Source organism: Serratia marcescens subsp. marcescens ATCC 13880 (assembly GCF_017299535.1).
Classification (GTDB): Bacteria; Pseudomonadota; Gammaproteobacteria; order Enterobacterales; family Enterobacteriaceae; genus Serratia; species Serratia marcescens.
Genome location: NZ_CP071238.1, coordinates 972,101 through 1,026,073 on the forward strand (window position 1 = coordinate 972,101; position 53,973 = coordinate 1,026,073).

Annotated in this window: 61 protein-coding genes and 1 pseudogene; 41 read left to right on the forward strand and 21 right to left on the reverse strand. The window is 59.4% G+C overall.

Annotated elements, in window-relative coordinates:
- Positions 1-551 precede the first annotated feature (551 nt).
- The 9 genes from J0F90_RS24790 (at position 552) to J0F90_RS04530 (ending at position 7,750) form a co-directional block, all read left to right on the forward strand.
- Positions 552-974 (forward strand): MipA/OmpV family protein, encoded by a 423-nt coding sequence (locus J0F90_RS24790; protein ID WP_261140115.1) that lies wholly within the window; start codon positions 552-554, stop codon positions 972-974.
- Between the two features lie 47 nt (positions 975-1,021).
- On the forward strand, positions 1,022-1,306 hold the full coding sequence (locus J0F90_RS24795; RefSeq protein WP_261140117.1) for a MipA/OmpV family protein: 285 nt from the start codon (positions 1,022-1,024) through the stop codon (positions 1,304-1,306).
- 161 nt (positions 1,307-1,467) lie between these two features.
- The gene (locus J0F90_RS04500; protein ID WP_033641205.1) at positions 1,468-1,989 is read left to right on the forward strand and encodes a DUF4136 domain-containing protein; all 522 of its coding nucleotides are present in this window, start codon (positions 1,468-1,470) and stop codon (positions 1,987-1,989) included.
- 284 nt (positions 1,990-2,273) lie between these two features.
- Positions 2,274-2,792 (forward strand): Dabb family protein, encoded by a 519-nt coding sequence (locus J0F90_RS04505; RefSeq protein WP_033641203.1) that lies wholly within the window; start codon positions 2,274-2,276, stop codon positions 2,790-2,792.
- Positions 2,793-2,830: 38 nt separating this feature from the next.
- Positions 2,831-5,128 (forward strand): type VI secretion system Vgr family protein, encoded by a 2,298-nt coding sequence (locus tag J0F90_RS04510; protein WP_033641202.1) that lies wholly within the window; start codon positions 2,831-2,833, stop codon positions 5,126-5,128.
- 11 nt (positions 5,129-5,139) lie between these two features.
- Positions 5,140-5,508, forward strand: a complete 369-nt coding sequence (locus J0F90_RS04515; protein WP_126186564.1) for a hypothetical protein — start codon at positions 5,140-5,142, stop codon at positions 5,506-5,508.
- A gap of 323 nt (positions 5,509-5,831) precedes the next feature.
- Complete coding sequence (locus J0F90_RS04520) at positions 5,832-6,452, forward strand: tyrosine-type DNA invertase (protein ID WP_080286895.1); 621 nt, start codon at positions 5,832-5,834, stop codon at positions 6,450-6,452.
- Between the two features lie 70 nt (positions 6,453-6,522).
- Positions 6,523-6,663: a hypothetical protein gene (locus tag J0F90_RS04525; protein WP_154232127.1), complete on the forward strand. Its 141-nt coding sequence runs from the start codon at positions 6,523-6,525 to the stop codon at positions 6,661-6,663.
- 868 nt (positions 6,664-7,531) lie between these two features.
- Positions 7,532-7,750 (forward strand): TM2 domain-containing protein, encoded by a 219-nt coding sequence (locus J0F90_RS04530; RefSeq protein WP_015376761.1) that lies wholly within the window; start codon positions 7,532-7,534, stop codon positions 7,748-7,750.
- Positions 7,751-7,800: 50 nt separating this feature from the next.
- Here J0F90_RS04530 and J0F90_RS04535 read toward each other — a convergent pair whose 3' ends face one another.
- On the reverse strand, positions 7,801-8,331 hold the full coding sequence (locus J0F90_RS04535; RefSeq protein ID WP_033641199.1) for a hypothetical protein: 531 nt from the start codon (positions 8,329-8,331) through the stop codon (positions 7,801-7,803).
- A 485-nt stretch (positions 8,332-8,816) separates the two neighbouring features.
- On the opposite strand from J0F90_RS04535, the gene J0F90_RS04540 reads away from it, so the two are divergent.
- Positions 8,817-9,932, forward strand: coding sequence for a hypothetical protein (locus J0F90_RS04540; RefSeq protein WP_227944630.1), 1,116 nt, complete (start codon positions 8,817-8,819; stop codon positions 9,930-9,932).
- 3 nt (positions 9,933-9,935) lie between these two features.
- Here the strand turns inward: J0F90_RS04540 and J0F90_RS04545 are convergent, their stop codons facing one another.
- The 5 genes from J0F90_RS04545 to J0F90_RS04565 form a co-directional block, all read right to left on the reverse strand.
- Positions 9,936-10,640 (reverse strand): hypothetical protein, encoded by a 705-nt coding sequence (locus J0F90_RS04545; protein WP_033641198.1) that lies wholly within the window; start codon positions 10,638-10,640, stop codon positions 9,936-9,938.
- 16 nt (positions 10,641-10,656) lie between these two features.
- Positions 10,657-11,832, reverse strand: coding sequence for a hypothetical protein (locus tag J0F90_RS04550; protein WP_016928945.1), 1,176 nt, complete (start codon positions 11,830-11,832; stop codon positions 10,657-10,659).
- Positions 11,829-13,115 (reverse strand): hypothetical protein, encoded by a 1,287-nt coding sequence (locus J0F90_RS04555; protein WP_033641197.1) that lies wholly within the window; start codon positions 13,113-13,115, stop codon positions 11,829-11,831. Before J0F90_RS04555 ends, J0F90_RS04550 begins: the two co-directional genes overlap by 4 nt.
- 53 nt (positions 13,116-13,168) lie before the next feature.
- A complete protein-coding gene (gene cybB / locus J0F90_RS04560) occupies positions 13,169-13,693 on the reverse strand; it encodes a cytochrome b561 (protein WP_080286933.1) in 525 nt (174 codons plus the stop codon).
- A 269-nt stretch (positions 13,694-13,962) separates the two neighbouring features.
- On the reverse strand, positions 13,963-15,564 hold the full coding sequence (locus J0F90_RS04565; RefSeq protein ID WP_016928942.1) for an ABC transporter substrate-binding protein: 1,602 nt from the start codon (positions 15,562-15,564) through the stop codon (positions 13,963-13,965).
- 174 nt (positions 15,565-15,738) lie between these two features.
- Between J0F90_RS04565 and J0F90_RS04570 the strand changes: the two genes are divergently transcribed.
- Positions 15,739-16,320, forward strand: a complete 582-nt coding sequence (locus J0F90_RS04570; RefSeq protein ID WP_033641194.1) for a flavin reductase family protein — start codon at positions 15,739-15,741, stop codon at positions 16,318-16,320.
- On the opposite strand, the gene J0F90_RS04575 is transcribed toward J0F90_RS04570, so the two are convergent.
- Complete coding sequence (locus J0F90_RS04575) at positions 16,317-16,697, reverse strand: winged helix-turn-helix transcriptional regulator (RefSeq protein WP_016928940.1); 381 nt, start codon at positions 16,695-16,697, stop codon at positions 16,317-16,319. The two genes, J0F90_RS04570 and J0F90_RS04575, sit on opposite strands and share 4 nt — an antisense overlap.
- 84 nt (positions 16,698-16,781) lie before the next feature.
- Here J0F90_RS04575 and J0F90_RS04580 point away from each other — a divergent pair, with 84 nt between their 5' ends.
- Positions 16,782-17,549, forward strand: a complete 768-nt coding sequence (locus tag J0F90_RS04580; RefSeq protein ID WP_033641193.1) for an NAD(P)H-dependent oxidoreductase — start codon at positions 16,782-16,784, stop codon at positions 17,547-17,549.
- On the opposite strand, the gene J0F90_RS04585 is transcribed toward J0F90_RS04580, so the two are convergent.
- Entirely contained in the window at positions 17,546-17,794 is a 249-nt protein-coding gene (locus J0F90_RS04585; RefSeq protein ID WP_016928938.1) for a hypothetical protein, read from the reverse strand. The genes J0F90_RS04580 and J0F90_RS04585 overlap by 4 nt on opposite strands.
- A gap of 192 nt (positions 17,795-17,986) precedes the next feature.
- Here J0F90_RS04585 and J0F90_RS04590 point away from each other — a divergent pair, with 192 nt between their 5' ends.
- The 3 genes from J0F90_RS04590 (at position 17,987) to feaR (ending at position 20,177) form a co-directional block, all read left to right on the forward strand.
- On the forward strand, positions 17,987-18,391 hold the full coding sequence (locus J0F90_RS04590; protein ID WP_016928937.1) for an Exc2 family lipoprotein: 405 nt from the start codon (positions 17,987-17,989) through the stop codon (positions 18,389-18,391).
- A gap of 107 nt (positions 18,392-18,498) precedes the next feature.
- Positions 18,499-19,140: a DsbA family protein gene (locus J0F90_RS04595; protein ID WP_033641192.1), complete on the forward strand. Its 642-nt coding sequence runs from the start codon at positions 18,499-18,501 to the stop codon at positions 19,138-19,140.
- 137 nt (positions 19,141-19,277) lie between these two features.
- The gene (gene feaR / locus J0F90_RS04600) at positions 19,278-20,177 is read left to right on the forward strand and encodes a transcriptional regulator FeaR (RefSeq protein WP_033641191.1); all 900 of its coding nucleotides are present in this window, start codon (positions 19,278-19,280) and stop codon (positions 20,175-20,177) included.
- A 33-nt stretch (positions 20,178-20,210) separates the two neighbouring features.
- On the opposite strand, the gene J0F90_RS04605 is transcribed toward feaR, so the two are convergent.
- Together J0F90_RS04605 and leuE are read right to left on the reverse strand one after the other, a co-directional pair.
- Positions 20,211-21,710: an aldehyde dehydrogenase family protein gene (locus tag J0F90_RS04605; RefSeq protein ID WP_033641190.1), complete on the reverse strand. Its 1,500-nt coding sequence runs from the start codon at positions 21,708-21,710 to the stop codon at positions 20,211-20,213.
- 159 nt (positions 21,711-21,869) lie between these two features.
- On the reverse strand, positions 21,870-22,508 hold the full coding sequence (leuE, locus tag J0F90_RS04610) for a leucine efflux protein LeuE (protein ID WP_016928933.1): 639 nt from the start codon (positions 22,506-22,508) through the stop codon (positions 21,870-21,872).
- A 237-nt stretch (positions 22,509-22,745) separates the two neighbouring features.
- On the opposite strand from leuE, the gene ada reads away from it, so the two are divergent.
- Positions 22,746-23,801 (forward strand): bifunctional DNA-binding transcriptional regulator/O6-methylguanine-DNA methyltransferase Ada, encoded by a 1,056-nt coding sequence (gene ada, locus J0F90_RS04615; protein WP_033641189.1) that lies wholly within the window; start codon positions 22,746-22,748, stop codon positions 23,799-23,801.
- A complete protein-coding gene (locus J0F90_RS04620) occupies positions 23,798-24,511 on the forward strand; it encodes a 2OG-Fe(II) oxygenase (protein ID WP_033641188.1) in 714 nt (237 codons plus the stop codon). Before ada ends, J0F90_RS04620 begins: the two co-directional genes overlap by 4 nt.
- On the opposite strand, the gene tehB is transcribed toward J0F90_RS04620, so the two are convergent.
- Positions 24,506-25,369 carry an SAM-dependent methyltransferase TehB gene (tehB, locus tag J0F90_RS04625; protein WP_016928930.1) on the reverse strand — a complete coding sequence of 288 codons (864 nt, stop codon included), beginning with the start codon at positions 25,367-25,369 and terminating at the stop codon, positions 24,506-24,508. The two genes, J0F90_RS04620 and tehB, sit on opposite strands and share 6 nt — an antisense overlap.
- Before the next feature lie 178 nt (positions 25,370-25,547).
- Between tehB and J0F90_RS04630 the strand changes: the two genes are divergently transcribed.
- Positions 25,548-26,651 (forward strand): DUF1615 domain-containing protein, encoded by a 1,104-nt coding sequence (locus tag J0F90_RS04630; RefSeq protein ID WP_042706515.1) that lies wholly within the window; start codon positions 25,548-25,550, stop codon positions 26,649-26,651.
- Between the two features lie 55 nt (positions 26,652-26,706).
- On the opposite strand, the gene J0F90_RS04635 is transcribed toward J0F90_RS04630, so the two are convergent.
- A complete protein-coding gene (locus tag J0F90_RS04635) occupies positions 26,707-28,386 on the reverse strand; it encodes an alpha-keto acid decarboxylase family protein (protein WP_033641186.1) in 1,680 nt (559 codons plus the stop codon).
- A 675-nt stretch (positions 28,387-29,061) separates the two neighbouring features.
- Here J0F90_RS04635 and J0F90_RS04640 point away from each other — a divergent pair.
- The 4 genes from J0F90_RS04640 to J0F90_RS04655 all read left to right on the forward strand — a co-directional run bounded on the left by J0F90_RS04640 (position 29,062) and on the right by J0F90_RS04655 (position 31,217).
- The gene (locus tag J0F90_RS04640; protein ID WP_016928927.1) at positions 29,062-29,541 is read left to right on the forward strand and encodes a universal stress protein; all 480 of its coding nucleotides are present in this window, start codon (positions 29,062-29,064) and stop codon (positions 29,539-29,541) included.
- A gap of 156 nt (positions 29,542-29,697) precedes the next feature.
- Positions 29,698-30,288 carry a lipid IV(A) palmitoyltransferase PagP gene (pagP, locus tag J0F90_RS04645; protein WP_028128205.1) on the forward strand — a complete coding sequence of 197 codons (591 nt, stop codon included), beginning with the start codon at positions 29,698-29,700 and terminating at the stop codon, positions 30,286-30,288.
- A 126-nt stretch (positions 30,289-30,414) separates the two neighbouring features.
- Positions 30,415-30,903 carry a YjjA family protein gene (locus J0F90_RS04650; protein WP_033641185.1) on the forward strand — a complete coding sequence of 163 codons (489 nt, stop codon included), beginning with the start codon at positions 30,415-30,417 and terminating at the stop codon, positions 30,901-30,903.
- A gap of 50 nt (positions 30,904-30,953) precedes the next feature.
- Complete coding sequence (locus J0F90_RS04655; protein ID WP_016928925.1) at positions 30,954-31,217, forward strand: putative hemolysin; 264 nt, start codon at positions 30,954-30,956, stop codon at positions 31,215-31,217.
- A 36-nt stretch (positions 31,218-31,253) separates the two neighbouring features.
- On the opposite strand, the gene J0F90_RS04660 is transcribed toward J0F90_RS04655, so the two are convergent.
- A complete protein-coding gene (locus J0F90_RS04660) occupies positions 31,254-31,871 on the reverse strand; it encodes a hypothetical protein (protein WP_033641184.1) in 618 nt (205 codons plus the stop codon).
- Positions 31,872-32,044: 173 nt separating this feature from the next.
- Here J0F90_RS04660 and J0F90_RS04665 point away from each other — a divergent pair, with 173 nt between their 5' ends.
- Positions 32,045-32,827 (forward strand): DeoR/GlpR family DNA-binding transcription regulator, encoded by a 783-nt coding sequence (locus tag J0F90_RS04665; RefSeq protein WP_016928923.1) that lies wholly within the window; start codon positions 32,045-32,047, stop codon positions 32,825-32,827.
- A gap of 2 nt (positions 32,828-32,829) precedes the next feature.
- Positions 32,830-33,213: a VOC family protein gene (locus J0F90_RS04670; protein WP_033641183.1), complete on the forward strand. Its 384-nt coding sequence runs from the start codon at positions 32,830-32,832 to the stop codon at positions 33,211-33,213.
- On the opposite strand, the gene J0F90_RS04675 is transcribed toward J0F90_RS04670, so the two are convergent.
- Positions 33,214-34,122 (reverse strand): LysR family transcriptional regulator, encoded by a 909-nt coding sequence (locus J0F90_RS04675; protein ID WP_033634044.1) that lies wholly within the window; start codon positions 34,120-34,122, stop codon positions 33,214-33,216.
- Positions 34,123-34,247: 125 nt separating this feature from the next.
- Here J0F90_RS04675 and J0F90_RS04680 point away from each other — a divergent pair, with 125 nt between their 5' ends.
- The 5 genes from J0F90_RS04680 (at position 34,248) to J0F90_RS04700 (ending at position 37,222) form a co-directional block, all read left to right on the forward strand.
- On the forward strand, positions 34,248-35,129 hold the full coding sequence (locus tag J0F90_RS04680) for a pirin family protein (RefSeq protein ID WP_016928920.1): 882 nt from the start codon (positions 34,248-34,250) through the stop codon (positions 35,127-35,129).
- Between the two features lie 116 nt (positions 35,130-35,245).
- Positions 35,246-35,872 carry an isochorismate family cysteine hydrolase YcaC gene (ycaC, locus tag J0F90_RS04685; RefSeq protein WP_033641182.1) on the forward strand — a complete coding sequence of 209 codons (627 nt, stop codon included), beginning with the start codon at positions 35,246-35,248 and terminating at the stop codon, positions 35,870-35,872.
- A 154-nt stretch (positions 35,873-36,026) separates the two neighbouring features.
- Positions 36,027-36,356 (forward strand): hypothetical protein, encoded by a 330-nt coding sequence (locus tag J0F90_RS04690; RefSeq protein WP_015376796.1) that lies wholly within the window; start codon positions 36,027-36,029, stop codon positions 36,354-36,356.
- A gap of 75 nt (positions 36,357-36,431) precedes the next feature.
- Positions 36,432-36,884, forward strand: a complete 453-nt coding sequence (locus J0F90_RS04695) for a thiol-disulfide oxidoreductase DCC family protein (RefSeq protein ID WP_033641181.1) — start codon at positions 36,432-36,434, stop codon at positions 36,882-36,884.
- Between the two features lie 86 nt (positions 36,885-36,970).
- The gene (locus J0F90_RS04700; protein WP_016928917.1) at positions 36,971-37,222 is read left to right on the forward strand and encodes a hypothetical protein; all 252 of its coding nucleotides are present in this window, start codon (positions 36,971-36,973) and stop codon (positions 37,220-37,222) included.
- Here J0F90_RS04700 and J0F90_RS04705 read toward each other — a convergent pair.
- The 3 genes and pseudogenes from J0F90_RS04705 to J0F90_RS04715 all read right to left on the reverse strand — a co-directional run bounded on the left by J0F90_RS04705 (position 37,213) and on the right by J0F90_RS04715 (position 39,511).
- On the reverse strand, positions 37,213-37,761 hold the full coding sequence (locus J0F90_RS04705; RefSeq protein ID WP_033641180.1) for a GNAT family N-acetyltransferase: 549 nt from the start codon (positions 37,759-37,761) through the stop codon (positions 37,213-37,215). The two genes, J0F90_RS04700 and J0F90_RS04705, sit on opposite strands and share 10 nt — an antisense overlap.
- A 98-nt stretch (positions 37,762-37,859) precedes the next feature.
- A pseudogene (locus tag J0F90_RS04710) lies at positions 37,860-38,600 on the reverse strand (DUF2076 domain-containing protein); the annotation flags it as partial.
- A 107-nt stretch (positions 38,601-38,707) separates the two neighbouring features.
- Positions 38,708-39,511, reverse strand: a complete 804-nt coding sequence (locus J0F90_RS04715; protein WP_033641179.1) for a helix-turn-helix transcriptional regulator — start codon at positions 39,509-39,511, stop codon at positions 38,708-38,710.
- Between the two features lie 117 nt (positions 39,512-39,628).
- Between J0F90_RS04715 and J0F90_RS04720 the strand changes: the two genes are divergently transcribed.
- Positions 39,629-40,399, forward strand: a complete 771-nt coding sequence (locus J0F90_RS04720) for a class I SAM-dependent methyltransferase (protein WP_033641178.1) — start codon at positions 39,629-39,631, stop codon at positions 40,397-40,399.
- Between the two features lie 57 nt (positions 40,400-40,456).
- On the opposite strand, the gene aqpZ is transcribed toward J0F90_RS04720, so the two are convergent.
- On the reverse strand, positions 40,457-41,152 hold the full coding sequence (gene aqpZ / locus J0F90_RS04725; RefSeq protein ID WP_004940529.1) for an aquaporin Z: 696 nt from the start codon (positions 41,150-41,152) through the stop codon (positions 40,457-40,459).
- Positions 41,153-41,577: 425 nt separating this feature from the next.
- Between aqpZ and J0F90_RS04730 the strand changes: the two genes are divergently transcribed.
- Entirely contained in the window at positions 41,578-42,939 is a 1,362-nt protein-coding gene (locus J0F90_RS04730) for an esterase-like activity of phytase family protein (protein WP_033641177.1), read from the forward strand.
- 31 nt (positions 42,940-42,970) lie between these two features.
- Here the strand turns inward: J0F90_RS04730 and J0F90_RS04735 are convergent, their stop codons facing one another.
- Complete coding sequence (locus tag J0F90_RS04735; RefSeq protein ID WP_033641176.1) at positions 42,971-44,146, reverse strand: low temperature requirement protein A; 1,176 nt, start codon at positions 44,144-44,146, stop codon at positions 42,971-42,973.
- A 309-nt stretch (positions 44,147-44,455) separates the two neighbouring features.
- Between J0F90_RS04735 and J0F90_RS04740 the strand changes: the two genes are divergently transcribed.
- The gene (locus tag J0F90_RS04740) at positions 44,456-44,740 is read left to right on the forward strand and encodes a YdgH/BhsA/McbA-like domain containing protein (RefSeq protein ID WP_004940519.1); all 285 of its coding nucleotides are present in this window, start codon (positions 44,456-44,458) and stop codon (positions 44,738-44,740) included.
- A gap of 241 nt (positions 44,741-44,981) precedes the next feature.
- Positions 44,982-45,539, forward strand: a complete 558-nt coding sequence (locus J0F90_RS04745) for a class I SAM-dependent methyltransferase (RefSeq protein ID WP_016928909.1) — start codon at positions 44,982-44,984, stop codon at positions 45,537-45,539.
- Here the strand turns inward: J0F90_RS04745 and J0F90_RS04750 are convergent, their stop codons facing one another.
- Positions 45,540-46,001, reverse strand: a complete 462-nt coding sequence (locus J0F90_RS04750) for a GNAT family N-acetyltransferase (protein ID WP_021504707.1) — start codon at positions 45,999-46,001, stop codon at positions 45,540-45,542.
- Positions 46,002-46,219: 218 nt separating this feature from the next.
- On the opposite strand from J0F90_RS04750, the gene J0F90_RS04755 reads away from it, so the two are divergent.
- From J0F90_RS04755 to aroL, 4 genes are all read left to right on the forward strand, one after another.
- Positions 46,220-47,335, forward strand: coding sequence for an ABC transporter substrate-binding protein (locus J0F90_RS04755; RefSeq protein WP_033641175.1), 1,116 nt, complete (start codon positions 46,220-46,222; stop codon positions 47,333-47,335).
- Positions 47,328-49,451 carry a TonB-dependent siderophore receptor gene (locus tag J0F90_RS04760; protein WP_033641174.1) on the forward strand — a complete coding sequence of 708 codons (2,124 nt, stop codon included), beginning with the start codon at positions 47,328-47,330 and terminating at the stop codon, positions 49,449-49,451. Before J0F90_RS04755 ends, J0F90_RS04760 begins: the two co-directional genes overlap by 8 nt.
- Positions 49,452-49,504: 53 nt before the next feature.
- Positions 49,505-50,023, forward strand: coding sequence for a GNAT family N-acetyltransferase (locus tag J0F90_RS04765; RefSeq protein ID WP_033641173.1), 519 nt, complete (start codon positions 49,505-49,507; stop codon positions 50,021-50,023).
- Positions 50,024-50,132: 109 nt separating this feature from the next.
- Positions 50,133-50,657 carry a shikimate kinase AroL gene (gene aroL / locus J0F90_RS04770; RefSeq protein WP_033641172.1) on the forward strand — a complete coding sequence of 175 codons (525 nt, stop codon included), beginning with the start codon at positions 50,133-50,135 and terminating at the stop codon, positions 50,655-50,657.
- 36 nt (positions 50,658-50,693) lie between these two features.
- On the opposite strand, the gene J0F90_RS04775 is transcribed toward aroL, so the two are convergent.
- Positions 50,694-51,437, reverse strand: a complete 744-nt coding sequence (locus J0F90_RS04775) for a helix-turn-helix domain-containing protein (protein ID WP_033641171.1) — start codon at positions 51,435-51,437, stop codon at positions 50,694-50,696.
- A gap of 96 nt (positions 51,438-51,533) precedes the next feature.
- Here J0F90_RS04775 and J0F90_RS04780 point away from each other — a divergent pair, with 96 nt between their 5' ends.
- The 4 genes from J0F90_RS04780 to J0F90_RS04795 all read left to right on the forward strand — a co-directional run bounded on the left by J0F90_RS04780 (position 51,534) and on the right by J0F90_RS04795 (position 53,861).
- On the forward strand, positions 51,534-51,938 hold the full coding sequence (locus tag J0F90_RS04780) for a nuclear transport factor 2 family protein (protein ID WP_033641170.1): 405 nt from the start codon (positions 51,534-51,536) through the stop codon (positions 51,936-51,938).
- A gap of 47 nt (positions 51,939-51,985) precedes the next feature.
- On the forward strand, positions 51,986-52,186 hold the full coding sequence (locus tag J0F90_RS04785; protein ID WP_015376810.1) for a YaiA family protein: 201 nt from the start codon (positions 51,986-51,988) through the stop codon (positions 52,184-52,186).
- A 144-nt stretch (positions 52,187-52,330) separates the two neighbouring features.
- Positions 52,331-52,831: an RNA polymerase sigma factor gene (locus tag J0F90_RS04790; RefSeq protein WP_025301723.1), complete on the forward strand. Its 501-nt coding sequence runs from the start codon at positions 52,331-52,333 to the stop codon at positions 52,829-52,831.
- 76 nt (positions 52,832-52,907) lie between these two features.
- Positions 52,908-53,861, forward strand: a complete 954-nt coding sequence (locus J0F90_RS04795; protein WP_033641169.1) for a FecR family protein — start codon at positions 52,908-52,910, stop codon at positions 53,859-53,861.
- Positions 53,862-53,973 lie beyond the last annotated feature (112 nt).

The following is a 53,973-nucleotide window of genomic DNA, read 5'->3' on the forward strand; positions in this document are numbered from 1 at the left end:
GAAAGATGCAAAGATGTCGGCAACGGCATGTCTATGTCCGAAGGTTGCGAATGATGGGGCGTCGTATGGTGTGGCTGGGTGTGGTGACGGTAATCATGGTGATATGGGGGCTGTTGCTGGGGCTTATCGTATGGCTGGAGTGGTGAGACGTGGTCCTTCCGGCAGTGACGCCAGTAGGCCAGCGCAATCAAAGTAATAAACAGCGCATTGAACGACAGCCAGATAAACACGATGACCATCACTGTTCCCATGAAATCATTTCCTCAACGTTAAACGGGGGAGTCCATCAGGTGCGAGGCGGGCTCGGTGTGATGGTGTTCATGGAGTGACATTATTATCGGGAGAATTGATAAGTAAAGTTTATGTTTTTGGTGTGTTGTGGATAGTGATAGAGCGCACGTTAATTGATGGAAAAATACAGGGTGGTGCTATTTTGGCGAGTTGGCGATTGAAAAGGCATCGCTAGAAAAGGTATTCAACGCGAGGTGGCAAAATGAAATCAGTAATATTGTTAAGTTTTTTTTGTTGTTTTTTCGGGGGCGGTCTCGCCCATGAGCTATGCACAAGATGAGGGTGCAGCGTTTCATGTGGCTGCGGGGGTGGCGACAGAACCGGCCTATGTCGGGTCATCGCATTATGTCGCGCAGCCGGTATATGACGCAGGCGGCAGTTATCGCAACGCCACATGGGGCACGTTTGAGCTCGGTGTTTTACAGGGAGCCCGCTGGCAATTGCCGTTGTCGTCGCCACTGGGTGTGGCGTTACTGATGGCTTACGATGCCGGTCGTGACGAGCGCATACGTACGCTTGGCGGCCACAATACGCAGTTGCGCGGTATGGGGGACTTAGGGGGAGCATTGGAGGCCGGTGCCGAGTTGAGTTATCAGTTTGCGCCGGCACGGGTTTATGTCAAGGGGATGCAGGCACTGCGTTCGCGCGACTACGGCGATGAGGCGCTTGGGCATACGGCCTAGTAGACCTGGGGGGCGACGGTGAACATGACCTTGACGCGCAATGGACGCTGAGCAGCAAGTTTTACGCGACCTGGGCCAATGGCGGTTATCAGCGCGGGTATTTTGGCGTGACGCCGGCGCAAGCGGCACGAACGGACTTTGCGGCTTATCATCCTAAATCCGGCATCAGGCAGGTGACGGCAGAAGCGGCATTGAACTACCAGTGGACATCCAGCGTGGCATTACAAGGGGGCGTGGAAGTGTATCGGCTGACCGGTGATGCGGCGGACAGCCCATTGGTGGAGAAGAGCCTGGCCGGTATGGCGTTTCTGAGTGCCAGTTATCAATTTTAAGCGAGAAGCCACATGTCCCGTGCTTCGATAACGGTCGATGCCACGGGTAACGTAATAAGGTATGGCGTTGCAACTGACGTCAACGCCAAATCCCGGTGGCCATTTCCAATAGGAGGCGTAAATGTCGGTGTGATGGCCAAAGACTGCTTGCGAGGTGTGTTATGCGTATATTTTGGGGTTTTATGATGGCGGGCTCAATCCTGCTTTTGTCGGCTTGTGCTGAGAAACCGCAGGTGACCGCCGATTACGATCATGGCGTCAATTTCAGTCAGTATCACACCTACGGTTTTGCTGCCAAAGAAGAAAAGTACCAAACGCTGACGGATGAGTACATTCGTCTGTCTGTTGCTCAGGAAATGCAGCGACGAGGTTATACATTCAGCGCCCGTCCCGACCTCTTGATTTATTGGCATGCTTCTACACAGAACAAAGTGCAGATGGATGATGAGCCCTCTCTAATTGGCCGTGTCGGGTACGCTGGCTGGGCAGGGTATAATCAAAGCCTATGGACGTATACCGAGGGCATGTTGACAGTGGATCTGGTTGACAGGAATAAGCGCCAACTGGTGTGGCGCGCGACAGCCAGCCATGTCCTGGATGCGGATAAGGCGGTGAGTCAGGAAGATATCGGGCAAACGGTTACGGCTTTATTTTCGGCCTATCCAGTTCCGGGGGCTGAGTAAACGCCGTTATAGCGAGGGCTAAATGCTGCGAATAAGGTTTATTGATGTGATGGGCATTATTGTTTGTGGCGAATGTTTTCCGAAAGACAGGGGTATCATTAAAAATATTTGACTTTGCACGCCTCCCGTGAGGAGGATTAATGCATCCCTTGGGGATGATGTGAAATGTGTATTCCTTTTGCCAGACTTCCCTGTTGGTCACCCCACAATGTCGGGGTGACATTTTTTCTACTTCCTCGCTGATGCTTTTTGCTGTTTCAATAATGTATAAATGGAATGGGTGAATGACCAAAGTAATGATAATCGGATTACTGTTGTTTTCTGCGGTTTTTATTGGCCTGTGTATTTATTTTCAGGATAAAGAGGGCGCCATGTTTGATAAATTGAGTCAACAACGCCAATCTGTCGGTGGTGGTGTGTTTACCGCGGGCGACTATAAGCCTGGGCTTTTAAAGCATATCGTGCTGTTTAAATATAAAAAGACCATCACGCAAGCCCAGCGGGATGCAGTGACGAGTCGGTTTTTATCGCTCAAGCGCTCAATGCGACCGGGGGCGGATGCGCCTTATATTCTCTCTATTGTTGAAGGTGTGCAAAACAGTGGGGAAGGGGTGGATGGCGGATTTGAACAGGGATTTATTGTGACGTTCAAGTCTGAAGGTGACCGCAATTATTACGTGGGAAAACCTCTGGTAGATACAGAGGGGGATTACGATGAGGCCCATGACGCGTTCAAGCAATTTGTGGCCCCCCTGCTCAGTGACGATAACGGCGTGCTGGTGTTTGATTTTTCACTGAGGTGATGACGTCAGTGATGTGAGAGTTTTATGGAGAAAACACGATGAACAGAATGATAACGGTCCATACCTCGCTTGATGATACCCCCTTTTTTTTTCAATCATTGACCGGCAAGGAAGCCCTGTCATCACTGTACACCTTCCATGTCGACGTGCTTTGCGAAGCGCAACCTGTCGACCCTAAAAAACTGCTGGGGCAAACGCTGACGGTGGGATGTTACCAAACCCCGCTGACCCCACCACGCTATTTGTCGGGCATCATGACGCGGGTTGAGGTCAAGGGGCGGGACAGCAATGACCGCTATGACCGTTATACCCTTACCGTCAAACCCGCCTTGTGGTATCTGGGGCAGGGACGGGATTGCCGGATATGGCAAGAGAAAAGCGTGCCGGACATCATCACCACACTGTTGCGTGAGCAGAATATTGCGTTTGAGAACCGCCTGAGCTGGGATTATCGGTGTTGGGAGTATTGCGTGCAATATCAGGAAAGCGACTTCGATTTTATCAGCCGCCTGATGGAGCATGAAGGTATCTATTACTACTTCCTGCACGATAACGGGAAACACACGCTGGTGCTGGCTGATGCACCCGAGCAGCACGAGGTGCTCAGTGGTTTCGCCACCTTCCCGTGTATTGACGAGACGGCGAGTGATGTCTCCGAGCTGGGGATTGCACACTGGCGGGTGTCCGAGACGATGTCCGCGTCGCTGTATCTGACTGACGACTATGATTTTCGCCGGCCGCGTGCCAACCTGCTGCAAGCGAGACAAAATCCCGCCCCTGACGGCCAGCAAGAGGCCGTCGTGTTTGACTGGCCGGGGCGGTATACCCGGCATGACGACGGGGCATTTTACGGTCGAATTCGCCAGCAGGAGCTTGCGTGTGCACAGGCACAGATGTCGGGGGAAACCCCGTCGCTGGGCATGGCACCAGGGCATGCCTTTACCCTGACGCGGGCGGCGCGCCCGGAAGATAACCGGACCTATATCGTCAGCGGTGCAGAGTATTTTTTCAGTGAGGCCGGTTATTACAGTCAGGATGACGAAGAGGCGACACCGGTACATCGCACGGTCTTTACCGCCCACCCGGCGGCCCTGAGCTGGCGTCCAGCCCGGCAAACTGCCTGGCCGCGGACATACGGCCCGCAAACAGCGGAGGTGGTGGGGCCACAGGGGCAGACCATCTGGACCGATGAATACGGGCGCATCAAACTCAGGTTCCGTTGGGACCGCCATAACGCCCCCGGTAATGACCAGGCAGCCTGCTGGGTGCGTGTGTCCAGCGCCTGGGCCGGATGGGGCTATGGCAGTCTCCAGGTGCCTCGTGTCGGGGAGGAGGTTATCGTCGATTTTATCAACGGTGACCCGGACCGTCCCATCGTCACCGGCCGCGTGTATAACCAGGACAGCATGCCGCCGTGGGATTTGCCGGCGGATGCGACCAAAATGGGCTTCATGACGCGTTCTGCGGGCGGAACCCCCGAGAACGGCAGCTTTTTGGTGTTTGACGATGCACCGGGGCGTGAGACGTTTGACATGCACGCCGAACGTGACATGAGCATGAGCACTGAACGTGACCTGACGGTGAATATCGAGGGGGCACGGACCACGCGGGTGAAGGGCGAAGACCGCTACACGTTCGATGATAGCCAGCGTGTACGTATCGCCAAGGGGCGGCAGGTTGATATCGCGGCGGGCGGTGATAACCGAGAGGTCACGGGGGACAGCACGACTACCTTGCACGGCAAGCAGACGGTTATCATTGACGGCGAGCTGGTTGAGGAATACCGGGACGGGCAAACAACCACCCTCACCGCCGGTGGCCAAACGCTGAAGATACACGCCGGTGGCCAAACGATAATCATCAGCGAGGGTGGTCGGTCCATTGACATCGTTGGCGATGCAAAAAAAAAGATAACCGGCAACGAGCGCGAGGACACGACGGGGGAATGGACGAAGTCGGTGACGGGTACCATTAACATCCTGTCCGATGCGGATGTGAACATTAAAAGCGCCACGAAAATCACGCTGGATGCGCCCAATCAAAAGGCCACTACCGGCAAGGGGCACAGCGAAAGCTTTACCGGCCACTCTTTCAGCATGACGGGTGCATCGGAAAGCTTTACCGGCAGTTCGGTCAGTTTTACCAACTCATCGGTCAGTTTTACGGCGTCGAGTGTTTCGATGGGCATGTTCTCCATCAGTAACACGCCGTTTAAATTATCAAAACATGATAACCATCTTGAATTTGTCAGCGGTAATAAAACGCTCACCAGTACTCTTCTCTCTTTCAAGAGTGATTACAGTGCGTTTGTGAGCGCCCTGACGACGATTGCGTGAAGGGGAATGGTGTGGGTATGGTCAATGTTGCGTTCTGGTCAAATGTGGCCCTTATCCTGGCGCTATTGCTGCTGGTCATGGTGGGGATTTGGAACGCTTGCCGAGCGGCCCGAAAAAATCGGGTCATTATGAAGCATGGAAAGGAAACCCGTGCGCTGATTGTGAATGCTACGCCACATAAGAGACAGGTTGTGGTGGGGAAGGTGTCGGTGAAATTACAACTGACTTATACGGTAGATAGGGTGGGGTATTATGTTCTGAAGGATGTCATTGTATCGCCCTATTATGTGAACGCATTTAAGGCCGGAGAGGAAGTACTTATTCGCTATAGCGAGAGATGTTCGGGCGATATTATTATAGTAGGCGAAGTGGATAATTAGCGTTGCTGTGTTGTGAAGTTAGCGGTGGAGGTTTTTGTCTTTTTAAAATTGGCTTGGTGTCGCCAGGCATTAATGGCGCTTAATAAATAAGCAGGTGTAACTATTCATTAGTTGTGGAGTGCGAGTTTTTGTGACTGGCAGGGGCTGCCTGTGTTTCTATAAGTGGATTGATTTATCATGGTGCATTATAGTGCTGTGACTGAAATTGTTGATATTATTGTCTTAATTATATCAAATAAAACAAAATCCCTTTTCAAGTCAGGCGTTGCTGCTACCTTCAATACCGAACCGATATAAGACTACTCCTAAATGGTGAGGGTGTGATGAAGCGCAAATATCTAACTGGGGAAGAAATAACAAGGCTACTTAAGACTATTTCTATGAATATGGTTTCTGTTCGTGATTATTGTATGACAAGCATGGCGTTTTTGCACGGCCTCAGGGTCAGTGAGTTGACGGCTTTACGACTGGCGGATTACGACCCGTTGTCCAGGAAGATTTATATCGCCAGACTCAAAGGCGGGATGAGTACCAGTCATCCCTTGCTGCCGGAGGAGAATGCGGCCTTGCAGGTGTGGCTTGCTGAACGACAGGCGTTGACGGGGCAATGCCAGCCCTGGTTATTTTTGTCGCGTAGGGGCAATCGATTGTCACGGCAAGGGTTTTACCAGTTACTGCGGCGTTATGGTGAACGTGCCAATTTATCGCTTCCAGTTCATCCTCATATGCTCAGGCACGCCTGTGGATATAATCTCGCAGAGCGGGGGAATGATACGCGGTTGATACAGGATTACCTTGGGCATCGCAATATTCGACATACCGTGCTGTATACGGCGGCGAATGCCGCACGCTTTAATCACGTTTGGTTGAAAGATGCGGGGTTACCGCTGATGTCGCCATTACAGGAATCGTTGCCCCGCAATGTGCTCCATAACACCAATTAATCGAAACAGCTTGTTTAAGGTATTGTTAAACGGGTGCGAGGCTTCTTGATGAACAGGAGGGGAGGCAGGAATGAAAAAGAAACAGGAAGCCCCTTGTGTTCAGGAGGCATCACCACCATTGGGCGAAGCGGGCGTTATCGTGATGCGGGGGAGTGAGCACACTCCTCTTTATCAGCGGGTGGCGCTGCTGGCGTCTGGGAAAGCCTTTTAGTCGTCATGATGTGGCGAAAACGTTTGGAATAAATCTCGACAGTGCAGGAAATGTGATGTCTTACTTGCGCCGGGCGTGCCCTGACGTGGTGAAAAGTTGGCAATGGTATGAGCGGGGAGCAAGAGGGGCGCGCAAGCGTTATATGCAGATACTTTCAGCGCCAAATGTTGACGGAAAGCCGGTCAGGATGATGCCGGTTCATTTGTTGGGTGGAAAGAAAGAGGGCTCTCTGCAGGATATGCGTCGCCGATTTATTCGAGGAACAGCCGCAGGATTGGGGGAGGACTGAATGCAGGTCTGTACATGAGGAGAGTCTGTTGGCATGGTCGGCTTGCGTGTTGATTCAGACTTTTTTTTCGCAAGAGACAATGGCCCTGCATCGAAAGGTGTAGGGCAGTGAATGGTGACTACAGGAGTATTAATCACTTATCATATTGATTTAAATAAATAAAAATGTTTGGTGTAGAGGGTGCATAGTTTTACCTAAAATCTTTTTTTTCAGGAAATCGGTTTAGATAATAACGGGTGAGTACGATTTTTAGTCGTTTGTTTCAATGAGCTATTAGTTCGAGTAAGTGTGTATATCTATGTGTGTAATTTTTATTTTTGTTTTTATTTTATCTAATATTATCAATATTTTTGTGGTGTAGTTTTATTCCTATTATCGGCACCACTCCCTCTCCAGACTCCATGTGCTTACCCTTTCGCCGGTTAAACAACCGTTTAATTAATCACTGTTATAATTACCCCTGTTGAGTCTTGATGGATGAATGTTTTCACCTCAAGCATTGCGATGCGGCGCTCTGCGGGGCGGCATCCGTTTTTTGGACATGCCGGTGGTTCGGTGAGAAGTAAGGAGAAGTGCACTATGAGCAGAAAAGACAAGCTCGCGGCGGCCCTGCTGGCCATCTTCCTGGGTGGGCTGGGCATTCACAAGTTTTACCTGGGGATGAAGTGGTGGGGGCTGTTCTACCTGCTGTTCTGCTGGACGGGGATCCCGGCGATTGTCGGCTTTATCGAAGGCATTATTTATCTGTTCCAGTCGGAAGAGAAGTTCAACCAGAAATACAATCCTGGTCTGATTTAAGGCTTTGCTGGCGGCGCTTCCTGCTAAGGGAAGCGCCGTTTTTCATTCCGTTATTGTTTCTTCATCATCTTGCCGCGCATTTCTTCACTCATCATTTTATTCGAGCTGGAAATTACGCAGTTATATTGCTTGCCTTGGTTAATGATCATAAAGGTGCTGACCGGATTTTTAAAATCCTTGTCGATGGTGAAATAAATATAGGCCTGCGGCAATGCGGCCGGTTTAAAGGCGCCGAAGGCATACACATCCGCCAGGCCCAGCGCGGAGAGATCGACCGTCAGTTCCATGGGCTTCATGGAATCCGGCGATGGGAACATCGATTTGGCCGACATCATCATGGTGCTGCTGTTGATGGTGTAATCGGTTTTAACCTTCATGCCCATATATTTCGATTCCGGCATGGAAAGTTCTTTTTTGCAGGCGGCGTCATGCTGCGGCGCCGGGCTGCCGTTTTCCATCACGGCGTGCACGTGTTCCAGCGTCACTTCTGCGTTGCCGGTGGTAGGTTGCGCATCGGCCGCGTAAGCCGCGCCGCTGAAGGCGGCCACAGAGGTAAGGATAATGCCCGTAACGATTTTCATTGTCGATCTCCAGAAAGCTAATAATGATATTAATTGCGGTGTGTAGCCTATTGGCCTGATAAAACGCAAAGTGACCCGTTCCGTGGAGATAAAATAGCCTCGGAATTTTTATAATAAATAGCGTTTCACCCACGCGGTACGCGAGGTTTTTTTAATTATATTGAGAGTCTTTATCTTTTGTTTCTCAGTCTGTTTACCTGCATATAAAGAGTACGTATAAACATAGTCAATGTTTAGAATATGCACAAATTATTGCGGTTTTTTTCACTTTCATTTTTCTATTTTTAACAGGGTTATAAATATTGCATTGATAAACAGGGAGTTGTCTTTTCTACGTTAAAATCACGCAGTGAAGCATTATTTATGTAATCTTCATAGTCACAGAAATAACGCTGAAATTATTAACTTTCTATTTAACGGCTAATTATTCATGGTATAGGCTTCAACCGCTTGCGTTTCCTGCGCTAGAATCAGGCGGTTTTCTCGTGGAAAAGGATATCGTCATGGCCGCCTGGGCGCTTTTGATCGTCGGTTGGGTGTTGATTTGGCAGGATCACCCGGTTTGGGGTGTGCTGTGCATCGCGCTGTTTGCCGTGCTGCAATGGGCGAAGTACGCCGCTAAAAGCGGGCAAGAACCCGAAGAGGCGGCAGAGTGGCGCAAGACCGACTGGCATTCGCAGCCGATTGAAATGGCGCACGCCGGCGACAGCGATCGGCAGATTGGCGGCGTGGGGGAACTGGGCATGGGCGGCCCCAGCTTTTGGACGCTGCTGCTGCGCGACGGGGCGATTGTGCATGGCGCCTGTGCCGCGCCGCAGGACGTGGACGACGGCAAGCTGCGCCTGATCCCGACCCGCGGCCGCGAGGGAGAGGGGCTGACGGTCTACGAGCCTGCTGCCCGCATGATGTACGCGCTGCCGGCATTGACCGATCGCGAGCAGGACGCGTTGGCCGCCGGCTCCGCCGAGGCGCTGGCGCGGCTGCGGGAGAAATGCCGGCAGGCGGAGGTTACGCCGTTGCACCTTGTACGCGGTCTGTGGGTGCCGCAGTGGGTAGCGGATCCGGCGGATCGGCTGGAGATCGCCTTACCCAACGGCCGGATGCTGGCGGCGCGCTCGATGTTGCCGGCGGATCTGCGCCAGGCGGACGATCCTGCCGCGCTGCTGCACACGCCGCCTTATGAGCTGTTGCTGGATAACCGGCCGACCGATCGCTTCGTGCGCGATCTTGAACGCGTGGCGGGATCCCCGTCGGGTGACGGCTTGAGCGTCGGCGGCTGCCAGTTCCACGGCGAGCATATCGTCGATGGTCTGTACCATCTGTACTTCGCCGGCGAGTGGTTCAGCCTGCTCTCTTACGCGCATAGACCGGCGGGCGGGCGCGGTTCGGACACCACCTTTTTCGTCGAGCGGGTCGAGCCGCAAGACGGCGGGGTTTTTGTGATTGAATGGGATGCTTACAGCGTGGGGCCCGACGGGCGTGAGCCGCGCGTGCCGGCCCCGCCGGTATTGGTTATCGCGGTGAGTTGGCAGGAAACGCCGCTGCAGTTGCCAACGGCCAACAACCGCGTGACCGTGCGCTTGCCCAACGCCACGGCGTAAGGCTTAAGGCAACACCCTGACTTCGCCGTTGTGCAAGGTCAGCACCGCGATCGGGCTGCCGGAGAAGCACTCCCTAAAGATCCAATCGCTGGGCCGAAACGCCGCCGCAGGCAGGCCGGCCTGCCACTCCTCCCACTGCGGGGCCGGCTTATCCGGCGGTAAAGAGAAAGAGACCAGCCAACCGGCTTCGCAGTGCACCCTTTGGCCGCTCGGGCGGATAAAGGTGTGTGCGCTCGCCAGCTCCATCACCGGCGGTAAAACCTCGAAGGCGATGATCGGCACGCCGGCCACGCTTTGCGGCTGAGGAAAACGCACGGCGGTCACGCCGTTCATCGTGATGGGGCTGTCTTCGGTGCCGGGCTGGCGCGGCTCCTGCCGGTTTACCCAGCTGCCTTTTGGCAGGGTGATTTCACCGAACGGTTTTGTCGCCTCGAGCGTCAGGTAACTGCGCCGATTCCAGCGTTCTTCCGCCCGCTGGCTCTTGAGATCCTGAAGGGCAATGTCGATCAGCATCAGCGCGAACGCCACCGGGTAGATCGCCAGCGCCGAGGCCAACAGATAGCCGCCCCAGGAAAGCGGCGGGCGCGGGCGGCCGCAGCGGGCGGCGGCGTATCGCCAGCCCCACCAGGCGAGCAGGATGCCGGCGAGCAGCAGGGCCAATAACAGCGCCAGCAGGCCGGCGACGCCGGCGCCATAACCTAACAGCATGGCAAGTTCCTTATGTTCACGGCGTGGTGGAGCGATAGCGAACGAAGTAGGGCAGCGCCGGGGTCTCCCCGTCATCGTCATAGTGGCTTTCCGGTTCGATCACGGTTTGGCGCGTGTCGTCGCGCCCGTTGTACCGGTACTCCAACGGCTGTCGGTAGCGCACTTCGGATGAGCGCAGATCGAAAATCAGCGAAAGACGCGCATCGCCGTTATCCGTTTGGGCGACCAGCTTATCGTTGCCCGCCCAGAGCTGATACAGCGATTTATCGCCGGTCTCCAGCAGCACCTTCAACTGCCCGTCGGATTGATAACGCAGAAGCTGATACAGTCCCCTGTCCAGCGTTTGTGCGATCAGGTAGATGCCGCCGTCCGGGGCCTGCGCGCTTTCCTTGACGCGCACCAGCAGCCAATGCAGTTCAGTCACCTCGCCGGTTTTACCGTTAACGGCGATGTGTAACGCGCCGGAGCCGAGCACCGGGTTCATCCAGAAATGCACGCGATCGCCATCAACGGCGGTAAAAATCTCGGGCATGGATTTGCGCTTACCGGAGGCGTAAGCCGTCGGTGAGTCCTCTTCGCCGCGCTCAAAGCCCAGCAGTTGTCGTGCGTCCAGCAGCGCCGGCAGCTCCAGCGTCTGCCGCCAATGGGCGCCGAAGTCCGGGCTGTAGAATACGCCTTCGGTGCTGATGAGATACAGCGCGCGTTTTCCCGGTTGCGCCACCAGTTTGCCGCCGACAAAGGAAGGCCGGTTGTCGTCGCCTTCCGGCCAGGGGATCAGCGCCCCGATGGTGCCCCGTTGCACGTCAACCAGCCTGCGGCCCTCAGAGAGAAAAAGCACGCACTCCTGTTCGCCGCACACCGCATCGTGGATCAAGTCGTCGAGTTCCCCCAGCATCTGTAACCCTTTTGGGCCGGCAAACAGCACCTGGCTGAGGTAGTTGGCCGCCCAGCCGTAAAAGCTATTGTACGCGCGGTCTTCACTTCTTTTGCTGGTGAGCAGCAGAGCGCCGTCCTGCGCCGGGTAGCTGTGGATGAGATCGTAACGGGCTATCGTCGGCAACGCCTGGTCGCCCTGAGTCCATTGCCACTGCGCATAGCGTTGCTCAGGGGCGAGCAAATAGACGCCCAGCGCGCTGGCCAAAAACAGCGTCAGGATAATAAGGGGTCTTTTATAAAGCGCTAACGTCATCATTTCAGCTCCGTCACCTGAGCCTGCCGCCATAACCTGCGGCGCAGATTTCGCAGGTATTTAAACGTTTTAAACGTGCGGTGCTGGTCAAAAGAGTACAGTCGGCAGATCTGGGCGAACCCCTCGATCAACAGCGCCAGGCCGCTGACCATCAGCATCAGCAGCAGAATAATCGGCGGCAATTCGCTGCCGAGACGCTTCAGGGTCCAGGCATCCAGGTGAAAGCCGGCCGGGGTATCGGCGTTATCCACCACCATCATGCCGAGCACAAAACACGCCACGATTGCCCCAAAAATGAAGACAACGCGCGCGCACAGGTTAAGACCGGCTTCGGTGAAGTAGCGATTGCCGCCGATGAGATAGGTTTGGCGATCGCGATGATTGATGATCCCACGCACTTTAGGCAACTCGGGAATGACGTCGTTCTCGCAATACAGCACCTGCAGCGGATCGCCTTTGGCGATGAAAAGCGGATGTTGCCGACGAAATACCGGATGCAGTTTGGTATTGGGGACATTGAGCGCGCGGGTCGTCAACGCGAAGTGCGTCTCCTTCTGGCGCCACGCATACGTATCCAAATACTGCACCTGCCGCGGGATCTCATATTGGCAGAGTTCGTAGTTCAGGGCGTTGACCGTCTCGATGCCAGAGGTCTCGACGCCGTCCGGGAGGGGGGACGCGGTCTGCAGCGGTGCGGTTGCCGGCACAGCGTCTGCGCGGACAGCCCGGTATTTGATGCCGGGGATTTTCAGGCTGAGCGAGCCGGGCGGCGTAACGTCTTGCCCCTGCAGCACGCGATCCAGCGCCCGGAGCAGGCGCCTGCGGCCGCGGTGCCCGATCAGCAGGAGCTCCGAACCGACGAACAGCACCATGCCGATGCCGATAAGGCCGGCGATGATGGCGATAAAGAACAGGACGATGGTCAGCCAGGAATCTTCCCCGTCCATGATGAAAAAGGCCGCCGGGAAACCGCCGGCCAGCACCGCGCCCAGCAGCAGCAGGGCGAAGTATTTCAGCTTGTATTTCAGCGTTCTGTCCGGCTCCAGCCGGCCTTTTGTCCCGTGCAGCAGCCAGTGCAGCCAGTAGCTGCCGTCTTGCAGGCGGTGGGCGCCGATCTTCACCCGATCGCCGGCGGCGAGCCTGGCCAGCAGATTTTCGCTGTCGCTGAAGTCGTCACGGTAAAAAAAGAATGTCTGGCCGGAGGCGATGATCCTCACCAGGTTGTCGGGCGCCGTCTGCTGGCAGGCGCATTGTTCGACGGTCACATTAAAAAATTGGGTTTGCATATCATTCCCTGTCAGCGGGCGTGGCCCGAAAATTCTTCCCTGGCGCCGGCTGGTCAGCGCTTTTTCATCAGCGGCAGCATGCGCACCAGCGCATTGTCCTTGACGATATAGTGGTGGAACAGCGCGGCGGTGGCATGCAGGCCGATCAGCCAGTAGCCGAATGACGCCAGCGTTTTGTGCCAGCCGATAATCGTCCGCGCCTGCGGCCGATCGGCCACGTCGGCGAACGGCATCGGCAGGCCGAACAGAAACCACTCCTTGCCGCCCAGATAGCGCGAATACACCCCCAGCACCGGCAGCGTCAGCAGCAGCAGGTAAATCAGGGTGTGCGTCAGGTGCGCCAGGCCGGTTTGCCACTTCGGCGGTTTGGGCGCGATGGCGGGCGAGGGGCGGCGCCAGCGCAGGAACAGGCGGGCGATCATCAGCGCAAACACCGTTACGCCGCAGCTGAAGTGGGTGACAACCAGCACGAACCAGGGGGCGCTGCCCGGTTCGGCAAAGCCCCGCAGCTCGATGGTGACGCAGGTGATGACCAGCAGGATCGCCACCAGCCAGTGCAGGCGAATTTGCCACGGCATGTAGGTGTTCTGCACCGGGTTACCTTTTGATGTTAAAGGGTCTGTGCGCCGATGGTAACGAAATGTTACATCGGAGGAAAGCGCGTGCGCGCAATTTAGGCAAAACGCCAGGTTCAACTCACTTATTAAGCTATTGGTTTAGGGGGATATGCGCCTGGCGATAGGTGAGCGTCGCAAGTTATGAAGCTAATAAACGATAGGTTCAGAGGCTGGCAGCTTATTAAGCGATGAAGCGGATTACGCCGCAGCCCTCGCTGCGGCGCCTGAGATCAGTTCAATTTGGCCTTGGCGAAATCGCTGCCGTTCACGTCCACCACGTAGCCGCTCAGGTTGCTGCGGGTGGCGTAGAACACTTTGCCGGTGGCCAGCGGCAGCCACGGCGCCTGTTTGGCGAAGATCACCTGCGCCTGTTGATACAGCTTGGCGCGCGCCTGTGGCTGGTTCTCCTGGATCGCCTGCTGGATCAGCCGGTCGTAATCCTTATCGCACCAGCGCGCCACATTGGCGCCGCTCTGCACGCCGGCGCAGCCGAGCAGGGTGGCGAAGTTGTCCGGATCGCCATTGTCCGATACCCAGCCGTACAGCGCGCTCTGTTGCTCGCCTTTGCGCAGCCCGGCCAGATACTGGCCCCACTCCCAGGTGACGATCTTGGCCTTCACGCCCACCTTCGCCCAGTCGCTCTGGATCATCTCGGCGATGCGTTTCGAGTTCGGGTTGTAAGGACGCTGTACCGGCATTGACCAAATGTCGGTTTCAAAGCCCTGTTCCAGCCCTGCCTGCTTCAGCAGCTCGCGCGCCTTCTGCGGATCGTAGGCGTACTCCGGCAATTTGTCGTTGTAGCCCAGCATGCCCGGCGGCAGCAGCGAATTGGCCGGCGTGCCGCTGTCTTTGAACACTGCGGCGACGATCGCTTTCTTGTCTACCGCGTAGCTCAGCGCCTGGCGCACCAGCAGGTTGTCGAACGGTTTTTTCTGGGTGTTGAACGCCAGATAGCCGACGTTCAGCCCGGTAATGTCGTGCAGCTGCAGGTTGCCGTCGGCCTTGATGGCGGCGAACTGTTCCGGCAGCGGCGCGGGGATGATTTGGCATTCGTTGGTTTTCAGCTTGGCCAGCCGGGTTTGCGGATCCGGCGTAATCGAGAAGATCAGGTGCTTGCTGGCCACTTCGCCCTGCCAGTAGTGCGGGTTGGCGGTGTAGCGGATCAGCGAATCCTGCTTGTACTGCTGCAGCGCAAACGGCCCGGTGCCGATCGGCCAGTTGTCGACGTATTCCGGCGTGCCCTTTTTTAGCATCGCGTCGGCGTATTCGGCGGACAGGATCGAGGCGAAATCCATCGCCCAGTCGGCGACGAAGGCGGCGTTGGGCTGGCTCAGCGTGAAGCGCACGTGATGCTCGTCCACCGCTTCCACCTTGGTGATCAGCTTATCCAGGCCCATGTCGGTGAAGTATTCATAGTTGCCGCCGGAGACCTTGTGATACGGGTTAGCGGGATCCTTCTGCCGCATCACGGTGAACACCACGTCTTCGGCGTTGAAGTCGCGCGTTGGGGTGAAGTATTTGTTGCTGTTGAATTTCACGCCCTGGCGCAGGGTAAAGATGTAGGTCTTGCCGTCCGGGCTGACGCTCCACTCGGTGGCCAGCGACGGGGCGGGGGTTTTATCGCTTTCGCGCAGCGTCACCAAGCGGTTGTACAGCACCTGCGAGGTGGCGATAAAGGTCGGCCCGGAGCTGGAGAGCTGCGGGTTGAACGATTCCGGCGAGGCGACGGTGCAGTACACCAGCGCATCGGAAGCGGCCAGCGCGCCGCCCGCCGACAACAGGCCGCAGCCGGCCAGCACCAATCCGGCGATAGGGTGTTTTAAAAACGTCAAGGCAAGATCCTCAGGTGGAGTGGGCCGTTACCGGCGAATTGATCTAACTATAGATAACGGATGGCGAGATCGGGAACAAGCGTCTCATCGGTGCATTCTGTGCGCCCCGCGTTGCTCGCCTTTACGGCGCAGATCTACACTGCTGGGCAAACAGTCACTCGCAAGGATTTCCCGATGAGCCACTTTCGTCCTGTCGCCCTCGAACACGCCAGCCGCCTGCTGAACCACGGCCCGACGGTATTGATCACCAGCCGCAGCCGCGACGGCGCCAAACGCAACGTGATGGCCGCCGCCTGGTCGATGCCGGTGGAGTTCAGCCCGCCGCGCATCGCCATTGTGGTGGACAAAGGGGCGCACAGCCGGCAAATGATCGAGGAGAGCGGCGCATTCGGCATTTGCGTGCCGGCGGCCATGTTCATCGACGCCACCTACGCGGTCGGCAGCGTGTCCGGGCTGGATGACGACAAGTTCGCCCGCTTTCACATCGCCGCAGCGCCGAGCGCTACGCTGCAGGTGCCGCTGATCGAACAGGGTTGCGTGGCGTGGCTGGAGTGCCGCTTATTGCCGGAAAGCGGCGCGCAGGAAAAATATGACACCTGCTTCGGCGAGGTGTTGAGCGCGGCGGCGGACGAGCGGGTGTTCCAGCAAGGGCGCTGGAACTTCACCGCCGCCAATGCGGATCTGCACACCATTCATCATCTGGGGGCCGGCAACTTCGTGCGCAGCGGCGAGACGCTGCGGGCCAAACCGCTTTAATCGGCTTCGCGCCCGCGGTCGGCATCATAGCGCTCGCGGGCGGCGTCCAGCTCGGGGAAATGGTATTCCGCCCATCGGTCCAGCGCCGTCAGCGTCTCGACCAGCGAGCGGGCGACGGCGCTGAGCCGGTATTCCACATGCGCCTGATTCTTTTCACTTAAATCCAGCCGTTCGAGCAGCCCGTTGCGTTCCAGCTGGCGCAGCGTTTGCGTCAGCACCTTCTGCGAAATGCCGTCGATGCGGCGCAGCAGCTCGCCGTTGCGCATCGGGCGTTGCGCCAGCGCAGGCAGGATCAGCATCACCCACTTGCCGGAAATCAGCGCCAGCGCATCGCGCGCGGAACACTTGCTCGAATAGACGTCGCCGGGATAAGCCATTGGGGGTTACCTTCAGGTGCGTAATTGCCAAGGGGGCGATAAAGCCACAGCATAACAGCACCACCTTACAACGGGAGACACAGGATGAACGTGCTGATTGTGCTGGCTCACCCCGAGCCGCATTCTTTCAATGCTCATTTGGCCGAACAGGCGCGGCAGGCCTGGCTGGCGCAGGGGCATCAGGTGAAAACGGTCGATCTGTATCAGGAGGGGTTTGATCCGCGCGAGGGCGCCGGCCACTACCCCAGCAGAAAGCAGGCGGACAGGTTCGATGCGATGCAGGAACAGCGCCATCACTGGACGATCCAGGCGCTGCCGGCGGAGATCCGGCGGCATATCGAGTTGCTGCGCTGGGCGGATACGCTGGTGCTGCAGTTCCCTTTCTGGTGGTTCGGCGCGCCGGCCATCATCAAGGGCTGGATGGATCGGGTGTTCGTTTACGGCGGGATCTACGACAGCCGCCACCGCCATGAGAATGGCGTGATGCGCGGCAAGCGGGCGCTGCTGACCGTCACCGCCGGTGCTTCCGCACAGGCCTGTGCGCCGGACGGGCGCGACGGCGACATGCGGCTGATGCTGTGGCCAATCATGCATGCGCTGCACTATATCGGCTTTAGCGTGCTGGAGCCGTTCCTGGTCTATGGCGTGCGCGGCGGGTTGGCGGGTGAAGCTCTGCAGGCGCAAAACGCCGCGTTGGCGCAGGTGACACAGGCGTACCGGGACGGTTTGAACGCGTTTTCCGCCTGGCCGGCGGTGCCGTTCAATCGCAATGAAGATTTTGACGCCGATCTGGCGCTGAAGCCCGGCGCGCCGGTGTACAGCCCGTTCGTGCGGCACTGCGATCCGGCTTAGAACCCGGCCTTCAGCAGTTCCTCGCGCAAATCGTCGATAATCGCCGGTTCGATGTCGGGGAACTGCTGCTGAATATCGGCGATGGCTTCGGCCACGCTGGGGCCGGCGAAAGTGCCGGAGAAGGGCACCAGCGGCAGATTCGCGTCGCTGTCCGGCAGTTCACCGCGGATGGTGCCGGTGATCATGCCCGCTTTTTTTTCCGCCGTGAGGTCGTACTCCCCCACGTTTTTGTCGATCGGTTTCATTGGCCGCCTCGCTGTCGGTGAGTGTTTACCCTGTCTGTTAAAGCATAGTGTTTCAGGCAATGAATACCAATCAATGTATATAATATTAATATAAAACAAAGTGATGCGCGATTTGTCGTTTGACGTTTACCGGGGGCCGGCGCTATGCTCGTGGCGCTAAAGGAACCTTCCTCACTGACAGGGACAGACGACATGAAAAGACTGAAAAGCGCGGCGCTGTTGTTGCCGCTGTTGGCGCTCAGCGCCTGCACTCATCACCTCAGCAGCGCCGAGCAGCATGCCAAACACTACGTTTATCAAACCCGCGACGACTTCGATCCGCAATTCCGCACCGATGTGAACGGCAGCATTAAAAACGCCGTGCCGATGTTCGAACAGTTCTACCAGCAGGGGAAAAAGGATCGCGCGGCGGGCGTGGCGCGCAGCGAGGCGCAGAAAAAGGCCGATTACCTGGCCAGCGCGGAGTTCCAGCAGAACATGGAACACAAAACCATTTTCATCAATCGCGCCTACAGCAGCGCCGACAATCCTAAGCGCCGCCAGGTGCTCTCGCAGGAAGCGGTGGGTGCCTATTGGGACGGCTACGAAGGACGCTGACTTAATCCCTCACAAATAGAAGGTAATAAAAACTGGTCTTCTGGCGGTTATTTGATTATAAAAACCGCCGCTAAGGACGATGTTCATAGATGAAACCAGGAGTGTTTATGTTGGCAAAAGTTAAGCGTTCGTTCGCCGCCGCCGTCGTATTGATGTTGGCGCTGCCCGCGGTTCAGGCCGCGGATTACCGCGCGGGCGAGCAATATACCCGGCTGGATAAGCCGGTGGCCGCCGCGCCGGCGGTGGTGGAGTTCTTCTCCTTCTACTGCGGCCCTTGCTATCAGTTCGCCGAAACCTACCGCGTAGGCGGCACCGTGGCGCAGGCGCTGCCCGCCGGTGAGAAAGTCACCAAATATCACGTCAGCCTGATGGGCAAACTGGGCAATGAGCTGACCGAAGCCTGGGCGGTGGCGACGGTGCTGGGCGTGGAAGACAAGATTGAAGGCGCGATGTTCGACGCGGTGCAGAAACAGCGCGCCGTCAACGGCGCCGACGATATTCAGCGGGTGTTCACGGCGGCCGGCATCGATGCCGCCACCTATGAAAATGCGCGCCACAGCCTGCTGGTCAAAGGATTGATCGCCAAGCAGAACGAAGCGGTGAAAGCGTTCGAGGTGCGCGGCACCCCGTCGTTCTACGTGGCAGGCAAATACAAGATAGACAATGCCGGCATGGCCAGCACCAGCGTTGAAGGCTACGCCAAAGAGTACGCGGCGGTGGTGCGCTATCTGTTGGATACGCAGCCTTAAGGCGATGCCTCCCGGCGCCCGATGATTTGTGATCGCGGCGCCAAATCCCCCGCTCGCCATTGATTGTGTGTTAACGGATTGTTATGGTGTTTTTCTGTTCAACGGCGCAGCACCGCTGCTGTTTGAAGGGAGAGATCATGACGGCATTGGCAACGCTCCGGGACGTCGGCTTCGAAGAGTGGCTGGGGAAAATCAACACCGCCTGCGGCCGATTCTGCGCGAAAACGTTGGGGCCCGGCTTCAGCGGGGCGATGCAGGAGTTTCGCGCCCATGCCCTGCGCCTGAGCGTGGTCGACGTGGCCCAGGCCCGGCTGTATCGCACGCCGCGTGAAATCGCCCGCAGCGACGGCGCGCACTTTTTCACCGTCATCCAGCTGCGCGGCAGCGCGTTGATGGAGCAGGGCGATCGCCAAACGCTGCTCTCTCCCGGCGACATGACGCTGATCGACGCCTCACAGCCCAGCAGCTTCACCTTCCAGCGCGATTCGCGCCAAATCTCTTTGCTACTGCCGCGCGGCTGTCTGCCGCTGCCGCCGCCTTGCGCGCAGCGTCTGGGAGCCGAGCTCAGCGCGGTGCGCCTCAGCCGCCAGCTGGTGCTGAGCAGCATGCAGGATCCTCAGCTCGCCGCGGCGGAAAGCGAGGCGGTGCTGAATGCGCTGGCGGCGCTGCTGCGCCCGGCGTTGGCGCTCGAACAGGCGCGCCCGGAGGGACAACAATCGGTCTTCGACAAGGCGCTGGCGTTGATCGACAGGCATATTCAGTCGGCGCAGCTGCGCCCTGAGTGGGTGGCGGCCGAGTTGGGGGTGTCGTTACGCAGCCTGTATCGGTTGTTCGCCCGTCAGGGGCTGGTGGTGGCGCAGTACATCAGGAACCGCAGGCTGGATCTGTGCGCGCAGGCGCTGCGCAGCGCCGCCGGGCAAGAAAAGCTGGCCGGCATTGGCCTCGACTGGGGCTTCGCCGATCACAGCCATTTCTCGACCGCTTTCAAGCAGCGTTTCGGCATGTCGCCGAGCGAGTACCGTCGGCAGCATCAGTAAGTCAGGGCGCGGGCCAGGCCCGCGCCGCTTCACTCAATAGCGGATGCAGACCGATTTCGACTCGGTGTAGGCATCCAGCCAATCCGGGCCGAAATCGCGGCCGCTGCCCGACTGTTTGAACCCGCCGAACGGCATGTTCGGGTCGATCAGCGTATGGGTGTTGACCCACACGGTGCCGGCATGAATGCGCGGCGTCAGCGCCATCGCCTGCTGCAGGCTGGTGGTCCACAGGCTGGCGGTCAGCCCGAAGTCGGTGTCATTGGCCTTGCTCAGCGCCTCTTCGGCGCTCGCCACCCGAATCAGGTTGACCACCGGGCCGAACACTTCCTCGCGCGTCAGGTTCAGCCGATCGTCCGGGTTGATCACCAGCGTCGGCGGAATGTAGAAGCCGTTGGCGTCCGGCCCGGCCGCGCCGCCGATAAGCTCGGCGTTTTTCGCCCGGGCGTCGTCCAGGTAGGCCGCCACCTTGTTGCGGTGCGCGAGCGACACCAGCGGGTTGATTTGCGCGCCGGTATCCATCCCCGGCCCGACCGACAGCGATTTCACCGCCTGTTCGAATCCGGCCACCAGCCGATCATAAATCGGCGCTTCAATATAAATTCGCGAGCTGGCGGCGCACACCTGCCCTTGGTTGAGGAAACTGCCGAGCATCAGGCCTTCGATCACCTGCTGCGGATCGGCATCTTTCAGCACGATGGCCGGGTTTTTGCCGCCCAGCTCCAGCGTCACGCGGGTCAGGCGATCCGCCGCCGCGCGCGCGATGCTTTTGCCCACCGGCGTGGAGCCGGTAAAGCTGACTTTGGCGATCAGCGGATGTTCGGTCAGCGCCTTGCCGCACACGGTGCCGCGGCCGGTGACCACGTTGAACGCGCCTGGCGGCACGCCGGCTTCGCTCGCCAGTTCGGCGATGCGCAGTAGGGTGAGCGGGGTGGTTTCCGACGGCTTGATGACGATGGAGCAGCCCGCGGCCAGCGCCGGCATCACTTTCCACATGCCGATCATCAGCGGGAAGTTCCAGGGCACGATGCCGGCGACCACGCCGATCGGCTCTTTGCGGGTATAAACCTGATATTTGGCGCCCGGCGGCATCGGAATGGAGACGTCCAGCGTCTGGCCGGTGATTTTGGTCGCCAGCCCGGCGGTGTAACGCATCCAGTTCAGGGTGCTGCCGACTTCGAAAGCGCGGGCGATGTTGATGGATTTGCCCTGCTCCAGGGTTTCGAGCTGCGCCAGCTCTTCGGCGTGCTGCTCCACCAGATCGGCGAAGCGCAGCAGGATGCGTTCGCGCTCTACCGGCAGACGCTGCGCCCAGACGCCTTCGCTGAAGGCTTTGTGGGCGGACTGCACCGCCAGCGCGACGTCGTGTTCGTTGGCGTCGGCGGTGGTGGCGATCTGCTGCCCATTGGCGGGGTTATACACCGCCAGGCGGCCTTCCGCGGCGGACGCGCGCCACTGGCCGTCGATATACAGCCCATGCTGACGATCGAGAAAACGCGACACGCTATCCAGCACGGCTACGGTATTGTCAGACATACATCCTCCGATCAGGCTCATCAGGTTATCGTTAACCCTGAGAGTCTAGATCAGCGGTAAAGCGGCGGCTTTGCTCTGCCTGACATTCGGTTTGTCCTGCGTGTCATTTTGCCGTGACGGAACAGTAAACCGCGGCCGGCGGGCGCCGGCCGGGAGGGATCACGAGCTCAGGGTCGCCAGACGGGTGGCGAAACCGAGGAACAGCAGGCCGATCAGGCCGTTGCCGAGCTTCGCCAGGCCTTTCTTGTGATTGAAGAAATGCGCCAGCATCGCGCCGGAGAAGATCAGCGTGCTCATGTAGATAAAGCTGACGGCTTCGAGGATCAGCGCCAGAATGGTGAACGACAGCCCGGTATGCGCGTAGTTGAAGTCGATGAACTGGACGAAGAACGACACGTAAAACAGAATAGCTTTCGGGTTGGTCAGGCTCAGCGTCAGCGACTTGCGCAGAATGCTGTGGCCGCCTTCAATTTGCTGCTGTTGCGCCTGCGCCTTCTGCACGAAGGTGGCGTAGAGGATTTTTGCGCCGAGGAACAGCAGGTAAATCGCGCCGAGAAAACGCACCAGGGTAAACAGGAACGGCGTGGTGCGGATTAGCGAAGCCACGCCGATATAGGCGCAGAAGATCAGGATCGCATCGCCGATAAACACGCCCAGCGCCGCGGTATAGCCGGCGCGCACGCCGCGCGATACGCCGGTTTTCAGCACGTACAGCGTATTCGGCCCCGGCAGAATGATGATGAAGACCACCCCGGCCAAATAGGTCCATAAATTCAGGACGCCAAAACTCTCTAACACAATAACCTCTCCATGCGCGCAACTAACAGGCAGAAACACTGGCCACGCCCGTGGCCGGCCGCGATCCTAACGCCGTGCAACCGGGTTGGCAACGTAATAAACTTCATGTTGTTGGTTAAAAATTGTCGAAACATTGTTGAAAACGTCGGCATCGAATTAAAAAGCAAGAGTCGGCGTGTTTCGCCAACGGCCCGTCACTATGCTGGTTAACATCGAAACCGCAGTGAGGAACGGATGATGAAAAACGTAATCGACAGCGCCGATCCGCGCTGGCTGGCGATCGTCAGCCGCGACAAGCACGCCGACGGCCGCTTTATCTACGCGGTGAAAACCACCGGCGTGTATTGCTCGCCTTCCTGCCCGTCACGCCAGCCGAATCGGCAAAACGTGGAGCTGTTCGACGATGCGGAGCAGGCGGAGGCGGCGGGTTATCGGCCCTGCAAACGCTGCCGGCAAGGGCTGACGCCGCTGACGGAACAGCATGCGCGGCAGATAGCCGAGGCTTGCCGCTATATTGAACGGGCGGAGAAAGCGCCGTCGCTGCAGACGCTGGCGCGCCACGTCGGGTTGAGCCAATACCATTTCCACCGGCTGTTCAAAGCGATCACCGGCCTGACGCCGAAAGGCTACGCCGATGCGCAGCGCAGCCAGCGCTTGCGCGCCGGTCTTACACAGCGGGAAACGGTGACCGACGCGATCTTCGACGCCGGCTATGGCGCCAATGGCCGCTTCTACCAGCAGGCCAACGCCGCGCTGGGCATGACGCCGAAGGCCTATCGGGCGGGCGGCAAAGGCATGCGCATCCATTTCGCCGTCGGGCGCTGTTCGCTGGGCGAGATCCTGGCGGCGCAGAGCGAGGTGGGCATCTGCGCTATTCTGCTGGGGGACGATGCGCAGCAGCTGGTGCAGGATCTGCAGGACAAATTCCCTAACGCCGAGCTGATCGGCGGTGATGCGCAGTATGAAGCGCTGATGGCGCAGGTGGTGGGCCTGATTGAAGCGCCGGAGAACGGGCTGGCGCTGCCGCTGGATATTCGCGGCACCGCGTTTCAACAGCGAGTCTGGCGGGCGCTGCAGGCGATACCGGTCGGCGAAACCGTCAGCTATGCCGATATCGCCCGGCGCATTGGGGCGCCCAAAGCGGTGCGCGCGGTGGCCGGCGCCTGCGCCGCCAACATGCTGGCGGTGGCGATCCCCTGCCACCGGGTGGTGCGCAACGACGGCGCCTTGTCCGGCTATCGCTGGGGTGTCGAGCGCAAGAAAGCCTTGCTGGAAAAAGAGGCGCAGCGATGAGCGGCGCGCTGGCGGCCCGGCTGGCCGAATTGGACTGGGCGGCGATCGAGCGCGAACTCGATGCGCAGGGCTGCGCGCGGCTGCCCGGCGTGCTCAGCCAAGAGCTGTGCCGCGAGCTGACAGCGCTCTACCCGCAGGATGCGCACTTCCGCAGCCGCATCGTAATGGCGAAGCACGGTTTTGGCCGCGGCGAGTACCGCTATTTCGCCTATCCGCTGCCGCCGCCGGTGGCCGAGGCGCGCAGCCTGATGTATGCACGGCTGGCGCCGGTAGCCAACCGCTGGAACGCCTTGTTGGGCCTGGCGGCGCGTTATCCCGCCGAACACGAAGCCTACCTGGCCGAATGCCACCGGGCCGGCCAACGGCGGCCGACGCCGCTGCTGTTGCGCTACGAAACAGGGGATTACAACTGCCTGCATCAGGATCTGTACGGCGAGCGGGTGTTTCCGCTGCAGGTGGCGTTTTTGCTCTCCGCCCCCGAACGGGATTTCACCGGCGGCGAATTTGTGCTGACCGAACAGCGGCCGCGGATGCAGAGCCGGCCGGAGGTGGTGCCACTGCAGCAGGGCGACGCGGTGGTGTTCGCCGTGCATCACCGGCCGGTGGCGGGAATGAAAGGTTACTATCGGGTCAATCTGCGCCACGGCGTCAGCCGGATACGCACCGGCCAACGCCATACGCTGGGGGTGATCTTTCACGACGCGCTATAGCTTGCGCGCCAGCAGGGTGGCGAAGCGCAGCGAGATGCGGTTGCCGTTGGCGTCGGTCTTATGCAGTTGGCCGACGTCTTCGTTGTATTTGAGGATTTCCCAGTCGCGATAATAATGCTTCAGCTCACCCGGGCTGAAGGTGAAAGGGAACGGCAGCGGGCAGGGATAATCTTCGGTATCCATCGCCGCCACGATCAGGTTATGGCCGCCGCGCACGGTGCTGTCCTGCATGTTTTGCACGATATGCGGGATTTGCTGCCGCTCGAGGAACATCAACACCACGGTGGACAGGATGAAGTCATATTCGCCACTGAAGCGGTGAGTATTGAGATCCTGCACCCCGGCGCGCAGGCGGGTCAGCTGCTCGGCGTCGACGATCTGGTTGAGGCGAGCTATCGAAGGCGCGTGCTTGTCCCAGGCGGTGACGTCGAAACCTTTCAGATTGAGATAGAGCGAATTGCGGCCGCCGCCGCAGCCCAGATCCAGCGCCTTGCCCGGCGCGATGCGCGCCGCCGCCTCGATCACTTCGGAGTGGGTGCGCGTCAGTTCGTATTTCTTGTGGTAGTAATCTTCCGGCGTGCAGTAAAACGCCAGCCGGCAGGTCATGTCGTCCGAGAAGGAAACGATGCGATGCCACTGCTGCGGCGCGATAAACGGCGGCTGGCTTTCGGGGCTGAACTGCCAGGTTTCGGTGGTGGCGCCGTCTTCGGTCATCATGGCGAACGTCAGGTTCCCGCTCAGTACGGTGAGCTTCGCCCAGGTGCCGCTCTGGGTGTTGTGGCGCTGGCGGAAGGCTTCCGGCAGCGTATCGCTGTTCCATTCCGGCAGGGTTTTATAGCAAAGCAGCTGCTGCTCCATAGGGGGCTCCTCTGGCTGGGTGAGCAAAGTGATTTATTTAATGTATATAAAATACATCTTTATCGATCGTTTGAACATAGCGGCCTGACGGAAAGGCGCGGCGGTATCTTTATACTGGATTGTGTGCGGCGGCTGGGCTAATTTCAGTGCTGTTCATGTCATCACGTTCAGGGAAAAGATGCCGATACCTCGTTTATTCCACCCGATGCCCTTCCGTTTGCTGAGCCTGGCCGCGCTGCTGGCGCTGGCGGGCTGTACCAGCAAAACCACCACCACGGCGCCGGCGGCGCGTCCCGCCGACGTCAAAGCCCGACTGATGACGCTGATCCCCGCCAACGCCGGCGATCGTCAGGGCTGGGCCACCGATATTACCGCCGCCTTTGCCGCCCAGGGCATCGAACCGAGCGATGAGAACCTGTGTTCGGTGCTGGCGGTGACCGAACAAGAGTCGACGTTCCAGGCTAACCCGCAGGTGCCGGGGCTGCCGAAGATCGCCTGGAAAGAGATCGACCGCCGCGCCGATCAGATGCACATCCCGAACTTTTTGGTGCATACCGCGTTGAAGATCTCGTCGTCGAACGGCCAGAGCTACAGCGAGCGCCTGGATAAGGTGCGCACCGAAAAGGATCTGAGCGATATCTTCGATGACATGATCGACCGCGTGCCGATGGGGCAGAAGCTGTTCGGTCATTTGAACCCGGTTCATACCGGCGGCCCGATGCAGGTGAGCATCGCCTTCGCCGAGGCGCACGCCAAAGGGTATCCTTATCCGGTCGACGGCTCGATTCGCCGCGAAGTTTTCAGCCGGCGCGGCGGCATGTACTTCGGCATTATGCATTTGCTGGGATACCCGGCCGATTACAGCCGGCCGATTTACCGCTTTGCCGACTTCAACGCCGGCTGGTACGCCAGCCGCAACGCGGCGTTCCAAAACGCGGTCAGCCGGGCGAGCGCCATTCCGCTGGCGCTGGACGGCGATCTGATCGACTTCAGCAGCGACAAGCCCGGCTCGACCGAGCTGGCGGTGCGCACGCTCGGCAAGCGCCTGAACATGAGCGACAGCGCCATTCGCCGGGCGCTTGAGAAAGGCGATACGGCTGACTTTGCCGATACCGGCCTGTATAAGAAGGTCTTTGCGTTGGCGGGCGGCAAGCTGCCGCGTGAGATGCTGCCGGGCATTCAGCTGGAAAGCCCGAAAATCACCCGCAAGCTGACCACCGCCTGGTTCGCCAAGCGGGTGGATGAACGCCGCCAGCGTTGCATGGCGCGCGCCGGCGGGTAACGGCATGAAAAACGCCGCCGGCGGCCTGAACCACCGGCGGCGCGATCATCGCGCCTCAGGCGCTGCGGCGCGGGTTGGTCAGGCCGAAGTTAAAGCTGTTGCAGCGGTTACAGAACTCTTTCATCACCGGCGGCGTGTCCATCATCGGCACTTTCACCTCGATAAACGCCAGCCGATCCTGCCGCGAGGCGTGTTCCAGGGCCATTTCCAACTGTTGTGTGGTTTCCACCGCCACGCTGAACGGCTGCGCCTGGGTATTCAATACCGCCGGCAGTTTGGCGTAGTCCCACGGGCTGATGTCGTTGTAGGACGAGTTTTCGCCGAGGATATAGCGTTCGATGGTGTAACCGTCGTTGTTGATCAGGAAGATGATCGGTTTTTGTTCACAGCGCAGCAGGGTGGACACTTCCTGCGCGGTAAGCTGGAAGGAGCCGTCGCCGATGAACAGCAGGTGACGGCGCTCAGGGGCCGCCATCAGGGTGCCGAGCAGCGCCGGCAGGGTATAACCGATCGAGCCCCAAATCGGTTGGTTGACTACCTTGACGCCGCCCGGCATGCGCATGCCGCCGATGGCCGCGCCCGAGGTGCCGTTTTCCACCACCACCACATCATCCGCCTGAATGAAGCGTTGGATGCGTCGCCACAGATAGGCCTGGTCGAGAGGCGCGTCGCTCGGCGTCGCCAGCTTCTCACGGGGATCGGCCAGCGGTGATAAACGCTGCGCCGGCGCGTCTTCGCTCAGATCCAACAGCGCCTGCAGCAGATCCGCCGTTGACACCGCCGGGTAGGAAGTCTTGTCCAGCGTCATCGAGAACGGCTGAATATCCACCTGAGCGGCGGCGGGAATTTGCTGCGAGAAATAGCCGGTGGTGGAGTCCACCAGACGCACGCCGAAACTCAGCACGCAGTCCGAGTGGGCCATGCGTTCATAGAGTTCGGGGCGCGACAGGTTGCCGCTGTAGCCGCCCATCCAACCGGCGGTATCTTCCGGAATAATGCATTTGGCGGTTGGCATATTGGTCAGCGGAATGGCAAAGCGGTGAGCGACGGCGATAACCTGCTGCTGCAACCGATAACGATCCACCATTTGGTCGACCAATATGATCGGGCGCTGCGCGCGTTTTATTTTGGTTAACAGCGCCATCGCCGCTAATTGCACATTGTATTTATCGCTCGCCGGCAACTGCGGCGCTGCTGCGGCTGCGGCGACTTCAATTTCGACATCGCAAATATCAGACGGCAGCTGTAAATATACCGGTTTCTTCTCTATCCAGGCGCGAGAAATAACGCGTGGAATTTCCTGAGCGGCATTTTCCGGCGTGATCAGAGCCTGAGCGACGGTGAATTGTTTAAAGCAGTTCATGACGTTGTCGAAATTGCCGTCGCCCAGGGTATGGTGCAATAGCTGATGATTCTTCATCGCGTGCAGCGGCGGCGTGCCGGCGATGCAGACCACAGGTGAAGATTCGGCATAGGCGCCGGCGATGCCGGACAACGCGGCCAGATCGCCGACGCCGTAGGTGACGATCAGCGCGCCGGCGCCTTTCATCCGTGCGTAGCCGTCGGCGGCGTAGGAGGCGTTCAATTCATTGCAGTTGCCGACAAATGTCAGCCGTTCGTCGCTTTCCAACAGCTCCAGCAGGCTGAGGTTATAGTCGCCGGGCACGCCGTAAATACGATCGACGCTCAGGGCATGAAGCTGTTGCAGAATGAATGACCCGATAGTTATTTTCATTGATTGCTCCGGATTATTTATCTTTATTTTGTCAGGCGAAAATCAGCAAAAATAAATTGCTGGCGATGTTGTGTCGTTAGCATTAACAGTTATTTAAAGTCTCGGCTTGTTCAAGATAAGGAGGGCGGCCGGTGAATAGGCGGTTTGTATTCGGCGCTTTACGCGAATGAGTAATACATAAAAAGTAGGGTTATTGGATATTGGGAAGAGACGGTATTTTTCATTGACGGTATATCGGCAGAGAAGCGGCGGCGCATTGGCATTTATCGTGATGCAGGGCGAGACATCCGGTACTTTTGACGCCGCGTTAAATCCCATCGGGTGGCGTAACGCTTTTTGCCTGGGAAAGAAAAGCAGAGCCTGGCGTAAAGGGGCATTTTGGTGATCCGCCGCACGCTTATTTCACGAAACCACTCTGTAACTAATAAAAAACAAAAAATTAACAATGAGGTTTTTTTATTCGGTCATGGTTGTCAGTTTTGCTTTACAGATGCCGCAATGCGCGCCGCGTCGGGCCGGTGTAAAAATGGGCCGTCACGGGCGTTAATATAACGTGGCGGTCATCACATTCTGTGGGAAGTGATACGTAAACTTTTCTCTACGTGTGCACGGATGGCGTATACCTACCAGAGGGGATCATGTCCCATCAACGCTGGCCTGAGAGGGGGAAGTGTGATGAAAGGCTATCGACATATTTTGGTACTGATTCATAACGAGCGTGATGGGCTGCCGTTGCTGAGTCAAGCGGCGGCGATGGTGCGCGGGCAGCCAATCGCCCTCACTGTCGGCCATCTTAACGCCGACTACGCGGAGTTGGAGTACGGCAGCGATGCGTTAATCAAGGATCGCCAGGCGCAGGAAGTGATCGCCGCCAAGGCGATGCTGAGCCGATTGGTGAGCGCCGTCGATGTGCCGGTCGCGGTCAAGGAGATTGTCACCATAAGGCGCTTTAAGGACGTGAGCGATTTTATTCACCAGGCCGGCATCGATCTGGTGGTGGTCGGGCACCAAAACCGCCTGTTCGGCCTCTATTCCTCTTATTCCCTGGCGTTTGTGAACCGTCTCGATGTCGATGTGTTGGTCAAGCACCTTGCTCGCGAGTCGCGTGCGACAAAGCGGACTTTTCCCACGGTTTTGCCGCCCGAAAGGCGATAGCATGCGGATATCGGTACGGTCTGTCATGAATTATTGGGAATTTTCCGGTGCTAAACTTAACCAAAGCACAACGGGCGTTGGATAAATTAGATACGGCTTGATCTTGCCCGGGCTATCGGTAAAAATCTGCGGCCGTATTTTTACAGGAGCTTTACGATGTTTCTAAAACGGACTCTTTTGGCGTGTTCTCTGGCGTTGATATTTCCTGCACTGCCTTCTTACGCTGAGGTTGGTGCAGAAAGTGGCAATGCCGCACAGGCTGAAAAACCGGGTTTATGGCAGCGTTTTACCGATAACGTGGCGGAGACCTGGAACAACTCGCCTAACCACGATCTCTATATCCCGGCCATCACCTGGCACAACCGTTGGACTTATGATGATGAGCATATCGATAAGTACAACGAACGCCCGTGGGGCGCCGGTTACGGCATCTCCCGCTACGACAGCGACGGTGACTGGCACGGCATCTACATCATGGCGTTCAAGGACTCCTTCAACAAATGGGAGCCGATCGGCGGTTACGCCTACGAGAAGATCTGGCGCCCGCTGGATGACAAGGATTTTCGTCTGGGGCTGGGCTTCACCGCCAGCGTCACCGCGCGCGACAACTGGAATTACATCCCTATCCCGGCGCCGCTGCCGCTGGCCTCTATCGGCTATCAGCGGCTGACGTTCCAGGCGACCTACATTCCCGGCACCTATAACAACGGCAACGTGTTCTTCGCCTGGCTGCGCTGGCAGTTCTAAACTTCCTGAATTCCGAAAAACGGCGCGGCGGCGAGATAAAAGGAACTTGTCGCCGCCGACGGCGTCGGAAGGGTATCCCGGCGCGCTGCGCCGATTGCATGCCGTTATGACAGGAGTTTCACCACTATGATCACCAAACATCGTTTATTGCTGGCTTTGGCGCTGTCCGCTACCCTGGCCAGCGGCGCCACCCAGGCCGCCGGGCTGATGGATTCCCTCAGCAGCGCGGCGGGCGAACTGAGCAAGTCGGGCGGCGACAGCAGCGGCGGCATGTCGCTCTCCTCGTTGACCGGCCTGCTGAACGGCGGCGACAAGGCGTTGAGCTCCAGCAGCATGACCAATGCCGCCGGTATCCTGCAGTACTGCGTGAAAAACAACGTGCTGTCGGCTAACGGCGCCGAAGGGGTGAAAGATCAGCTGCTCAGCAAGCTGGGCATCACCAGCACCGAAAACGCCAAGAGCCAGGATTATCAGCAGGGCCTGGGCGGCTTGCTGCAGACCGGCGAAGGCAAGAGTCTGGATCTGAACAGCCTGGACACCTCGCAGATCACCGAGAAGGTGAAGCAAAAAGCCTGCGATCTGGTGCTGAAACAGGGCAAATCCTTTATTTCATGATGAGCGAACGGCGGAGCGCTCCGCCGTTCGTTTTTGCATAAGCTGAAAAAATGAAAAAAACGTTGATGCTTTCCCTGCTGGCAGGGATGACGATGTTGCAGGGGTGTTCCGTGAAATCCAATGAGGCGCCGCCACCGCCGCAGGTGAAACCGATCGGCATGGCGAACCCGGCCGACGTGTACTGCACCCAAATCGGCGGCAAGCTGAACGCCAAAGAGAATGCGGCAGGCCAGTATTCCACCTGTACCTTGCCGAGTGGGCAGGAAATTGAAAGCTGGGAACTGTTCCGCCGCGATCATCCGGTGAAAAAGTAACCCTATGCGGCGCCGGCTCTTCCGCCCGGCGCCCGATCAGAATTGGCGATCGCCTATCGGCTGCAGCTGCAGGCTGCCGTCCTTCTGTAGCGTCAGCGGCATGCGCCAATCGCGCTGTTTATCCAGGTTGAACGGCCGGGAGCGGAACATGCAGCCGGTCTTGATGTTCTTGATTTTCATCACGTGTTCCGCGTCCGTATTGATTTTTACCTCGAAGCTGCCGGCGGGCGGAATAAAGACTTCCGCCAGCTGCTGCGGCGCCGCCGGCGTTTCCAGTTTGACCAGCACCGCGAAATCGTTGCCCTGATTATCCAGCGTCAGCCGATGCAGGCCGGATGCGGGCAGCCGCGTCGGCTGATGCAGATAACCGGCTGAGGCGGGCCACGGCTGGCCGGCATTGTCGTGCAACGGCCCACCGCACTGTTCGCGCGCCTCTCGCAGCGGCATTTCGCGCTTGATTGCGCGATTGTAATCGGCGGGGGCGGCGAGGCTGAATTCGTCGTCATATTGGTGGGCGCGCAGATAGCGCTTGGCGCCGAGCACCCCAACGGCGACCAGCATGAAGAACAAAAATATCCTCAGTCGATTTTTGAAAATCAGCCCGAACAGCTTCCCGGGGAGTTGAAACAGCCACCTTGCGATCGTCAATAACATCGTTTTCCCTTAGCGCCCAAGCCGTTACGTCTGCGGTAACTTCGCTTGCCTCAGTATAGCCAACATCCCGCAGGCGAAAATCCTGCCCGGCGATTTTTCTTCCGCCCTGGATTGTACGTTTGTGTTTGTTTGTGTACATTCATGATCACTTTTAGCGTCACCGGATTGACATGATGTCCAAACTGTTACCGAATGAGCGTCACCAGGCCATTCTTGACACGCTCCGCCAACAGGGGCGGGTGCTGGCCCTGGAGATGGCGCAGCGGCTGAACACCACCGAAGCGACCATCCGCCGCGATCTGCGCCAGCTGGCGGCGCAGAACCTGTGCAAACGCATCTATGGCGGCGCGCTGGCGCCGACGCCGGCCGAGGGGCCCGTTGCGACGCGCATTGCGCTCAGCGGTGACGAGAAGCTGGCGCTGGCGCAAACCGCGCTGGGGGTGATCGGTGAAGAACAGCTGATCTTCCTCGACGCCGGCAGCACCCACCTGTATCTGGCGGATCTGTTGCCGCGCGATCGGCGTTTAACGGTGGTGACCAATGCATTGAGCATCGCCGGCAAAATGCTGGAGCGGCCGGGGATCCGCACCATCCTGATCGGTGGCGAGTTGGATGCGCAGGTCGGCGGCTGCGTGGACGCCAAGGCCGCGGAAGAAATCGACGGTTTCCATTTCGATTTGGTGTTCACCGGCATTTGCGCCTACGACCCGGCCGGCGGCTTCTCCGCGTTGAGCTACCAGGACGCCACCTTCAAAAAGCGGCTGTTGACGCGCGCCGGCAGCGTGGCGGTGCTGTGCACCCGCGACAAGCTCAATACCTACGCCCCTTACCCCTTCCTGCCCGCCGGGCGGGTGGATCATCTGGTGACGGCGCGCGGCGCGCACCCGCAGCTTGAGCTGCAGGTGGCGCAGGGCGGTGGCCAGGTTTGGCACAGCGATTTACCGACCGGAGAATGATGATGAAAATAGCCCATGTTGCTCTGTGGACCCGTGACATCGACGCGCAGCTGGCGTTCTGGCAGCGCTATTTCAACGGTGCAGCGGGGGAGGAGTATGTCAGTCGAAACCGGCCGGGGTTCGTTTCCCGCTTCGTCAGCCTGGCGGCCGGGCCGTCGCTGGAGATCATGCGCGTGCCGACGTTGCTGCCGGCGCAGGCGCAGGAGGAGCGGGTCGGTTGGGCGCACATCGCGCTGTCGCTGGGGGATGAGCGGCAGGTCGATCGGTTGGCGCAGCGCGCACGGCAGGAGGGCATCTTGCTGTCCGCGCCGCGCTGGACCGGCGACGGTTTCTACGAGGCCGTCATTCGCGATCCAGACGGCAACGCGATCGAAATCACCGCCTGATCACTCTTCTTCAATGCTGGCGAACTGCTCGCCCAGATAGTCGAGCAGCAGCCGCACCGCCGGCAGCAGGCCGCGGCGCGACGGGTAAACCGCATGCACCACGCCGCCCTGCGGCTGCCAGCCCGGCAACAGTTGCACCAGCTCGCCGCGCAGCATGTCGTCGCGCATCATCATCGCCGGCAACTGAACGATGCCGGCGCCGGCGATGGCGGCGGTGCGCAGCATCAGCATGTCGTCGGTGACCAGCCGCGGCGTGTGTTCCCACTCCACCCGTTCACCCTGTGGGCCGGTCAGCCGCCATTGGTGCTGACCGCGCGCCGGGCCGAGATCGAGCGTCGGGTATTTACGCAGGTCTTCCGGCGTGTGCGCCGGCCCGAGGGTGCGCACCAGCGCCGGGCTGGCGGCGACGCACCAGGTGCGCTGCGCCAGGATTTTCAGCACCAGATCGCTGTCCTCCAGCGGCGGCGGCCGCACGCGGATCGCCAGATCCAATCCTTCCCCCACCACGTCCACCCGGCGGTTGGTGGCCTCCAGATGCACCGTCACCTTGGGATAATCGGCCATAAAGGCCGCCACCATGCTGCCGACGCGAGTGTGCAGGATCGCCACCGGGCAGGACATGCGCACCGTGCCGCAGGGCTCGGCGCGCGTCTGTTCGATCGCCTGCTGCGCCGCTTCCGCTTCCACCAGCATCGCCTTGCAGTGCGCGTAATAGGTTTGGCCGACCTCGGTCACCGAGAAGCGCCGCGTTGAACGCTGGATCAGGCGCACGCCCAACCGCTCCTCCAGCAGCGCCACGCGGCGGCTGAGCTTGGATTTGGGAATGCCCAGCGCCCGGCCGGCGGGGGCGAATCCCTGGTGATCGACCACGCTGGCGAAGAAAAACAGATCGTTCAGATCGGTCAGCATTGTATCCCTTATCGTTCTATCAGTAGAACGCTGAGTGTACATCTTGCCTACTACTGCAGCAAACTCCGGCGGATTAAACTTCTGACATCAACTTAAGGCCGTGAGGTCTGAAACGGGAGTTCAAGATGAAAAAAATCCTCGGTATTCACAACAGCCCGGAAGCACATTGGGTCGGTAACGGTTTCCTGGTGAATTCGCTGTTCTCTTATAACGATTTGGGGGCGGAAATGAGCCCGTTCCTGCTGCTGGATCACGCGGCGCCAACCAAATTCCGCTCCGCCTCCGGCACCCGTGGCGTGGGTCAGCACCCGCATCGCGGGTTTGAAACGGTGACCATCGTCTATCAGGGCGAAGTGGAACACCGCGACTCGACCGGCAGCGGCGGGGTGATTGGCCCCGGCGACGTCCAGTGGATGACCGCCGCCTCCGGCATCCTGCACGAAGAGTTCCATTCGCGGGACTTCTCGCGCAAGGGCGGCACCATGGAAATGGTGCAGCTGTGGGTCAACCTGCCGGCCAAGGACAAAATGGCCGAGCCGGGTTACCAGACGCTGTTGAACGCCGATATTCCGGTGGTTCCGCTGGCGGACGGCGCAGGGCAGGTGCGGGTGATCGCCGGTGATTTTGGCGGCCACGCCGGCCCGGCACGCACTTTCAGCCCGCTCAACGTGTGGGACATGAAGCTGAATGCCGGCCATACCACCACGCTGACGGTGAAAGAAGGCCATACGCTGGCGCTGGTGATGCTGCACGGCGCGATCCTGGTCAACGGCGAAGACGTGGTGCGTGAAACCCAAATGGTGCGTTTCGACCGGGCGGGGGATTCGATCACCATCGAAGCCAACAACGACGTCGCGCTGCTGGTGCTGAGCGGCGAACCGATCGATGAGCCTATCGTCGGCTACGGCCCGTTCGTCATGAACAGCGACGCGGAAATCCAGCAGGCGTTCCGCGATTTCAACAGCGGCAAGTTCGGCAGCATGAACGCCGAAGCGAGCGCCGGTTGAACTTTGGCGCCTGGGGCGGGCCGTGTTTCCCGGCTCAGGCGCTACACTTAAACCTCAACGCCCCGCCGCAAGGCGGGGCGTTTCATCCGCAACATCAACCCCACAGGAGTAAAACCATGACTGCAAACTACAAGCGCCTCGACAAAGACCAGGCCGCCGTATTGCTGGTGGATCATCAGGCAGGGCTGCTTTCGCTGGTGCGTGATATCGATCCCGATCGGTTTAAAAACAACGTGCTGGCGCTGGGTGATTTAGCGAAGTACTTCAACCTGCCGACCATTCTCACCACCAGTTTCGAAAACGGCCCCAATGGCCCGCTGGTGCCGGAACTGAAAGCCCAATTTCCCGATGCTCCCTTTATTCCGCGCCCCGGCCAGATCAACGCCTGGGACAACGATGACTTCGTCAAAGCGGTAAAAGCCACCGGCCGCAAGCAGCTGATCATCGCCGGCGTAGTGACCGAAGTGTGCGTGGCATTCCCGGCGCTGTCGGCGCTCAATGAAGGTTTCGAGGTCTTTGTGGTGACCGACGCCTCCGGCACCTTCAATGAGCTGACGCGTCAGTCGGCCTGGAGCCGCATGGAAGCCGCCGGCGCGCAGCTGATGACCTGGTTCGGCGTCGCCTGCGAGCTGCACCGTGACTGGCGCAACGATATCGAAGGGCTGGGCACGCTGTTCTCCAACCATATCCCGGACTACCGCAACCTGATGACCAGCTATAACACGCTGACGAGCGGTAAGTAACGCGACGACCCTTTACCCAACCTTTCGCCTTTCATCACGTTAGACGTGGGATGTAAGCAAAACGCAGTGAGGCGAAAAGGTAGCGAAAAGCGGCTTTCTCATGGGCCGGGGGCGGGGTAGCGTAATCCCGAACCCGGCAAATGAGGCTAATTTAATGAAACAAGCAATCAAGATCCTGGCGCTGCCCTGCATGGGCATGGCGCTATTGTTCAGCGCGAGCGCGATGTCGGCGCCTGAGAAGCCTGCGGCCAACGCGTTGCCGCCTTTGATGGATGCGCCGATGCGCATGCCGCCTTTCCCGGGCGGGCACCCGCCCAAGCCGGGATTCTGCCACGGCGGCGAGCTGTTCTGCGCCACCTCGGCCAGCGACAATCCGGTGGAAACCATCAACAAACTGACGGCGGTGATCCCGGCGGGCAGCGCGAAACATTACGAAGTGCGCGTCGCGGTGGTGGCCGTGCCTGACGCGCCGCCTGCGCCTTAACGAGCCCTGTCATCCCGTCCTGGCCTGGGGGCGCCAGGTGCGTTAGGCTAAGGAGAGCTGTTCTCGGGAGGCGGGATGACCCCTTTATCACAGCTGCCTTATCTCCAGCCCGGCGATCGCGCGCTGTTGTTCGACGGCGAATGCAATCTGTGTCACGGGCTGGTGAGATACCTTATTCGCGCCGATCGGCAGCGGCGCATTCTGTTGGCGACGGTGCAATCCGTCGAAGGGCAGGCGATCCTGCAGGCGCTGGGATTGCCGACCGATCGATTCGATTCCGTGGTCTATGTTGAGCAGGGGCGCTGTTGGCTACGTTCGGCGGCGTTGTTTCAGGCGCTGCGCCAAGTGGGATGGCCGTACCGCGCGCTGGCGCTGGCGCGTTACCTGCCGCCGCGACTGGCGGACAAGGTCTATGATGCGGTCGCCGGCAATCGCTACCGGCTGTTTGGCCGCAACGACGGCAGCGGCCTGCCGGGCGCCGATCAGCCCGGGCGCTATCTGTCTCGGCGGCGGGAGCCGCCGGCCTGAGCTTTACGCTTCTTTACCATCCAATCGCTTGAAATATCAGCACTCCAACTCCATATAATGGAACGTTCAACCAACAAGGAGCGCGTATGGGAATCAGTGAAGAAGAGCGCATTCGCCGTTTGACCCAGGAGAAAAACGACATGGGCAATACGGCGAAATGGGTGGCGATCGTTTCCGCCGTGTACTTTGCCTTGATGGTGTTTTACGGCCACCCGACCGGCGTGTTGGCGATGTCGGGCGCGGTGTTCATCGTGTCGACCACTACCTGGCTAAAGAAGCGTCAGAAGGTCAAATCTTATCGCATGGCATTGGCCAAAATCAGCGACGATCAGCCCTGATAGTCGCCGCGCTTTAGTGTGTACACCAGGCTCGGCGCCGCGCCGGGCACGTCATCCAGCGTATCCACCCGCCGCATGCCGATCTTTTCCAGCACTCGCCACGACGCCTGATTCTCCGCTCGCACAATGGCGGAAATTTCCTCCATCGCCAATCCGACAAAACCATATTGCAGCGAAGCCCGCGCCATCTCGGTGGCCAACCCCATGCCCCAGACGCGTGTATCGAATCGATAGCCGAGGTTCACGGTGCGCTGCGCGCCGAGCGGTTTCCAGGACAATCCGCCAAAGCCGATAATCCAATCCGGCCGTTCGCGCAGGGCGATCGCCCAGGAACCGTAACCGTGTTGTTGCCACCCGGAAATCCTCTCTTGCAGCGCCGAGGCGGCCTGCGCTTCGCTGGTGAGCGGGCCGGCGGGATTGAAACGCTGGGTTTGCGGATCGCCGAAGATGGCGTAGAAACGTTCGAGATCCGCCATCACTGGCGGGCGCATCTGCAGGCGTTCGCTGAAAAAAGGGTCTGAAGGAGTAAGGCTCATCATCGTTTCTCCCGGCTGGATAAATGAACAGTGTTCACTGTAGACCAGATTGGTGAAACGGGAAATCCCCCTCTGCAGGTGAGAGGGGGCGAAGGGAATTGCAGGAAGGAGTCGTCGTCGTCGCTGTAATCGTCGTCGGCGTAATCCGTGTCGTCCTGATAGCTGGCGTTCTGGAAGCCGTTGTCCTGGTTCAGGAAGCTGCCACCATCGCCGTTGTTGAAGGTATCGAGGTTGTTGGAGGCGTCGAAATTGCGCATTGCGCTGTCGTCCAGCGGCGCCGGGGTTTCCTCGATAATATTTACGATTTCCTGTGGTTGCGAATGGCGGAACATGCCGGTCAGCATGTCGGCCAACACCACGCCGCCAGCGACGCCCGCCGCCGTTTGCAAGGCGCCTCCCAGGAAGCCGCCGGCGCGTGAAGGCGCCGCCTGCTGCGGTTGGGCATAGGCAGGCTGCTGCTGTTGCGTGTAGCCCCCCTGCTGCGCGTTGTTCCAGGCCGCCGTATTTTGCTGCTGTGCCTGATACTGTTCGCGCGGGCTTGGCGTGCGGCTGCCGCCGCCGAACAGACCGGCCAGGAAGCCGCCGCTGCTCTGCTGGCCGTTGGCGGTTTGCTGCAGCTGTGCCACCTGAGCCTCCAGCTCTTTGACCCGCTGATCCATCTGCTTGAGCGCCGCCTCCTGAATAATCATCGCCTGCGCCATGTAATAAGGGGCGGAAGGCTGCTCGCGAATATGCTGGTTGATTTGCTGCTCTGCCTGGAGATCCCGTGGGCCCGTCTTGGTCTCGGCGTCTTTCAGGCGGCCAAACAGACCATCGATAAGGCGTTGTTCTTCGGATTGCATAGGAGTACCTCAGGAGATAAATAACGGTGCTGGATGATCATTATCATCGGTATTAATCACCCTAGCGCGTTTACATGAACCAATAAATAAATGGCGGGTAAACTTGCCTATGAATTTGTTACCAATTGCGGCAGCGGGATCAGCATCACCAGCTTCAGACCGGCGTGTTCTGCCGGGTGGAAGGTCAGTTGGCGATAGCGCAGTGCGCCTTGCCGAGAATGCTCGAACGCTCTTTCGCCGCCTTCGCGCGCCATGACGTCATGTTGCTTCCACCAGTGATTAAAGTCCGCGCTGTTGTGCGTCATGTTGCGCACGAAGGCGCGCATCTCTTCGGTATTTTGATGATGGCTGGTCTCGGCGCGAAACTCGGCCACCACGCGGCGAGCGCGTTCCTCCCAATCGCTGACCAGCGTTTTCGCCAACGGGTGGAAGAACATGAAGTGCAGCAGATTGGGGCTGTTGGCCACATCCAGCCAGCCGCTGAACAGCGCCGCCGCCTGCGGGTTCCAGGCGACGACGTTCCAGGTCACGTCCAGCAGGTAGCAGGGCACCGTCATCTGGTGCACGCTTTGCAGCACCGCGTCGTTGGCGGTTTCGCGGTGTGTTTCCTGCTCGGGGTCGGCGACGCGCGCGAGGGTAAACAGGTAGTGGCGTTCGGCCGGGCCGAGCCGCAGCGCCTTGGCGATGCGTGCCAGCGTATAGGGGGAAATGGATACCTCGCGGCCCTGTTCGATCCAGGTATACCAGGTGGCGCTGATGCCGCTGATTTGCGCCAGCTCTTCGCGCCGCAGGCCGCTGGTGCGACGGCGCGAGGAGCTGGGCAGGCCGAGCATTTCCGGCGTGATGCGTTCGCGGTGCGCCCGCAGGAACGCGCCGAGGGCCTTTGGCCCGGATAAGGCTTCTGATGACATAGCGTGGTACCTATTTATACCAGGATAACTGCTCATATTGTACCCGTATAGTAGCCTGATTATAGTAGCCAAAAGCCTTCAGGCACAGGCGCAAGCCGGATAATAACGGGAGCAAACATGAGCATCAGCAACAGCCATAAAAACGCGGTAGACCGGCAGTTCGGCGAGCAGGCCAATGCCTACTTAACCAGCGCGGTACACGCGCAGGGCAAGGATTTGCAACGCCTTGCACAGTTACTGGAGCCGCACGCCGACGCGCGCCTGCTCGATCTGGGCTGCGGCGCCGGGCACGCCAGCTTCACGGCGGCGGCCAAGGTGGCGCAGGTGGTGGCCTACGATCTGTCGGCGCAAATGTTGGCGGTGGTGAAGCAGGCGGCGGCGGAAAAAGGCCTGAATAACATTCAGCTGCAGCAGGGCGTGGCCGAGTCTTTACCGTTTGAAGACGCCAGCTTCGATCTGGTCATCAGCCGCTATTCGGCGCACCACTGGCACGACGTCGGCCAGGCGCTGCGCGAGGTCAGGCGGGTACTCAAACCGGGCGGCAGAGCGATCTTTATGGACGTGGTCTCGCCGGGGCATCCGCTGCTGGATATCTACCTGCAAACCGTGGAAGTGCTGCGCGACACCTCGCACGTGCGCAATTATGCGCCGGGCGAGTGGCTGACGTTATTGACCGAAGCCGGGTTGGTGGTGCGTGAGGTGACGTCGGATCGCTTGATGCTGGAGTTCGGCAGCTGGGTGGCGCGCATGCGCACGCCGGCGCATTTCGTTACCGCGATCCGCGCGCTGCAGCAAAGCGTGTCGCAGGAGGTGGCGGCGCATTTCGCGATTCAGCCGGACGGCTCCTTTACCAGCGATATCATGATGTTTGCAGTGACGAAGGGCTGAAAGCAACGGGGCAGCCGATGAAGGCTGCCCCGTGAAACGCGATCGACTGCGATACGCTTATTTTTTGTCTTCCAGCAGGCAGCGGTAGATCAGGCCGCCGATAATGCCGCCGACCAGCGGCACCAGCCAGAACACCCACAGCTGCTGCAGCGCCCAGGTGCCCTGGAAGATCGCTACGCCGGTGCTGCGCGCCGGGTTGACGGAGGTGTTGGTCACCGGGATGCTGATCAGGTGGATCAGCGTCAGCGTCAGGCCGATCGCCAGCGGGGCAAAGCCTGCCGGTGCGCGCTTGTCGGTCACGCCGTGAATAACGATCAGGAAGAAGGCCGTCAGCACCAGCTCAATCACGATCGCGGCTTGCAGAGAATAACCGCCCGGTGAGTGTTCGCCGTAACCGTTGGAAGCGAAGCCGCCTGCGGTGGCGTCGAAACCGGCTTTGCCGCTGGCGATCAAATACAGCACCGCCGCTGCGGCGATACCGCCGATGACCTGAGCGATAACGTAAGGAATTACGTCTTTCGCCGCGAAACGGCCGCCGGCGAATAAGCCGACGGTGACCGCCGGGTTAAAATGCCCGCCGGAAATATGGCCGACGGCATAGGCCATCGTCACCACGGTCAAACCGAAAGCGAGCGCGACGCCGAGGAAACCAATACCCAGCTGTGGGAATGCCGCTGCCAATACTGCGCTACCACAACCACCAAACACCAACCAAAATGTGCCAAAAAATTCAGCAAAAAGTCGCTTTGACATAGATTCCATCCTGCGGAATAGACTAACGGGCGTTAGCACTAAAAACTATAGAACAGCTTTTTGAGTTCATGCAGATATTCTATAGAATTTTCTTAATGCACCTTGAATAACGGCGGTATTAAATCCCTGGTATTTTATTTTGTCTATGAGAAAAACACCGTTTTTCCCCGTGCCGACGCGCGTTTGCCGATTTTTTTATCTTTGCTATAAGAATTTACCCTAAGCAAAATGGCGGGCTATTTTCGGGCGGTTTTTTCCAGCGGTTTTCTCCATTCAATACGCTCAGGTTAATTGCTAATTTCTATTTGCCAGCCAACCTTATTGCTTGTTTTACATTTGACGCAGCGCCTGTTGTCATCTAAGTGTCATGCTAAATTAATATCTTCTTCTGCCTGATAACGCTTCATTCAACCTCGGGTAAAAACATGAGAATAAAATCGCTCTCCCTGCTGTTGGCTTCGCTGTTTCCTGTATTCACCTACGCTGCAGATATTGAGGTGGCGCGTTATGTGGTCGGCTTCCCCGGCGGGGAGCGCGTCGCCTATCAGGGGGCGTTTGCCAAGCATTTCCCGCAGGGGCTGCCGGTGGGGATCGGCTCAGGGCTGTCGTTCAATCGCAAGCAGGGCGACGATCTGGTGCTGACGACGCTGACCGATCGCGGCCCGAATGCTGATGCCCCTGCGGTGGGCAAGCAAGAAGCCAAGATTTTCGCCAATCCGCAATTCACGCCTCTGTTGATGGATATTCGTATCGGCGGCGGCAAGGCCGTGGCCGAGAATGCGCGGCCCTTGCATGACGAAAAAGGGCCGATTAGCGGGCTGCCGCTGCCGAGCGAGCTGATTGGTTCCACGAACGAAGTGGCGTTGAACGACGCGCTGCAACCGCTGTCCGGCGATCGCCGCGGGTTGGATACCGAAGGCATCATCGGTGACGGCAACGGCGGCTATTGGCTGTGTGACGAGTATGGCCCGTTTCTGATCCATGTCGACGGCAAAGGTAAAATTCTCGCCAAATATGGCCCAACGCCGCAGGCCGGCGAGCAGGCGGTGGCGAGCGGTTTGCCGAACATCCTGAAGTGGCGCCAGCCTAACCGCGGTTTTGAAGGGCTGACTCGGATGCCGGATGGGCGCATTCTGGCGGCGGTGCAGAGCACGCTGGATGTCGACGGCAAAAGCAAAAACAAGGCGCAGTTTACCCGGCTGGTGAGCTTCGATCCGCGCAGTGGCAAAACTGCGATGTATGGCTATCCCATCGATATCGACCGCTATAAAAAAGCCAAAGACGCCAAGATTGGCGATGTCGTGGCGTTGGACAACCAGCGCATCCTGTTGATTGAACAGGGAACCGGTAAAGATAAGACGATGATCAACAAGATCTATCTGGTGGATCTCGCACAGGCCAGCGATCTGAGCGCGTTTGACGGCCAGGGTAAAGCGTTGGAGTTCGATGATGCGAAAGATCTGGCTAAACGCGGCGTGAAGCTGGCGCAGAAACGGGAAGTGGCGGATCTGCGTCAGTTGGGTTGGCGCCAGGAGAAAGCGGAAGGGTTGGCGCTGATCGACGATCGCACGCTGGCGGTGATCAATGACAACGATTTCGGCTTGCAGGCGAAGCTGGTGGATGCGTCGCCAAAGAGCAAAAAAATCGGCGACTACCAGTTGGAGAAAGAAGGGCGGTTGAGCCTCGACGGCGACAAGACCGACGCCCGTATCGAATTGCGCCCTCTGGAGCAGCCGGAGTCGCTGAGCGAGCTCTGGGTGCTCACCTTGCCGCAACCCTTGAAGTGATCGAGAGGGGGCGGCAGCGCCCCCGTTCGCTTCAGGCTTCCGCGTGCCGCTGCGGCGCTCTGCCGCGCGAGATGCTCTCCCACACCGCCACCACCACCATGATCAGCGTCGTCAGACCATTGACCATCAGCAGATCGGTTAAATAGGCGGCGGGGGCCAATACCGCCAGCGCCAGCAGCCCGACCAGGTGCGACAGCGGGAAGCGGCGATACACCAGCCGTTTATACAGCGCGTTGGCGAACAGGTAAATCGCCGGGCCGAGCAGCAGCACCGCCGCCGTGGCGTGTTGGATGCGGCCGTCGGGGTGGGCGATCACCAGCTCGTTGGCCACGGCGCAGACGATGATGGCACCCACCAGCGCGACGTGCACGTAGTGGAAATAAGCGCCCAGCTGGCCGGGGTTTTCCGCCTGGCTGATGGCGTGGCTGCCTGCTTTGCTGCTGGTGTCGAAGTAAACCCACCACATCGCCAGGCTGCCGAGAAAGGCCACCAGCGAGGCGATGAGCACCGGCAGACTCCAGCTTTCCATCTCGCTCAGGGTGGCGCCGGTGATCAGAATGGTTTCCCCCAGCGCCACGATAACGAACAGCTGGCAGCGCTCCGCCAGATGGTGGCCTTCGATGGTCCATTCGCTGCTGCTGTCCGAGCGCCCCAGCACCGGCAGACGGAAGCCGAACATCGGCGAGACGTATTCGCACAAGACGGCGATCGCCCACAGCGCCAGGCGGGCGTTGCCTTCCTCCAGCCCACCGGCGATCCAGAAGACGGCGGAGATGCACAGCCAGCCGAGGATGCGGCGAAAGTTCTGTTTCAACGGGTGACCAGGCGCCAGCAGGCGCAGCACCGTGACAGAGCGGCCGACCTGAATGGCGACATAGAACAACGCGAAGATCAGGCCGCGCTCGCCAAACGCCTGTGGCAGCGCGGCGGCGGCGAACAGCCCCAGCAGCATGATCGCGAACAGCAGCAGGCGGATCTGACGGGTATCCGGATTGAACCAGTTGGTGACCCAGGCGGTGTATTGCCAGGCCAGCCAGACGGCGAACCACAGCAGCAGGGTTTCCAGCGCGCCGGTCAGCGTCAGGTGATGCAACAGATAGTGGGAGAGTTGGGTCACGGCGAAAACGTAGATCAGATCGAACAGCAGCTCGGAAAATGACACCGAAGCGCCCTGACCGTCACGCACGCGCAGCAGGTTTTGCGACATAAGCGTTCTTCCTTAAAAGGGTAAGCCACAAAATCAGCGTAGCTCAGCGCGCTCCGGCGGGTAAAAAATCTTAAATAGACGCGGCGCGCGCTCTTTCTTTCACCCTGTCTTTAATTGTTCATCAAATAGGGGTAAGGTGAAGCCTATAAAGCCACTCTCGCCTGAAAATACACACCCGCTCTTACTTCCTCCTTATTCTCCTCACAATGATTGATGTTCTTTACGTTGCATGACGTCCGTTTTCATTGGCTGGCGGATAATTAACATCACTGACAACGAGCTAATAAACAAGAACACCTGGAGTCAATCATGAAACTCATCCCAAGCATCGCAGCCGTATTGATCGCCGCCGCTTCCTTCTCCACTTTCGCCGCGCCGCTGTCGTCGGTGAAACAGGTCAACAGCGAGCAGGCCGCCAATCTGCAAAGCATCGGCGTCGTGTCGGTTTCCGGCATTAGCGGCTCACCGCATGATGCCATCACCGCCCTTAAAGAAAAAGCCGCGGCGGACGGCGCCAGCCATTATCGCATTATCGGTCTGGACACCCCCGGGGATTCCAGCAACTGGCGCGGCAATGCGGAAATTTATCGCTAAGCATCGGCTTTTTTACGCTTTGGCCGTGGCAACACGGTCAATAAAATAAACGGTCGTAATAATTATCTGGGTAGTCGGTGTATAAACGACTTATTTTCAGGTCATTATTACGGCCGTTTTTCTTTGCGTGCCGCTGATGAGGTTGCATTTTATTACAACTGTGTCTGCCGCTTTCGGAATCATGTTAATGATTACTTAAGAAATTCGGCTCACATTGAGGGCTTAACCCAAGGAGGCCTCAATGTTAAATGCGACCCGGCTGCAACTGATGAATCACTTCGCTTACCTGCAGCAATTTATGGCTTCACCGCGCACCGTCGGTACGCTGGCACCTTCTTCTCCGTGGCTGTGTCAGGCGATGCTGAACCAGATTGAATGGACCCGGGCGCTGTCGATCGCGGAACTGGGCGCGGCCGACGGGGTGTTGACCAAACGCATTTTGGGGCGGATGCGCGCCGATGCGGCGCTGGAGGCTTTCGAAATCCAGCCCCATTTCGTGCATCGGCTGCGCGGGATAGACGATCGGCGGCTGCAGGTGATGGGCCATTCGGCGACCCGGATGGCCACGGATTACGACGTGGTGTTTTCCTGCCTGCCGCTGCTGTCGATCCCGGTCAGGATCAGCGTGCGCATTCTTCAGCAGGCCCGGCAGCGGCTGCTGGCGCGCAACGGCACGCTGGTGCTGTTCCAATACAGCCACCTGTCGGAAAAATTGCTGTCGCGCTATTTTCACTGGAGGCGCCTGCGGGTGGTGCGCAACTTCCCGCCGGCGCTGGTGTATGTCTGTACGCCGCGTTAGCTACAGTTTTTTCTCCATCACCACCACCTCTTCGTCATGCTGCCGCCGGCGCTCCAGAGGTTGCCAACCCCAGCCGGCGTACAACGCTTCCGATTTGTCGGTGATGAGATGCAGAACCGAGTGATGGCGCTGCCGCGCCGCCTCGACGATGGCCATTTCAAGACGGTGGGCGATGCCCTTGCGGCGGTGATCGGGATGCACGAAGACGCCGGCCAGCCACGGGGTGAGATCCTGGCGCTGATGGTCGTCGCTGGGCCACAGGCTGGCCATGCCCACCGGACGATCGCCGTCGATCATCATCAGCGTCAGGTGATCGTCGCTTGGCCGGCTGCATTGGGCGAAACGCAGCTGGGTGCGCGCCAGCGAACCGCCGCGCTGTGAGCCCCATTGGCCGAAAGCCCAGGCGGCGCACACATCGGCAAACTGCGGGCACTCCGACAGCGGAATGATGCGTTGAGTCATGGCGGTCTCCCGGTTTTTTGCTGTTTCCCCCTCCTATTTAACCGATTTTTCCGCCATTTTTTTAACTTTTTAAAGCCGCTATTTTAGCGGTTTCACGGTGTTTCACCGCGTGCCCGGCACCGTTTCCCGGATTTCTTTTGGCAATCGCGGCGTGGGATTGCAAGTGCTAATGAGAGTGATTATCATGCGCACACTATTTCCCCCGTTTCGGCTCAATCATGCGCAATTCCCTCATTTTACTGCTGCTTTCCCTGTGGTTCGGCGTGTTCTCCGCCCAGGCGAAGACGGTGACCGATATCACCGGCCGCCAGGTCGCGGTGCCGGACAACCCGCAGCGCATCGTGGTGGGGGAGAGCCGCATGCTGTATACGCTGGCGCTGCTGGAGCCGGGCAACCCGGCGCAGCGCATCATCGGCTGGCCGGCGGATCTGGCGCGCTTTGATGCGCAAAGCTGGCAGCTTTATACGCAGAAGTTTCCCCAGATAGCCCAGATCCCCGTCATCAGCGGCAATAACTTTCGCCAGGTCAACATCGAAAGCCTGCTGCAGCTGAAGCCGGATCTGGTGATCCTGGCGCGCTACGCGCGTGAAGACGGCGACAACGAGCGGCTGGTTTCCGCACTGAGCAAGGCCGGCGTGGCGGTGATCTACGTCGATTTGCGCATCGATCTGCTGAACAACACCGTGCCGAGCGTGCGGCTGCTGGGCGAAGTGCTCAACCGCCAGCAGCGCGCCGAGCAATTCATCACGTTTTATCAGCAGCATATGGCGGTGGTTCAGCAACGGCTGGCGGGCTATCAGGGGCCGAAGCCCAAAGTGATGCTGCACCTGCATCTGGGGCGGCGCGACACCTGCTGCACCACCGCCGCGCACGGCAATCTCGGCGATCTGCTGACCTTCGCCGGCGGCGACAACATCGCCAACGCCAGCGTCAAAGGGGTGTATGGCGAACTGAACCCGGAAACCATTCTGAGCGCCAATCCTGACGTGTACCTCGCCACCGGCATGGCTGGCCCGCAGGGCAAACGGCTGTCCGATCTGCGCCTCGGGCCGCAGGTCAGCCCACAGGAGGCCGCCGACAGCTTCCGTCGGCTGATTGCCAAACAGCCGATGCTGACCAACCTGCAGGCGGTGAAAAACCACCGCGCCTGGAGCGTCTGGCACAATTTTTACCTCAGCCCGTACCATGTCGTGCTGGTCGAGATGTTCGCCAAAGCGTTTTACCCGGATCTGTTCGCCGACATCAACCCGCAGCAGACCTTCCAACAGCTGTATCAGCAGTTTTTGCCGTTACCTTTTTCAGGGACCTATTGGAGTCAGTTAGATAATGAATAACAACAAGCGCGGCTGGTGGTGCGCATTGCCTTTGACGGCCTGCGCGACATCGCCGGCGTGGGCGGCGGAAAAAGCCGCGCCGCAGGAAGAGAACCTGGTGGTGGTCGGCCGCAAAGACGCCGACGGCGTGCAGAGCTATCAGCCGTTGACCAGCGTCACCGGCACCCGCAGCGAAACCAACCTGCTGAACGTGCCGCAAGCGATCGACGTGGTGCCGCAACAGGTGATTGCCGATCAGGCGGTCAGCAGCCTGGACGAAGCGCTGTACAACGTCAGCGGCATTACCCAGGCCAACACGCTGGGGGGCACCCAGGACGCGGTAATGAAACGCGGCTTCGGCGACAACCGCGACGGCTCCATTCTGCGCGACGGCGTGCGTTCGGTGCAGGCGCGCAACTTTACGCCGACCACCGAGCGGGTGGAGGTGCTTAAGGGGCCTGCCTCGATGCTGTACGGCATGGGCGAGCCGGGCGGGATGATCAATATGATCACCAAAAAACCCCAGCTGCAGCAGCACACCCACGTGGAAGGTTGGGGCAGCAGCTTCAACGGCGGCGGCGGCCAGCTTGACGTTACCGGGCCGCTCGGCACGTCGGGATTTGCCTATCGGATGATCGTCGATCACGATGAAACCGACTACTGGCGCAACTTTGGCCGCAATCGCCAGACGGTGATCGCGCCCTCGCTGATGTGGTACGGCGAGAACACCACCGTGCGATTGGCCTATGAACATATGGAATATCTGGTGCCGTTCGATCGCGGCACCATTATCGATTCGCGCACCGGCAAACCGGTGAATACGCCGCGCGATCGCCGTTTCGACGAAGCCTATAACGCCACCCGCGGCGATCAGGACAGCGTCACTCTGCAGATCGATCAAACGCTCAATGAGCGCTGGAAAAGCTCGCTGACCTACGCCTACAGCCGCAACAGCTACAGCGACAACCAGGCGCGCGCTACGGCGCTGAACCCGGAGAGCGGCGCATTGAGCCGCCAGGCCGACTCGACCGCCCATGCCGTCAGCCACGCCAACGCGGTGCAGCTGACGCTCAATGGCGACGTGGACTGGGGCAGCATCAACCACCAGATGCTGTTCGGCTTTGATTTTGAAGATAACCGTACCTACCGCGGCGACATGATCCGCGGTAAAAAGAACAGCGATTTCAATATCTATCATCCGGTATACGGCCTGATGCCGCCGTCGACCGCGGTCAGCGCCAAAGACAGCGACCAGCGGGAAAATCTCACCAGCTACGGCTGGTTTATGCAGGACTCCATCCAACTGACCGATAAATGGCTGGTGATGGGCGGGCTGCGTTACGACGCTTTCGACGTCTATGCCGGCAAGGGGCGGCCGTTCCAGACCAACACCGACAGCTCGGACGGCAAGCTGGTGCCGCGCGCCGGTGTGGTCTACAAGCTGACGCCTTACGTGTCGCTGTACAGCAGCTATACCGAGTCGTTCAAGCCGAACTCTTCCATCGCCACCCAAATTGATTCGCTGCCGCCGGAACAGGGCAAGTCGTGGGAAGTCGGCGGCAAGCTGGCGCTGCCGAACGGCGTCACCGGCACGCTGGCGCTGTTCGACATCACCAAGCGCAACGTGATGGTCAATGAGCTGGTGGAGGGCGAAACCGTGACGCGCACCGCCGGGCGCGTGCGTTCGCAGGGCGTGGAGCTGGACGTGGCCGGTAATCTTACCGACTCGCTGAGCCTGATCGGTTCCTATGCGTATACCGACGCCCGCGTGGTGGACGATCCGGACAACAAGGGGAAAGAGATGACCAACGTGGCGCGCCATACCGCCTCGCTGTTCCTGACCCAGAACCTCGGCAGCCTGGGCCTGTACAGCGGCGATGAGGTGCGTATCGGCGCCGGTGCGCGCTACGTAGGGCGCCGCCCGGGCGACGCCGCCAACAGCTTCTACCTGGATAACTACACCGTTGCCGATGCGTTCGCCGCTTACACCATGCCGATCAACGGCTATCGGGTGAAATGGCAGCTGAACGTGAAGAACCTGTTCGATAAAACCTACTATCCGTCCAGCGGCGGCAATCTGCGCGTGGCGGTGGGGGAACCGCGTGAGGTGGTGCTGCGCGGCAGTATCGATTTCTGAGCCACGGGCGGTGAAATTTGCTTAAATAACCGCCCCAACGTTAAGGAGAACCCATGAGCCTGCAGATCCGTTTGGCGCAGCAGCAGGATATCGCGCATCTGATGGCGGTTGAGCGCTCGGCGGCGCAATTGTTTCGCCAACAGCCGGAATGGCGCTTTATCGCCGAAGGCGAGGTGATGTCCCCGCAGCAGCATGCCGCGTTTATCGCCGAGCGCCGTGAATGGCTGGCGGAAAGCGACAACGGCGAGTGCGCCGGTTTTATCGCCGTGCTGGCTCAGGAGGAAGACTGGCATATCGCCGAATTATCGGTCGCCGGTGCCTGGCAACGGCAGGGCGTCGGCCGCCGCCTGATCGGCGCGGTGGCGGAAGAGGCCAAACGGCGGGGGGCCGGCCGCCTGACGCTTACCACCTTCATTGAGGTGCCGTGGAATGCGCCCTACTACCGGCGGCTGGGATTCCGGCCGCTTGACGATGCGCGGCTCACGGTCGCCCTGCGGCGGCACCTGGATGAAGATCTGGCGCACGGCTTTGCCGTCGGCAGTCGCTGTGCCATGGAATTTACACTATCGTAAATATTGAAATACAGAGCGGGCAAGGTATGATGCTGCCACCACGCCATCGCACCCGCTCGGCATTTTGGTATGCAATGCACTCAAGTCACCGCATAAGGGACAACCCGTAATGACACAAACCCTGTTCATGATAGGCGCTCGCGGAGCCGGCAAGACCACGGTAGGCAGCGCATTGGCGCTGGCGTTGGGCTATCAGTTTGTCGATACCGATCTGTTTATGCAGCAGGCGGCGCAGATGAGCGTAGCGGAAATGGTCGAGCGCGAGGGCTGGCTGGGGTTCCGCCGCCGCGAGACCATCGCGTTGCAAACCGTGACCAAGCCGTCAACTATAGTTGCCACCGGCGGCGGCGCGATCCTGGCGGAGGAGAACCGTCTGTTTATGCGCCAGCATGGCACCGTTATCTACCTGCGCGCGCCGGCCAGCGTGTTGGCGCAGCGGTTGGAAGAGTACCCGGAAGATGCGCAGCGCCCGACGCTCACCGGCAGGCCGATCGCCGAGGAGATGCGCGAGGTGCTGGCCGCGCGCGAAGCGTTGTATCAGGAGGCCGCGCATTACGTGATGGACGGCGCCGCCGATCCGCAGCGGGTGGTGGAACAAATCCTCGCGGTGCTGCCGCGTGAGACGGTGAAGTAACCCTTTCTTCTCTTCGGGCGCTGGGCGCCCGTTTTCTTATTCCGCTTGCCGAGCCGGCGCAAAGTACGCCCCCGGCGTGACGCCGAAGCGGCGGCGAAAGGCGGCGATATAGGCGCTGACGTTGTCATAGCCACAGGCGTCGGCCACCTCGCCAACCGCTTTGCCGCGTGATAATCCCTCCAGTGAACGCAACACCCGCGCCTGCTGGCGCCACAGCGCGAAGCTGATGCCGGTTTCCTGCAGAAAACGGCGGCTCAGGGTGCGCGGGCTGAGCCCGGCCCAAACGGCCCAGTCGCGCTGGCTGCGCAGGCTGGCGGGATCGTTCAGCAGCGCACGGGCGATGTTCAGCAACCGGGCGTCCTGCGGCAGCGGCAATTGCAGCGGCGCGCGGCTTGCCGCGTGCATTTCGTCCAGCAGCACCTGCAGCAGCCGCCGTTGCGGCGCACTCAGCGGGCCGGCGGGGAACTGCGCGATGCGCTCCACCAGGGCCTGCAACAGCGCAGAGGCTGTGAACAGCTGCGGCAGCGGCGGCATCTCCGGCACGCTTTCCCTCGGCAGATACAGACTCCAGCCCGCCACGTCGCCGCAGGCCAGCGCCTGATGGGCGCATCCCGGCGGCAGCCAGCCCAGCGTGCCGCCGGTGATCGCCCATTGCCGGCCCGGGAGTTCCATTGCCAGCATGCCGCGCGTCAAGAGATAGATCTGGCCGCCTTCGTGCCGGTGCCAGGGCGTCAGGTGCTTTTTTTCATGCTGAAGGCGTTGGCTGCGGATCTGCGTCATGTTGGCCGTTTAACGTTATTGAAAGTCTTGATGTGGTTATTATGCCATCGCCTGGCCGGGATAGGATCGCCTTTCACCCTATTTCGGAGAAACGTGATGACTCAACTTACCCCGCTGAATCTGGTGCTCGATACGCTGCAGCAGGTGATCGCCAGCCCGGAGCATCGGCCGACGCAGCTCGCCGCCCGTTTCAGCGCAGGCTACCGCCAGCAGGTGGATGGCAAGGTGCTGAACTTCGAGCAGTTTGAGCAGCATATGGCGCTGCTGAAGCGGCAAACCCGCCGCATGACGCTGAGCGTGATCGCGGCGGCGGAGCAGGGCGAGGCGGTGCTGACCCACCATCTGGTCGAGGTGGAAAAGCGCGACGGTTCCCGCAGCCGCGTGCGGGTGCTGGCGCACTTCACCGTGCGTGAAGGGCGTATTTGCGCCTGCGACGAATTGACCGAGCTGTTGACGGGCGCCCCCGGCGATCGCGATCTTGGCTCGCGCGTGTCGGAATGAGGGCGACTGCTATACTTGCTACTGTGTGAAACACACGGGAGAACGGCATGCGCGAAAATGATCAACCTGCTTATCCGCGGAGCGCCCGCGTCGTAGAGGTGTTTCGGGGTGACCCGAACCTGCATCTGCGCCGTTTTGAAGTGCGCACCGACGACATTGAGCCGAATACGCTGCTCAGTGAACATGAAACCGAGCAGGAAGCGCTCGACGCCAAGCACCGCTATGAAGACGAGGCGCTAGAGCACTGACCTGCAGCCCAGCGGAAACCGGCGTCAGGCCGGTTTCCTGTTTATCCCCGCCGTAGCACATATTTCCCAGAACAATATTGATAATGATAATCATTTATGTGATTTTTATCGCCCCTATTGGGTGTTTCACTTCTGGGAAAAGAGATGTCCAATTCCGAGTTGCAGGCGCTGTTTCTGCGCCATATGCGGCCGCTGCAAGCCTATTTGAACGCCAAACTGCGCGACCCTCAGCTGGCCGCGGATTTGGCGCAGGAAAGTTTTACCCGCCTTACCGAGCAGTATCCGCAGGGTAACATTCTCGATATTGAGGCCTACCTGTATAAAACCGCCAAGAATCTGATGCTCGACCATCTGCGCCAGCAGCAGCGGCGGCAGACCGAAGCGGTCGAAGACGACATTCTGGCGCAGTATCCTTCGGGTGAACCGGCGCTTGAACAACGGGCGATCGATAGCCAACTGCTGCAGTTGTTACAGCAGGCGCTGGCGGACATGCCGCCGCGCACGCAGCAGATTTTCCGCCTTAACCGGCTCGATGGCCTGACCCAGGCGCAGGTGGCGGCGCAGCTGGGCGTGTCGCTCAGCACGGTGGAAAAACACCTGGCCAGCGCGCTGGAGCGGCTGATGGCGCGGATGGAAGAACAATAATGGCAATTTTTTTACGGGTTTATCCGCGCTCAGACGTCTTAACCTATAACCAGAAAAAACAGAGGTCTATGCCATTATGAAACCGCTAACCGCACAGGCGCGACAGCAGGCGGCCGCCTGGGCCGTGAGTCTGGCCGAAGGGGCGCTGCCGGCCGATCGGCGGCGAGCGTTGGACGCCTGGCTGGCCGCCGATCCGCAGCATCCGGCGGCGCTGCGTCAGGCTCGCCTGCTATGGACGACGCTTGGGCAACTGCCGCCTGAGCAGCGGCAGGCGTTACAACCGCAGGTGGCGGCGCTGAAAACGCCATCTCGCCATCGATGGCCCCGCTGGGCGGTGGCAGCGGCGGTGGCGCTCGCCGTTTCATTCGGCGTTTATCGCGGGCCGGATCTGTGGATCGGCCTGCAGGCCGATTATCAAACCGTTCGCGGTGAGGTGCGCGAAGTTGCGTTGCCGGACGGCAGCCGGGTGGCGTTGGACAGCGGCAGCGCGATCGCGCTGGCGTATTCCGCAGACGAGCGCAAGGTGCGGCTGCTGAGCGGCGCCGCCTATTTTATCGTCGCGCCGTTGGGCGGGGCGGAACGTCGCCCTTTCAGGGTGGAGGCGAAAAACGGCGTCACCCAGGCGCTGGGCACCGAGTTCAGCGTGGCGCGCACTGAACAGGGCGTCGACGTCAGCGTGCATCAGCACAGCGTGCGGGTGACGCTTGAGCGCGGCGAGCGCTCGCTGGTGGTCGCGCAACGCCAGGCGGCGCATTACCGCAACGGGCAGCTGCAGCTGACGCGGCAAACGGCCGGTGATGATGCCTGGCGGCGCGGCTGGCTGGTGATCGACCGCCAACCGCTGACGCAGGCGCTCGCGCAGCTCAACCGCTATCGCGAAACCCGCATTGTGGCGGTCAATCCCGCGCTAAGAACGCGCACGGTCAGCGGCGTGTTCGCGCTCAATAAACTCGACGACGGCGTCGGCGCCATTCGTCAGGAACTCTCCGCCCGCCAACTGAATCTCCCCGGCATCACGCTGCTTTACTGAGCGGCCAAGGCGGGCCGGGACGCCCGCTTCGCCGCTATTTTCACTTTCTGTAAAAAATCTTTACGGGTTTTTGCCTCCCGGAACGTCCTTATGTTTAAACGAGATTGATTTC

Coding starts and splice junctions, on each gene's coding strand:
- J0F90_RS24790 (WP_261140115.1), top strand. CDS start 552: ATGAGCTATGCACAAGATGAGGGTGCAGCGTTTCATGTGGCTGCGGGG.
- J0F90_RS04500 (WP_033641205.1), top strand. CDS start 1,468: ATGCGTATATTTTGGGGTTTTATGATGGCGGGCTCAATCCTGCTTTTG.
- J0F90_RS04505 (WP_033641203.1), top strand. CDS start 2,274: ATGACCAAAGTAATGATAATCGGATTACTGTTGTTTTCTGCGGTTTTT.
- J0F90_RS04510 (WP_033641202.1), top strand. CDS start 2,831: ATGAACAGAATGATAACGGTCCATACCTCGCTTGATGATACCCCCTTT.
- J0F90_RS04520 (WP_080286895.1), top strand. CDS start 5,832: ATGAAGCGCAAATATCTAACTGGGGAAGAAATAACAAGGCTACTTAAG.
- J0F90_RS04525 (WP_154232127.1), top strand. CDS start 6,523: ATGAAAAAGAAACAGGAAGCCCCTTGTGTTCAGGAGGCATCACCACCA.
- J0F90_RS04530 (WP_015376761.1), top strand. CDS start 7,532: ATGAGCAGAAAAGACAAGCTCGCGGCGGCCCTGCTGGCCATCTTCCTG.
- J0F90_RS04535 (WP_033641199.1), bottom strand. CDS start 8,331: ATGAAAATCGTTACGGGCATTATCCTTACCTCTGTGGCCGCCTTCAGC.
- J0F90_RS04545 (WP_033641198.1), bottom strand. CDS start 10,640: ATGCTGTTAGGTTATGGCGCCGGCGTCGCCGGCCTGCTGGCGCTGTTA.
- J0F90_RS04550 (WP_016928945.1), bottom strand. CDS start 11,832: ATGATGACGTTAGCGCTTTATAAAAGACCCCTTATTATCCTGACGCTG.
- J0F90_RS04555 (WP_033641197.1), bottom strand. CDS start 13,115: ATGCAAACCCAATTTTTTAATGTGACCGTCGAACAATGCGCCTGCCAG.
- cybB (WP_080286933.1), bottom strand. CDS start 13,693: ATGCCGTGGCAAATTCGCCTGCACTGGCTGGTGGCGATCCTGCTGGTC.
- J0F90_RS04570 (WP_033641194.1), top strand. CDS start 15,739: ATGAGCCACTTTCGTCCTGTCGCCCTCGAACACGCCAGCCGCCTGCTG.
- J0F90_RS04575 (WP_016928940.1), bottom strand. CDS start 16,697: ATGGCTTATCCCGGCGACGTCTATTCGAGCAAGTGTTCCGCGCGCGAT.
- J0F90_RS04580 (WP_033641193.1), top strand. CDS start 16,782: ATGAACGTGCTGATTGTGCTGGCTCACCCCGAGCCGCATTCTTTCAAT.
- J0F90_RS04585 (WP_016928938.1), bottom strand. CDS start 17,794: ATGAAACCGATCGACAAAAACGTGGGGGAGTACGACCTCACGGCGGAA.
- J0F90_RS04590 (WP_016928937.1), top strand. CDS start 17,987: ATGAAAAGACTGAAAAGCGCGGCGCTGTTGTTGCCGCTGTTGGCGCTC.
- J0F90_RS04595 (WP_033641192.1), top strand. CDS start 18,499: ATGTTGGCAAAAGTTAAGCGTTCGTTCGCCGCCGCCGTCGTATTGATG.
- feaR (WP_033641191.1), top strand. CDS start 19,278: ATGACGGCATTGGCAACGCTCCGGGACGTCGGCTTCGAAGAGTGGCTG.
- J0F90_RS04605 (WP_033641190.1), bottom strand. CDS start 21,710: ATGTCTGACAATACCGTAGCCGTGCTGGATAGCGTGTCGCGTTTTCTC.
- ada (WP_033641189.1), top strand. CDS start 22,746: ATGAAAAACGTAATCGACAGCGCCGATCCGCGCTGGCTGGCGATCGTC.
- J0F90_RS04620 (WP_033641188.1), top strand. CDS start 23,798: ATGAGCGGCGCGCTGGCGGCCCGGCTGGCCGAATTGGACTGGGCGGCG.
- tehB (WP_016928930.1), bottom strand. CDS start 25,369: ATGGAGCAGCAGCTGCTTTGCTATAAAACCCTGCCGGAATGGAACAGC.
- J0F90_RS04630 (WP_042706515.1), top strand. CDS start 25,548: ATGCCGATACCTCGTTTATTCCACCCGATGCCCTTCCGTTTGCTGAGC.
- J0F90_RS04635 (WP_033641186.1), bottom strand. CDS start 28,386: ATGAAAATAACTATCGGGTCATTCATTCTGCAACAGCTTCATGCCCTG.
- J0F90_RS04640 (WP_016928927.1), top strand. CDS start 29,062: ATGAAAGGCTATCGACATATTTTGGTACTGATTCATAACGAGCGTGAT.
- pagP (WP_028128205.1), top strand. CDS start 29,698: ATGTTTCTAAAACGGACTCTTTTGGCGTGTTCTCTGGCGTTGATATTT.
- J0F90_RS04650 (WP_033641185.1), top strand. CDS start 30,415: ATGATCACCAAACATCGTTTATTGCTGGCTTTGGCGCTGTCCGCTACC.
- J0F90_RS04655 (WP_016928925.1), top strand. CDS start 30,954: ATGAAAAAAACGTTGATGCTTTCCCTGCTGGCAGGGATGACGATGTTG.
- J0F90_RS04660 (WP_033641184.1), bottom strand. CDS start 31,871: ATGTTATTGACGATCGCAAGGTGGCTGTTTCAACTCCCCGGGAAGCTG.
- J0F90_RS04665 (WP_016928923.1), top strand. CDS start 32,045: ATGTCCAAACTGTTACCGAATGAGCGTCACCAGGCCATTCTTGACACG.
- J0F90_RS04670 (WP_033641183.1), top strand. CDS start 32,830: ATGAAAATAGCCCATGTTGCTCTGTGGACCCGTGACATCGACGCGCAG.
- J0F90_RS04675 (WP_033634044.1), bottom strand. CDS start 34,122: ATGCTGACCGATCTGAACGATCTGTTTTTCTTCGCCAGCGTGGTCGAT.
- J0F90_RS04680 (WP_016928920.1), top strand. CDS start 34,248: ATGAAAAAAATCCTCGGTATTCACAACAGCCCGGAAGCACATTGGGTC.
- ycaC (WP_033641182.1), top strand. CDS start 35,246: ATGACTGCAAACTACAAGCGCCTCGACAAAGACCAGGCCGCCGTATTG.
- J0F90_RS04690 (WP_015376796.1), top strand. CDS start 36,027: ATGAAACAAGCAATCAAGATCCTGGCGCTGCCCTGCATGGGCATGGCG.
- J0F90_RS04695 (WP_033641181.1), top strand. CDS start 36,432: ATGACCCCTTTATCACAGCTGCCTTATCTCCAGCCCGGCGATCGCGCG.
- J0F90_RS04700 (WP_016928917.1), top strand. CDS start 36,971: ATGGGAATCAGTGAAGAAGAGCGCATTCGCCGTTTGACCCAGGAGAAA.
- J0F90_RS04705 (WP_033641180.1), bottom strand. CDS start 37,761: ATGATGAGCCTTACTCCTTCAGACCCTTTTTTCAGCGAACGCCTGCAG.
- J0F90_RS04715 (WP_033641179.1), bottom strand. CDS start 39,511: ATGTCATCAGAAGCCTTATCCGGGCCAAAGGCCCTCGGCGCGTTCCTG.
- J0F90_RS04720 (WP_033641178.1), top strand. CDS start 39,629: ATGAGCATCAGCAACAGCCATAAAAACGCGGTAGACCGGCAGTTCGGC.
- aqpZ (WP_004940529.1), bottom strand. CDS start 41,152: ATGTCAAAGCGACTTTTTGCTGAATTTTTTGGCACATTTTGGTTGGTG.
- J0F90_RS04730 (WP_033641177.1), top strand. CDS start 41,578: ATGAGAATAAAATCGCTCTCCCTGCTGTTGGCTTCGCTGTTTCCTGTA.
- J0F90_RS04735 (WP_033641176.1), bottom strand. CDS start 44,146: ATGTCGCAAAACCTGCTGCGCGTGCGTGACGGTCAGGGCGCTTCGGTG.
- J0F90_RS04740 (WP_004940519.1), top strand. CDS start 44,456: ATGAAACTCATCCCAAGCATCGCAGCCGTATTGATCGCCGCCGCTTCC.
- J0F90_RS04745 (WP_016928909.1), top strand. CDS start 44,982: ATGTTAAATGCGACCCGGCTGCAACTGATGAATCACTTCGCTTACCTG.
- J0F90_RS04750 (WP_021504707.1), bottom strand. CDS start 46,001: ATGACTCAACGCATCATTCCGCTGTCGGAGTGCCCGCAGTTTGCCGAT.
- J0F90_RS04755 (WP_033641175.1), top strand. CDS start 46,220: ATGCGCAATTCCCTCATTTTACTGCTGCTTTCCCTGTGGTTCGGCGTG.
- J0F90_RS04760 (WP_033641174.1), top strand. CDS start 47,328: ATGAATAACAACAAGCGCGGCTGGTGGTGCGCATTGCCTTTGACGGCC.
- J0F90_RS04765 (WP_033641173.1), top strand. CDS start 49,505: ATGAGCCTGCAGATCCGTTTGGCGCAGCAGCAGGATATCGCGCATCTG.
- aroL (WP_033641172.1), top strand. CDS start 50,133: ATGACACAAACCCTGTTCATGATAGGCGCTCGCGGAGCCGGCAAGACC.
- J0F90_RS04775 (WP_033641171.1), bottom strand. CDS start 51,437: ATGACGCAGATCCGCAGCCAACGCCTTCAGCATGAAAAAAAGCACCTG.
- J0F90_RS04780 (WP_033641170.1), top strand. CDS start 51,534: ATGACTCAACTTACCCCGCTGAATCTGGTGCTCGATACGCTGCAGCAG.
- J0F90_RS04785 (WP_015376810.1), top strand. CDS start 51,986: ATGCGCGAAAATGATCAACCTGCTTATCCGCGGAGCGCCCGCGTCGTA.
- J0F90_RS04790 (WP_025301723.1), top strand. CDS start 52,331: ATGTCCAATTCCGAGTTGCAGGCGCTGTTTCTGCGCCATATGCGGCCG.
- J0F90_RS04795 (WP_033641169.1), top strand. CDS start 52,908: ATGAAACCGCTAACCGCACAGGCGCGACAGCAGGCGGCCGCCTGGGCC.